Below are 54,816 nucleotides of genomic sequence, written 5' to 3'. Positions count from 1 at the left end.
GCGGCGGTGCCGCAGCGCGCGGCGAACGCGGCGTCGTACGGGGCGTACAGCCGCTGGCACTGCGCCGCGACGGCGGCCAGGTTCAGCGTGGCGGCTGTGGACGGCGCGTGCAGCTCACGCGGCTGCGGGTCGTCCTGGGGCTGCAGCGGCAGGCCGGTCCAGTTCCGGTCGTGGATCTTGTGGTGGACCATCCCGGCCAGCGGCTCGCCCGCCGGCACCTGCATGCGCAGCAGGAACTCCAGCTCCCAGCGGGCCTCGTCGAGCACGTCCGGCACGTCGTTGCCGCGCTCGGGCAGCCGCAGCGTGGAGTCGCCCAGGGTGGCGCCGCCGCCGGCGGTCTCGGCCGTCCTGGTCCGCTCGAACGTGCTCAGGAGCTGGTAGGTGGCGATGCCGCCGTTGACGACGTACTTGCCGTGGTCACCCGCGTCGTACCAGCCGCCGCGCACGTCCAGCGAGTAGTCGCAGACGCCGGCCTGGCACGGCACGTTGGTGTCGCCCTGGTTGGGCGCGACGCCGAGGTGGCCGGCCGGGCGGGCGTACTCCTCGCCGATCAGGTCGCCGTCGATCTCGATGCCGCTGCGCTGGGCGTAGAAGAACTGGAGCGAGTCGGCGCGCAGCCGGTCGTAGAGCGCGCCGGAGATGTCGAACGGGTGGCTGGTCTCGCCGTCGACGGTCAACGTGTAGCCGGTGCCCGGCGTGCGGTACGCGGAGAAGTCGGCCGTCTGCACGTTCTGCGCGGAGGCCGCGTCGGTGCCGCGCGGCGTGGTCTGCCCGCTGGCGACCACCGCGCCGCCGGCGGACTTGAGCTGCCAGGGCAGCGCCTCGGTGGCCTCGGTGACCACAGTCGCGTGCTTCGGCCCGCCAGGCAGGTAGCCGACCTGGTTGACCCGGACCCGGGGGCCGGTGTCCGGCTCGTACGGCGGCGCCGGCTCCCCGCCGCGCAGCGACACGTTGTCCAGGCAGAACGTCTGCGCCTGGGCGCTGCCGCCGACCTGGAAGATCAGCTGGGCGGTGGGGTTGTCGGCCGGCGAGGTGAACGTGGTGGTGACGCGCTTCGCGGTGCCGGTTGCGGTCGCGTCGACGCTCGCGTACGTGGTGTAGGGGGCGCTGCCGAGCTGGAGCACCGCCTTGACGGCCGCGCCGGGGGTCGCGGAGACGTCGAAGGACAGCTCGTACTCGGCGCCCTGGGTCAGCGGCACCGCGTCCTGGCCGATGCCGGCGTCCCACGGGTTGGCGGTGCCCGCCGCGACGGAGGTGCAGAGACGGCCGTCGACGACCGCGAGGTCGCCGGTGCCGTATGAGAACCAGGGTGAGACACCGGCGCTGAAGTCGCCGTTGCGGAGTTGTTCGGGGGCGTCCGGCGGCACCTCGGCGCTCGCCGGGCCGGCGGTGAGGCCGGTGAGCGCCAGCGTGGTGGCCGCGAGTGCGGCGAGCCGACGACGGGATCGGGTCACGGAGGTTCCTTCCGTGCTCGGGGGTGGTGGGGGAGGCCAGGAGCTGGGAGCGCTCCCAGTATCAGCCCGATGTTTCCATCGCGTTCCGCCGCTGTCAATCGATCCGGCCCGATGAGCGCCGCGCGCCCGCGCGCGGTGGGATTCGGCGCGCCACGTACGATGTCAGTGATCTCCTAGAGACATCCGAGCCCTCGACCTGGCAGGCTGCGACCCATGACCCTGAAGCTTCGTTCCGTCGGAGCGAGCGACCGTGGGCTGATCCGCAGCGGTAACCAGGACGCGCAGCACGCGGGCGCCTGGCTGGTCGCGGTCGCCGACGGCATGGGCGGCATGGCGGCCGGCGACCTGGCCAGCCGCATCGCCATCGACGCGATCGCCCCGCTGGACGTGGAGACGCCGGAGGACGCGCTCGTCGCCGCGCTCCAGGGCGGGATCGAGCTGGCCACCGCGCAGATCCGCCAGGCCGTCGAGGAGGACCCGGAACGCCAGGGCATGGGCACCACGCTCACCGCGCTGCTGTTCGCCCGCACCGGCAGCTGCCTCGCGCTGGCGCACGTCGGCGACTCCCGGGCCTACCTGTACCGCGAGGGCGTGCTCAAGCAGGTCACCCGGGACGACACGTTCGTGCAGATGCTCGTCGACCAGGGCGTCATCACCGCCGAGCAGGCCAGCAGCCACCCCCGCCGCGCGGTGGTGACCCAGGCGTTGCAGGGCGACGAGGTCTCCCCGTCGTACGCCACGATGGTGCCCCGGGCCGGTGACCGCTGGCTGCTGTGCAGCGACGGCCTCTCCAACGTGGTCCGCGCGGACACGCTCACCGAGGTGCTCAGCGAGCAGCCGGAACGCGACGCCTGCGCGGCCCGGCTGATCGACCTGGCGCTGCGGGCCGGCGGCCCGGACAACATCACCGTCGTGATCGCCGACGTCGTCGAGGAGTAGCCCTCACCGCCGTCGCGGAGCGGCACGGCGGGTCGGCTCGGCTGTGGTCGGGTCCTCCGGCCACGGATGGCGCGGGTAGCGTCCACGCAGCTCTGCTCGTACCTGCGGGTATCCGGTGCGCCAGAACGAGGCCAGGTCCGCGGTGACCGCCACCGGCCGCCCGGCGGGGGAGAGCAGGTGCAGCAGCACCGGCACCCGCCCGTCGGCGATGCGCGGCACGTCCCGCCAGCCGAACGTCTCCTGGAGCTTGACCGCCAGCACCGGCGCGGCCGGGTCGGCGTAGTCGATCCGGATCCGCGAGCCGCTCGGCACCTCCAGACGCTCCGGAGCCAGCTCGTCCAGCCGCGCGGCCTGCCGCCAGTCGAGCAGCCGCCGCAGCGCCGCCGCCACGTCCATCCGGCCGAGGTCGGCCCGGCGCCGGGCGCGGGCCAGCTCCGGGCCCAGCCAGACGGGCGCGCCGGCGGTCAGCGCCGCGTCGGAGACGTCCGGCCAGCCGTCGCCGAGCGCCTGGCGGCAGAACGCCAGCCGGAGGCGCAGCCCGGTCGCCTCCGGCGTCCACCGCAGCAGGCCCGGCCCCTCCTGCCGCAGCCCGTCCAGCAGCGCCGCCGAGACCAGCTCCGGGTCCGGCGCGGTCAGCGGGCGGTCGACCAGCTCGACGGCGCCGAGCCGGACCACCTCGCGGGCCACCACGTCCCCGCCGGACCAGGCCACGTCCCGTCCGGTGTCCAGCAGCGCCGCCCCGGCCTCCCGGGCGGTCGCCTCGTCGATCGGTGCGGCCAGCCGCACCCGGGCGGCAGGCGCGCCGGGGGAGCGGTCGGCCACCGCGACGGCCAGCCACGCCGCTCCGGTCAGCCCCGACCCGGGCGCCAGCTCCGCGGCGGTCCCGCCGGCCATCAGGTACGCCGACCCGCCCGGCCGCCGTGAGCGGGCCAGCCGTTCCGGGTACGCCAGTCCGGCGAGCAGCCCCGCGGCCAGATCGTCCGGCAGTCGCTCCCGCTCGTTCCCCGCCGACCGTCCGCCGCTCACGCTGCGGTGCGGCGTCGAGTCGGCGCGCGTGCCGGCGGAATGCCGGTCGGCGGGCAGGGCGGCGCGCAGGCGGCGTACCTCGGTGCGCCAGCGCGCGGTGGCGGCCGGGTCGGCGCCGTCGCGCAGCCGGCGCCAGCGGGCGGGCAGGTCGTCTCCCGTCCCGCCCAGCGTGTCCTCGCCGAGGATCGCCACCACCTGGGCGGCCCGGTCGGCACCCACCCGGGGCGCGCCGTCCAGCAGCGCCCGCGCCAGCCGGGGATGCGTGCCCGCCGCCGCGACCGCCCGTCCCCGCGCGGTGATCCGGCCGTCGTGGTCCACCGCGCCGAGCGTGGTCAGCGTCTCCCGCGCCACAGTGAGCGCGGCCGGCGGCGGTGGGTCGGGCAGCGCCAGCCCGGTGCCGTCCGGTGTGCCCCAGGCCGCCAGCTCCAGCGCGAACCCGGTCAGGTCGGCGGTGGCGATCTCCGGTTCGGGCTGCGGGGCGAGCCGCTCGTGCGCCGCCTCCGACCAGCAGCGGTAGACCGCCCCGGGCGTCTCCCGTCCGGCCCGGCCGGCGCGCTGGGTGGCCCCGGCCCGCGACACCGGCACGGTCACCAGCGCGCCCAGCCCTCGGGCCAGGTCGGTGCGGGGCACCCGGCTCAGTCCGGCGTCCACCACCACCCGGACGCCGGGGACGGTGAGGCTGCTCTCCGCCACCGCCGTCGCGAGCACCACGCGCCGTCCGGCAGCAGGGGTGAGCGCCGCGTCCTGGGCGGCCCCGGGCAGCCGTCCGTGCAACGGCAGCACCGCGATGTCGCGGAGGTCGGCCAGGCGGCGCGCGACGGCGCCGATCTCACCCGCGCCGGGCAGGAAGACGAGCACGTCACCGTCGCGTTCGCGCAGCGCCCGGCGGACCGTGGCTGCCACGTGGTCGAGCAGCGCCGGGTCGACCCGGCCGGCACCGGGCGGCGTCACCGGGCGCGGCGGCGGCGCCCACACCCGCTCGACCGGGTGCAGCGCGGCCTCGGCGCGTACCACGGGGGCGGGGTCGCCGGCGCCGAGCAGCGCGGCGAACCGGTCCGTCTGCGGGGTGGCCGACATCGCCAGCAGCCAGAGGTCCGGGCGCAGTGTGGCGCGGGCCTCGACGCTGAACGCCAGCGCCAGGTCGGCGTCGAGGTGCCGTTCGTGGCACTCGTCGAGCACCACCGCGTCCACGCCCGGCAGCTCGGGGTCGTGGTGCAGGCGGCGGACCAGCAGGCCGGTGGTCACCACCTCGACCCGGGTACGCGGCCCGGTCCGGCGCTCGCCGCGCACCGCGTACCCGATCCGGTCGCCGACCCGCTCGCCGAGCAGGGCGGCCATCCGGTGCGCGGCGGCGCGGGCGGCCACCCGCCGGGGCTGGGCGATCACCACGCGGCCGGTGACCGCGTCGGCGACCGCGAGCGGCGCGGTGGTGGTCTTGCCGGTGCCGGGCGGCGCCACCAGGACGGCGGCGCCGCGCTCGCGCAGCGCGCCGACGAGCGCCGGCAGGACCGGGCGGACCGGCAGGTCGAGCGGGATGTCGGCGAGCACGGCCCCACTCTCGCACCGCTCCGTCGGTCGGTCCGCGCTGCCCCCGGAACGCGGAACGGCCCGGCCGGCGCACCGCCGACCGGGCCGGGTGGGCCGCCGCGCCGGGTCCGCCGACCCGGCCGCCGCCCCCCTTGCTAGTACGTTCCGTCGAGCTGACCGCGCAGCTTGGTGAGCGCCCGGGCCAGTAGCCGGGACACGTGCATCTGCGAGACGCCGATCTGCTCGGCGATCTGCGACTGGGTCAGGTTGCCGTAGAAGCGCAGTGTGAGGATCTTCTGCTCGCGCTGGTCGAGCGTGGCGAGCGCCGGGCCGAGGGCGACACGCATCTCGGCCAGCTCGAACTCGCCGTCCTCGCCGCCGAGCAGATCGCCCAGCTCGGTGGCCCGCTCGCCGTCGCCGGTGGGGGTGGACAGCGACACCGCGTTGTACGCGCGGGCGCCCTCCAGGCCCTCCAGCACCTCTTCCTCGGTGAGCTTGAGGTGGGCGGCGATGTCGGCGACCGTCGGCGAGCGGCCGAGCGTCTGGAGCAGCGTGCTGTTGGCGTCGGAGATCGCCAGGCGCAGCTCCTGGAGCCGGCGGGGCACCCGGATGTCCCAGGTGCGGTCGCGGAAGTGGCGCTTCAGCTCGCCGATGATGGTGGGGATGGCGTAGCCGGCGAAGTCGACGCCGCGCGACGGGTCGAACTTGTCGATCGCCTTGATCAGGCCGATCGCTGCGGTCTGCGCCAGGTCGTCGTTGGGCTCGCCCCGGCCGCTGTAGCGGTGGGCCAGGTGGTTCGCCAGCGGCAGCCACGCCTCGATGGCGCGGTCGCGCAGCGCCGGCCGGGACGGGTGGTCGGCGGGCAGCGCGGCCATCGCGGCGAGCAGGTCGGCGGCGCTGTCGGTGAGCGAGCGGGGGTCGAGCTTCGCGGAGGCGGCCGGCGTGGTCGCCCGGGCGCTGATCGTGGGAGCGGTCATGGGTGGTCCTCCCTGCACCTCGTCCACGGAAGAAAAAAGACGTGACGCTTAGGTTTAGGTTTCGGTCGTACGTTCGGAAGTCACCATAGCCCGATCGTGCTGCGGAAATCTAGCCGAAAGTACGATGTACTTAAGGTGTAAGCAGCCACGAAAGACGTGAGCCGGTCGATATCGCGCTCGGCAGGCTGGTGGGGTGGCGCTGACCGGTCGGCCCCGGTCGTGCCCCGACCGGTCAACGTGGAATCCGACAGGTGGGCGAAGTGTCGCCTTTCTGTCGTTGTCCCGCCGACGGGACCGCCCGTAGCGTCCGTAGCGACACGTCAACGGAGGCACCGTGCTGGATCCCGCCGCGCCGCAACTCGTCATCAACGCCCGGACGCTGCTGTTCAGCTGGCTCCCGGCGGATCCCGGCGCGGTCGAGACGCTGGTGCCCGCCGGTCTGCGCCCGCACCCGCAGCGTCAGGTGTTCGTCTGCCAGTACGTCGTCGACGACGAGACGCAGACCTCCGGCTTCGGGGCGTACTCGCTCACCTACGTGGGTGTCTCACTGGCGGACATGGACCCGCCCGACGGCGAGACGCCCGGCGGCTTGTGGACGCACTACCTCGCCTCCAGCGAGCGGGTCCGGCGGTACGCGGCCGCGCGGGGCGCTCCCGCCGCCGCCGGGGAGACCCGCCTCGACCTGCGCGGCGATCAGCTCACCGCCGAGACCCGGGCCGCCGACGGCACGCTGCTGATCCGGGTCACCGCCCGGATCGGGCACACGGGCACCGAGGCGCACAACGGCCACCACCGCTACCTCACCCGCCGCGACGGCGAGCTGATCGTCACCGACTACCCGTACGTGGCCGAGCCGGTGTCACCGTTCGAGGTCGAGTCGGTGGAGTTCCCGGCGCCGGAGCACCCGGTCCACGCGCTGCGGCCGGCCAACCCGCTGCACGTCTGCTGGGGCTTCTACTCGCCGCGCGTGTCGTTCGCGTACCCGGCCCGCCCGAACGTGCCGGACGAGGTGGCGGACCTTCACCAGGTGCCCGCCCGCCGGGCCCGCAGCGGCCTGCCGTCCGGGTCGTAGACCAGCCGGTACGCGGGCAGCGCCCAGAGCCGCGTACGCCAGGGCAACCGCTCCGGGCGGTGGGGCCGCAACCGGCCCGGCGGACGGGGACCGGCCCGGCCCCCGGCGTGCCAGCGATCCAGTTCCTCCGCCGCCGCGGTGATCGCCGCGACCGCGTCCGCCGGGTCCAGCAGGTCGTCGTCCTGCGCGCCGCCGGGATCACGGTCCAGATGCTCGCGCCACAGCCTCAGCCGCAGGTCGCGGGCGAACACCCGGGCGCCGTCGCCCAGTCCGGCAGGGTCGGCCGGCGTCCGCTCGTCGCGGGTGTCGTCGAGCACCGCGCAGGACAGCTCGCTGTCGTGCGTCCAGGACCGGCGGTTGAAGTTGTCGCTGCCCACGCTGGCCCAGACGTCGTCCACCACGCAGACCTTGGCGTGCACGTACACCGGCGTCCCGTCGTGGTTCTCCACGTCGAACACGTGCACCCGTTCCGGCGCGGCCCGGTGGCACAGCGACAGCGCCTGCTCCCGGCCGACCATGTTGGGCGGCAGCGCGAGCCGGCCGTCCACGTCCGGGTGCCGGGGCACGACCGCCACCAGGTGCAGGTCCGGGTGCTCGTGCAGCGCCTGCGCGAACAGTTCGGCCACCTCGGTCGACCAGAGGTACTGGTCCTCCAGGTAGATCAGCCGCCGGGCCCGGCGTACCGCCTTGGTGTAGCCGCGGGCCACCGTGCGCTCGCCGTCGGGGGCGAAGGAGTAGCGGGGCCGCACCGCCGGGTAGGTGCGCAGCACCTGCACGTGGTGCGGCCCGCAGGGCGGCGGGTCGGCGGGCTGCTCGGGCAGCGGGTCCGGGCGCAGGTCGGAGCCGCGCAGCCGGTCCCGCAGGTACGCCATCGGGTTCTCCGAGTCCAGCGGCATCGGGTCGGTCCACCGCTCCCGGAACGTGGTGTCCAGCGCGCCGACCACCGGCCCGCGCACCGCGAGCTGCACGTCGTGCCAGGGCGGCGTGGGGCCGTACCGGGGGGACATGCCGATCGGCTGCGGGTCGCCGGCGTGGCCGGCGTCGTCGCGGCGGCTGTGGCACAGGTCGATGCCGCCGGCGAAGGCGATGTCGCGGCGCGGTTCGCCGGGGCGGCGCAGCACCACGAGCTTCTGGTGGTGCGAGCCGCCGCGCCGGACCCGCTGGTCGAGCAGCACCTCGCCGTCGGCCGCGCGGATCGCCTCGCTGAGGTCGCGGTTCTCCTCCTCGCTGTAGGAGAGCGTGTCGAGGTGGGAGCGCCAGATCAGGCCCTTGACGATGACCCCGCGCTGGGCGGCCTGGGCGAACAACTGCGCCACAGTGGGACCGTCCGGGCGCATCCGCTCGTCCGGGTCACCACGCCAGTCGGTGAAGAACAGGTGGTCGCCCGCTGTGAGCGACTCCACCTCGCTGACCAGGCGGTCGAAGTACGCGGCACCGTGAATGAGGGGCTCGGCGAGGTTTCCATCGGTCCAGACGGGTAACTCTGACCTCGGGTTGGCGCGTTCCTGTGCGGTGAGGAACCAGTCCCGCAGAGTCACGTTCCACCCCCCGAGGTCGACGACGTCCTCACACGGTAGGACCCCCGGCAGGGCCCCGCACGTCGAGCAGCAGGTCGGCGTCGGTGCCGCGCGTCAGGGGTGCGCCGGACCCCTGGATCGCGATACCGAGGAGGCACCGACATGCCCGCCGAGACGACGAACACCGTGACCGACCGCGACCAGGCGGTGGAGGGGGAGCGGGGTGCGCTGGTGGCGGTCCTGTTGATGGTGATCCTCGGGGTGGCCGGGATCTTCGCCGTCTCCTGAGACCGCGGCCGGGCGCCCCGGCGAACCGGGGCGCCCGTAGGAGGTCAGGGCCGGTCGCCCTGGCCGTCGCTGTGCGGCACCCGCCCGGTCGGGATCACCCCGAGCCGGCCGGCCTGGAAGTCCTCGACCGCCTGGATCAGCTCGGCGCGGGTGTTCATCACGAACGGGCCGTAGTGCGCCACCGGCTCGCGGATCGGCTGGCCGCCCATCAGGTAGAGCTCCAGCGCCGGGGCGTTGGAGTCCTGCGTCCGGTCGGCGGTGATCCGCAACGCCTCACCGGGACCGTGCACGGCGAGCTGGCCGAGGTGGATCGGCCGCCGGTCGGTGCCGACCGTGCCGCGGCCGGCCAGCACGTACACGAGCGCGTTGAAGTCCGACCGCCACGGCAGGCTCAGCTCGGCGCCGGGCTGCAACGTGACGTGCGCGATGGTGATCGGCGTGTGCGTCGAGCCCGGACCCCGGTGCCCGGCGACCTCACCGGCGATGACCCGGATCAGGCCGCCGCCGTCGGGCGTGGTCAGCAGCGCCGACTCCCGGCCGCGGATGTCCTGGTAGCGCGGCGCGCTCATCTTGGCGACCCGGGGCAGGTTGACCCAGAGCTGGAGGCCGTGGAACAGCCCGCCGCTCATCACCAGGTGCTCCGGCGGCGCCTCGATGTGAAGCAGGCCACTGCCTGCAGTCATCCACTGCGTGTCGCCGTCGGTGATGGTGCCGCCGCCACCCGTCGAGTCCTGGTGGTCCATGATCCCGTCGATCATGTAGGTCACCGTCTCGAAGCCGCGGTGCGGGTGCCAGGAGGTGCCCTTCGGCTCGCCCGGCGCGTAGTCGACCTCGCCCATCTGGTCGAGGTGGATGAACGGGTCCAGCTCGGTCATCGGCACGCCGGCGAAGGCCCGGCGGACCGGGAAGCCTTCGCCCTCGTACCCGCTGGGGGCGGTGGTGACCCGGCGGACCTGGCGGTATTCGGTGGCCTCGCCGAGCTCGGGCAGGCGGGGCAGGACGAGGACGTCGTCGACGGTGATCGCGGGCATCGCGGGACTCCTTACTTGTCGGCCGGGGTGGACGACGCGGTGCGGTCGGCGCGCAGGCGCCGGCCGAGCCGCTCGAAGACCCGGGTGAGGCAGGCGACCTCGGCGTCGTCGAGGTCGTCGATCAGGTGGGCGCGTACGGAGCGCAGGTGGTGCGGCGCGGCCTCGCGCAGGGCGAGCAGGCCGGCCGCGGTGAGCACTGCCTCGCTGCCGCGCCGGTCCGCCGGACACGCCTCCTTCGCGACGAGGCCGCGCTTGCGCATCGTGGTGATCTGGTAGGTCAGCCGGCTCGGTGAGAACACCAGCCGGTCGGCCAGCTCACCCATGCGCAGCCGCTGGCCGGGCGCCTCGGAGAGCAGCACCAGCACGTGGTAGTCGGCGAAGCTCAGGTCGCTGTCGGCGCGCAGGTCGTCCTCGAGCCGGGTGAACAGCCGCTGGCTCGACTCGATGTACGCGCGCCAGCAGGCCATCCGCTCCGCGTCCAGGCTCTCCGTCATGCCTCCGAGACTAGCACTATTTAAAATTTAAAGAAGTGCCCTGTCGTGCTCGGCCGGCCAGGCTGGGATGACTCTTCAAAACTTGAACGGGTGACCCCGGCTAGGGTCGGGGGATGGACGATCTCGACCTGCTCGACTGGCGGGAGCGGGTGGCCCGGCTCTACCTGTCCGACCTCGACCTGACCGGGTTCCGGGCCGCGCGCGACGAGCTGTTCCGCACCCATCCGAGCAGCCCGGTGCCGCCCGCCGACCGGCCCGGCTTCACCGGCCTGCGCTGGTACCCGCCCGACCCGTCGGCGGTGGTCGAGGCACCGCTGCGACCGGCCTCCGGTGAGCTGCGCATCGACACCGGCGGCCCGGACGGGGTGGTCGCGTACCGGCGGGTCGCGGTCGCCGGGACGCCGTGGGGACCGCTCACGCTGTGGTGGATCGAGGCGTACGGGGGCGGGCTGTTCCTGCCGCTGCGCGACGGCACCTGCGGCGACGGCTCGTACGGCGGGGGCCGGTACCTCACCGACACGGTCAAGGGCACCTTCGGGCGGGGCCTGACAGTGCTCCCCGGTGACCGGGTCCGCCTGGACGCCAACTACCTCTACAACCCCAGTTGCGCCTACGACGACAGGTGGGCCTGCCCGCTGGCACCGCCGGAGAACCGGGTGGACGTGCCGCTGCGTGCAGGGGAGCGGGCGTACCACTGACGCGGCGAGGGAGGACCCCGGCGGGGCCCTCCCTCGATGTCGCGTACCGCCGGTCAGCGGGCGGTGGCGCCGGTCGGTGTCAGGTGCATCCGGCTCAGCAGCTGCTGGGCCTGACCGGCCATCTCCGCGTCCACAGTCACCGCGTACTGCGCGGCCCGCAGTGAACTGGCCGACGTGAAGTCACGCTGCCCACCGCTCATGGCGTGCGCGACAGCGCCGAACACGGCACCCCAGATCGCGCCGATCACCAGCCCGACCAGGATCACCGCCAGCCAGTTGCCGGCGGTGAAGATGCCGAACAACAAGCCGATGAACAAACCGAACCAGGCGCCGGTGCCGGCCCCGAGCAGGGCCGCCCGGCCCGTGGTGAGCCGTCCCATCACGGTCTCCACGAGCGTGAGGTCCGTACCGACGATCGAGGTACGTTCCACCGGGAACCGGTTGTCGGCCAGATAGTCCACCACGCGCTGGGCGGACGGATAGTCCGGGTACGAGCCGATCGTGACGGTCGGCGCCCCGGCATGCGGGCCGTGCCCGTCCCCGCTCGGCGGCGTCGGGCGACCGCCCGGTCCGGACGGGAGGTTGTCGCTGCCCGGCATTCCGGGTTGCCAGGCCGCGGTCGGAGTCGAGGGTCTGGTCATGAGCATCCTCCTTCGTCAACCCGCCGCGTTCCCGGCGCCGGGCAGCGGTAACGCGCCGGGCCGGACCGATGTGGCGAGGCATGCCGGTGCCCCGGGCCGGGTAGCCACACCCGTGCCGACCCGACACATCAGCGAGCACGGCTTCCTCGCCGACGGGCGCAGCGCGGCGCTGGTCGACCGCGACGGCTCGGTCAACTGGTGGTGCCCGCCCCGGTTCGACGCGCCGTCGGTGTTCGGGCGCCTGCTCGACGAGGGCGCCGGGCACTGGAGCATCCGCCCCGAGGGCGCGGCCACCAGCAGCCGGTCCTACCTGGACGACACGCTGGTGCTGCGTACCGTCTTCACCACGGCGACCGGCACGGTCGCCGTCACCGACGCGCTGGCGCTGGAGCCCGGCGCGCGCGGTCACGACATCGGGATGCACTCGCCCCGGGTGCTCGCCCGGCTGGTCGAGGGGCTCACCGGCGAGGTGCCGATGCGCGTCGAGTACGCGCCGCGGTTCGAGTACGGCCGGGTCGGCGCCTACCTGACCGAACGCGACGGGGTGGTGGCCGCCACCGCCGGAGCCTGCCGGCTGGAGCTGCGCGCCGACGTTCCGCTGACAGTCGCCGAGGGGGCCGCCGCCGGGCGGTTCACCGCCCGCGCCGGCAGCACCCACCGCTTCACCCTCGGGTACGCCCCGACGTACGCCGGCGCCGCACCCGCGCTGCCCGACGCCGCCGAGGTGGTGGCCGGGACGGTAGCCGGCTGGCGGTCCTGGTCGGCGCTGCACGACTACCGGGGCGAGTACCGCGACGAGGTGCGGCGCAGCGCGCTCGCGGTGCAGGGCATGACGTACGCGCCCAGCGGCGCGGTCGTCGCGGCGGCCACCACCTCGGTGCCGGAGCGGCTCGGCGGCGACCGCAACTACGACTACCGCTACGTCTGGCTGCGCGACTTCAGCCTCACCCTCCAGGCGCTCTGGCGGGCGGCCTGCCCGGACGAGGCGGACCGGCAGTTCACCTGGGTGGCGCGGGCGATGGGCCGGATCGGCGACGAGCCGGTGCCGATCATGTACGGCGTCGAGGGGGAGCGGGACCTGACCGAGCACGACCTCGACCACCTGGCCGGGTACGAGCACAGCCGGCCGGTGCTCGTCGGCAACGACGCCTGGCGGCAGCGGCAGAACGACGTGCTGGGCGAGGTGCTCGACGCCGCCTGGCTGATGCGGTACTACCTCGACCCGATGTCACCCGAGGTCCGCGACCTGCTGCGTACGCTCGCCGACCAGGCCGAGCGCGGCTGGCACCGGCCCGACGCGGGGATGTGGGAGGGGCGCGGCCCGGAGCGGCACTACGTGTCGTCGAAGGTGGAGTGCTGGACCGGGCGGTCCGGTTCGGCTCCCGCATCGGCGAGCCCGCCGACGTGGCGCGCTGGGTCGCCGCGCGCGACGAGATACGGGCGGCCGTGCTCACCCACGGCTGGAACGAGCGGGTCGGCGCGTACACCGGGGCGTTCGGGTCCGACGATCTGGACGCCTCGGTGCTGGTCATGCCGCTCGTCGGTTTCCTGCCGGCGCACGATCCGCGGATGCGCGCCACGATGGACGTGCTGGAGCGGCGGTTGTCCCGCGACGGGCTGCTGCGCCGCTGGGACGGCGACCCGGCCGGGTTCGTGATCTGCTCGTTCTGGCTGGCCGCCTGCCTGGCCGAGGCGGGGGAGCTGGACCGGGCCCGGCGGCTGTTCGAACGGCTCGCCGCCCGCACGAACGACCTCGGCCTGTACGCCGAGCAGATCGACCAGGACACCGGCGAGCAGGTCGGCAACTTTCCGCAGGCGTACTCACACATCGGCCTGATCATCGCCGCCGGCCGCATCACCGACGCCGCCGCCCGCGCCCCCGCCCCCACCCCCACCTCCCACCGCCACCCCGCGCCCGCTTCGCGTCGATCATGAGGTTGACGCCGAAGTCGATCTCCCTGAGTGCCGCCAACTTCATGATCGACCCCGGGAACGGGGGGTGGGGGAGGATGAGGGGGTGGAACTCGTGATCATGGCGGACACGCATGTGCCCAAGCGGGCGCGGGATCTTCCGGCGGTGCTGTGGGGGGCCGTGGAGGCCGCGGATGTCGTGGTGCACGCGGGGGACTGGGTGGACGTGGCGCTGCTGGACGCGCTGGAGGAGCGGTCGCGCCGCCTGGTCGGCGTGTACGGCAACAACGACGGGCCGGAGCTGCGCGCCCGGCTGCCCGAGGTGGCCCGCGTCGAGCTGGACGGCCTGCGGGTCGCCGTGGTGCACGAGACCGGCCCGAAGGCCCGCCGCGAGGAGCGCTGCGCCGCCGCGTACGGCGACTGCGACCTGCTCGTCTTCGGGCACTCGCACATCCCCTGGGACACCGTCGCCCTGGGCGGTCTGCGCCTGCTCAACCCCGGCTCACCCACCGACCGGCGGGCGCAGCCGTACGCCACCTACCTGACCGCCCGGGTGGTGGCGGGGCGGCTCGACCGCGTCGAGCTGCACCGCCTGCCCCCGCGCTGACCTCAGCGGCCCCGGCCGGTCTCCGCCTGGAGCTCGTCGATCCGCCGGGACGCCTCGGCCTTGGTCAGGCCCTCCGGCACCGGCTCGCCCGCCTCCTGGGCCAGGGTGTGCAGGTACGACTCCTGGGCGGCGGTGGGCGGCTCGTCGCCGGTGACCCAGTCGTCCGGGTCCTTGACGGCGGCGTCCGGGTTCACGTTCCTGTCGTTGGTGTTGGCGCGGTCGGCCATGCTGATCACCTCTCCTCGAACAGGTGTACCACTACCCCCGGCCCGGCGGGTTCATGCCGCCCGCTGCCTACGATCAGCTGGTGACGGCGGAGCGGGCGGGCGTGGTGGTGGTCGGCGCGGGCATCGCCGGGGTGGCGTGCGCGACCGAGTTGGCGCGGGCCGGTGTCCCGGTGCGGGTACGCGAACGGGCCCGGGTCACCGGCGGGCGGATGGCCAGCAAGCGCTTCGACGGCCGCCCGGCCGACCTGGGCGCCGCGTACTTCACAGTGGACGACCCGGACTTCGCCGCCGTGGTGGACCGGTGGCGGGCCGCCGGGCTGGCGCGGGAGTGGACCGACACGCTCGTCGCGTACGGGCCGGGCGGGCGCGAGCAGGTCACCGGCCCGATGCGCTGGGCCGCCCCGCGCGGGCTGCGCTCACTCGTCGAGCAGCTCGCAGGCGACCTGCCGGTGACGCACGACCGGCTGGTGATGAGCGTCGAGCCCGGCCTCCGGGTGGACGGCGCCGAGGCCGAGGCGGTCGTGCTCGCCATGCCCGGCCCGCAGGCGGCGCTGCTGCTGGACCCGGCGCTGGCCGAGGCGACCCGGGCGGTGGCCGCGCAACGCTGGTCGCCGGCGCTGAGCGGGGTGCTGCACTTCCCGGCCCGCCGCTGGACGGACTTCCGCGGGGCGTTCGTCAACGGCCACCCCGTACTCAGCCTGGTCTGCGACGACGGCGACCGCCGTGGTGACGGCGCGCCGGTGCTCGTCGCGCACACCACAGCCGAGTTCGCCGCCGGGCACCTGCTCCAGCCCACAGCCGCCCGCCCGGCGATCGAGCAGGCGGTCCGCGACCTGCTCGGACTGCCCGAGCCGGCGGTGTCGGCCCACGTGCACCGCTGGACGTACGCGTCCCCGGCCGCGCACGCCGGGAGCGCCACGTTCCACCTGGACGACGACGGCATCGGCCTGGCCGGTGACGCGTTCGGCCGCCCGCGCGTGCAGACCGCCTGGCGCTCCGGACGGGACCTGGGCCGCGCGCTCGCCGCCCGGCTGGGCTGACAGCCCTCGGCCCGGGCCGGTCAGCCGGTGGCGCCCACCGGTTGCGCCGCCGACCCGGCCCGCGTGTCCTCGCCGGTGCGTTCGCCCTCCCGGTCCAGCAACTGCATGACCGGTGTCGCGGCGATCCCGTGCGCCACCACCGACACCACCACCACGAGACCGACTGTGGCCCAGACCAGATCCGCCTGCGGGAAGTCGGTCTTGCTGGTGGCGTACGCCAGGTAGTAGAACGAGCCGACGCCGCGGATGCCGAACAGCGAGATCACCCAGTGCTCGGCCGGTCTGCCCGGCGCCCCGCGCAGCGACAGCCACGCGGCCAGCGGCCGGATCACCAGCACCAGCGCCAGCCCGGCCAGTGCCGCCGGCCAGGTCAGCGGCGCGAGCAGCCCGCCGATCACCGCGCCGCCGAACAGCAGCAGCAACAGCACCGTGAGCAGCCGCTCCACCTGCTCGGCGAAGTCGTGCAGCACTGAGTGGAACTCGTGCGTACGCTCGGCGGCCCGGATCGCGCGGGCGGCCACGAACACGGCCAGGAAGCCGTACCCGCCGATCACCTCGACCAGCCCGTACGCGAGGAACGTCGCGGCCAGCGCGAGGAAGCCCTCGGAGTGCCGGGCCAGCCGCAGCTTGCTCGGGGCACGGAAGAACAGCTTGCCGAGCAGCCAGCCGACGAGCAGCCCGCCACCCACCCCGGCGGCGAGCTTGTAGAACACGTCCACCGCGAACCACTCGGCGAGCCAGCCGGACGGCGCGAGCCCGGTGGTGGCGATCGCGATGGCCGCGTACACGAACGGGAAGGCGAGCCCGTCGTTCAGGCCCGCCTCCGAGGTGAGCGCGAAGCGCACCTCGTCCTCCGAGTCCTCCACATCGGTCGGTTCGCCCACCTGCACGTCGGAGGCGAGCACCGGGTCGGTGGGCGCGAGCGCCGCGCCGAGCAGCAGCGCCGCGGCCGGCACCAGACCGGCCCACCACCAGCCGAGCAGCGCCACCGCGGCGATGCACAGCGGCATGGCGATCGCGAGCAGCCGCCACGTCGACGACCAGCGGGCCCAGCTCAGCGGACGGTCGATCTTCAGGCCGGCGCCCATCAGCGCGACGATCACCCCGACCTCGGTGAGGTGGGTGGTCAGTTCCGGCCAGCGCAGCGGGTCCGGTGTGGGCAGACCGGTGGGCAGCACGAACACGAGCATGCCGAGCCCGAGGAACGCGATCGGCATCGACAGCGGCCGCCGCTCCAGCACCCGGGGCAGCACCCCGGCCAGCAGCGCACCGACGCCCAGCAGAGCGAACGCGACATCGACCGGTTCCACGACACCACCCTTCCGACGCCCGGCGGCCGGGCGGTGGAGTCCAGCAGTGCCCCGAAGCGGGTCCGGTTAAGCGTGCGCGTGCCCGCCGGTCGACCGCCGGTCAGCCGAGCGTGCCGATGGCGCTGTCCGGCAGGGCGTGCAGCAGCGCCGCCGGGTCGTCGTAGACCGCCACCGCGCCCGCGCCGGCCAGCTCCGCCCGGCCGGTGCCGCCGCAGGTCAGGCCGATGCACGGGATGTCCAGCTTGCCGGCGGCTGCCACGTCCCAGACCGAGTCGCCGACGAACACCACCCGCTCGGCGGTCAGCCCCGACTGGTCCAGCGCGGCGACCAGGATGTCCGGCGCCGGCTTGCTCTCCTGCGCGTCGGCCGACGAGGTGACCGAGTCGATCACGTCGTCCGCGTCCAGCGCGGCCCGCAGCGCTGTCACCTCGTGCTCGGCGGCCGAGGTCGCCAGCACCACCCGCAGCCCGCGCTCGGCGCAGGCGCGCAGCAGTTCCCGGGCACCGGGCAGCGGCGCCAGCCGCTCCCAGTACTCCGCGTACAGCGCGTCGTGCGCGTCGCGCAGCCGGCCGTCGGCGTCCCGGTCCCGCTCGGCGCCGAGCAGGTGGTCGAGCAGCTTGTCCGAGCCCATGCCGATGGACCTGTGGATCCGCGCCATCGGCACCCGGTGGTCGGCCTGGCGCAGCGCCTCCCACCAGCTCACCGTGTGCAGGTACGTCGTGTCGACCAGGGTGCCGTCCACGTCGAACAGGACACCGCGTCGCTTGTCGTCGGCCATGTCCGGCTCCTACCCGGCCGGGGCGTCGCCGACGCGCGGCTCACCCGCCGGAATGAGGATCTCGAACCAGACCGTCGAGCCGCGTACGGTCGGGTCGGTGCCCCAGGCGTCGCTCAGCTCCTCGATCAGGCCGAGCCCGCGGCCGCGGCTGCTGAGCGTGTCGGTCTGCGCCCGGGTGACCTGACCCCGGGTGCCCGAGTCGGCAACCGACACCAGCAACCGCTCGGCGGACAGGTCGACCTCGACCCGGGCGGCGGTGCCGGCGTGCAGCAGCGCGTTGGTGGTCAGCTCGCTCGTGCACAGCACCGCCGCGCCGATCACCGCCTCCGGCACCCGCCACTCGCCGAGCTGCGCGGTCATCCAGTGCCGGACCCGGCTCGGCGCGGTCGGCTCGGCCGGCACCTCCATGCTCGCCGACCGGCTGGGGCGCACCGCGTACTCGACGGCGAGCACCGCCACGTCGTCCTCGGTGGCGCCCGGCACCGACGCGGTCGCCACCGCGCACAGCGCGCGCGGGTCGCCGCCGGCCGCCCCGGTCACCGCCGCGCCCAGCCCGGCCATCCCGGCGGCCAGGTCCTGCCAGCGCCGCTCCACCACGCCGTCGCTGTAGAGCAGCAGCGTGTCGCCGGGCCGGAACGGCACGGTGGCGGTACGCGCCCGCCCACCCAGGCCCAGCGGAGGAGCGGGCGGCACGTCGACGAACTCGGCCACCGCCGCGCCGGGTCCGGCGCGCCGGATCAGCGGCGCGGGATGACCGGCGCTGGCCAGCGTGACCAGCTCCCGGTCCGCCTCGACCACGCCGAAGACCACTGTCACGAACAGCTCCTGGGTGCCGCCCTCGACGCCGAGGCTGGCGACCAGCCGGTCCAGCCCGTCGAGCACCGCGTCCGGCCGGGAGTCGACCAGGGCGAGCGCGCGCAGCGCGGCGCGTACCTGGCCCATCCGGGCGGCGGCCTGCACGTCGTGCCCGGCCACGTCGCCCAGCACCACGCCCAGCGCGCCGGTCGGCAGCAGGAACGCGTCGTAGAAGTCGCCGCCGGCCGCGTTGCCGTCCACGCCCGGGTCGTAGCGGGCGGCGATGCGCAGCCGGGGCAGGTCCGGGAGCCGTTCCGGCAGCATGCTGCGTTGCAGCATCTGGGCGGTGCCGTGCTGGGTCTCGAAGCGGCGGGCCCGCTCGGCGGCCTGGCCGACCAGCTCCGAGGAGGCGGTCAGCAGCGCCCGTTCGGCGGGGGACCAGGAGCGCGGCGTCCGGTAGCCCACTGTCAGCGAGCCCCGGACCACCGTGGTACGCAGCGGCAGCGCCGCCAGCGCGCGGATCTTCTCGTCGTGCCGGTCCGCCGCGACGCCGCGCAGCGGCTGCCCGTCGGCGGTGAACGAGGCCACGCCGCTGCGCGCGGTCACCACCGCGGGCAGCGGTGACTCGGCGGACATCCGGCGCCACAGCGGGGGCAGCCGCTCGTCGGCCTCGTCGAGCAGTTCGCCGCGGATGCGGCGGACCAGCCGCCACGCGCTGCCCTCGTCCACCGCGAACGACACCCGGTCGGCGTCGAAGGAGTGCAGGCAGTAGCGCAGCGTCACCCGGGCCACGTCGTCGAGCGTGAGCGTGCCGGCCAGTGCCGCCGCGAAGTCGCTCAGGCTCTGCAACTGCTGGGTCAGCTGGGTGGTCTGCGCCGAGACGGTCAGCACGCCGACGATGCGGCCGGTGGAGTCGCGTACCGGGCAGTGGCCCCTGGTGAACACGGCCGGCTCGGCCGGGCCCTGCCGGTCGGCCGGCAGCACCGCCTCCCGTTGCAGGAACGGCTCGCCGTGCCGGTAGACCCGTTCCAGCGCCTCGCCGGCGCTCGGGTCGCGCCACACCTCGGCGAACGCCTCGGCCGCCGGCCGGCCCAGCGCGTCCGGGTGCCGGTCGCCGATCAGCTCGGCGTACCCGTCGTTGTAGAAGACCACCAGGTCGTCGCCGAGGAGCAGGGCCATCGGTACGGGGGAAGCGAGCACCACGTCCGTCACGGCGCGTACCGCGGGATCCCAGGTGTGCGGAGCGCCCAGCGACGTGCCGGCCCACGGGTGGGCGGTCCCGGCCGCCTGCCCGCCGACGACGGGATCGGTGGGCGCTCCCGGTGCGGGGGCGGACGGTGTGGGAACCCGACCGACGGTGCCTGGCATGACCGCAGCCTAACCGGAGCGTGGCCGGGTGGTTCCGATCATGCGTCCGTGGCGGGTGCGGGTGCCGGGCGGCGCGGATGTTCGGGCAGGTCAGACCGGTTCGGCAGGGCATGTCGGGAAATTGCCCCGGTCCGGCTCGGCGTGCTGCCCAGGTCACCGGGTATGCGGGCGGCGCAGTTCACGCGACAGGAGGGACATCATGCCGAAAACCCTCGCGGTCGGACAGGTCGACATCAGTGCGGCCTGGACCGACTTCTGGAGGTCGGTGCTGCTCTTCGTACCGCGGGCGATCGCGTTCATCGCGATCCTCGTCGTGGGTTGGCTCATCGCCCGAGCCGTCCTCAAAATCGTGGACGCGGCACTGGAACGGGTGGGATTCGACCGCGCCGTCGAACGCGGCGGCGTCAAACGGGCCCTGGAACGCACCAAGTACGACGCCAGCGACATCCTGGCCAAACTGGCCTACTACGCGGTCCTGCTGTTCACCCTGCAGTTCGCCTTCGGGGTGTGGGGACCGAACGCGATCAGCGACCTGATCCGCGGGGTGGTGTCCTGGCTGCCGCGGGCCTTCGTGGCGATCGTGATCGTGGTGATCGCCGCCGCCATCGCCAACGCCGTCCGGGACCTGGTCTCCGGCGCGCTGGGTGGGCTCTCGTACGGCCGGGTGCTGGCCGACGTGACGGCGATCTTCATCCTGGCGCTCGGCATCATCGCCGCGCTGAACCAGGTGGGCATCGCCACCACGGTGACCACGCCGGTGCTCGTGGCGTTCCTCGCCACCGTGGCCGGCATCCTGATCGTCGGTGTCGGTGGTGGTCTGGTCAAGCCGATGCAGGACCGCTGGGACGGCTGGCTGCACCGGGCCGCCGAGGAGTCCCGGGCGATCCGGCAGCAGCGGCAGGCGCAGCAGGCCGGCCGCGGCGACTACGAGCGGCGGATGGCCGACCGGGGCGGGCAACCGGCACCGGCGGCGCCGCAGTCGTCCATGTCGGGCGCGGGCACGTACCGCTCCGGCGAGGCAGGGGACGAGACACAGCAGTTCCGCCGGCCGAACGGCTGACGGCAACGGGTGACGGGGTGTCCGCGGGGCGATCGCGGGCGCCCCGTAGCCGTGTCCGGGTCAGGCCAGGTGGCGCGGGTCCAGCCCGCGGGCCAGCAGGCAGACCGCGAGCAGGCGGGTGAGCGTCCAGTCCGGCGCGGACCAGTCCACCGGCTCGGCCGGCGGCGTCCAGCCGTACTCGGCCGCCGCGTCGCGCAGCCCTTCGACGTACCCGGCGAGCGCCGCCACCGTCAGTGGCCGGCGGTCGCCGTCGAGGCTGTCGCGTACCCCGGCGGCGTGCTGGTCGACCTCGGCGAGCAGCCCGGGGTTCGCGTGGGCCGCGGCGAGGCCGGCGGTGCCGACGGTGGCGGTCAGCGAGGTGAGGGTCGTCCGCGCGGCCACGGCCGCGGAGCGGCGGGTCGCGACCCGGTTGTTCGGCACGCGCATGGTGTCCGAGGCTAACGCCGCCCGCCGCGGGCCGGCCTCGGCCGAGCGGGGGATGCCCGGGTCGTCCGGGGGAGCGGTCTCGTCGTCCGGCGGGATTGAGTCGCCCGTGCGGGGGCAGAAGTCCGGTACGCAGACCACGCGACCGGGGTCACGGAGGGACACGATGGGACAGCGGGCCGACGGACCGGACCGGGCACACCGGCGCCCGGAGGGAGTGAGTGACGCCACGGTCGAGGCGCTGGGCAAGCTCAGCGAGGCCCTGGAGTGCGTCGAGCGGGCCCGCGGCCACCTGTACGAGCTGCACCAGCTCATCGGCCACGCCGACCTGATGCTCGACGACGCGGTGGAGATGTTCCGCGCCGCCGGTCACCCGGCGCTCGCCGAGCGGATCGACAGGGAACTGCTCGGCCGCAACGTCATCGCCGGGCGGTGGACGTTCCAGATCGTCGAGGACTTCGACGACGGGTACTACGCGCTCTTCCGGGAGCTGGACCGGCAGGCCCGCGACGAGCTGGTCGAGGGCCGGCGGCACCTCTACGAGGCGGAGATGAAGGAGCGCCGCCGCAGCCGGGGGATGCCGGGGCACGAGGCGCGCCCCGGCACGCGCTGACTCAGTCGGAGGAGCGGGCGTCGGCCGGGCGGCGGCGGGCGCCGTCGTCGGCGATGATCACGGTCGCGACCATCAGCGCCACCACCAGGCTGAACAGCCAGGAGCTGTCCTCGGTGAACCGGGCGGAGACCGGAGCCTGGAGCGCGGCGAGCAGGAAGCCCAGCCACGCGAGCTTGCGCTGACGGTTGGAGAGGAAACCGGAGCCCTGTTGCATCCCGAAAGTCTTGCGCGCATCAGGGGGAGTGCCGTCAGCCGTTCGGCCGATTCTAGATGGGCTGTCCGTTTTCCCGGCCGTCCGTACCGCACTTTTTGTCGTTTCGGCCGAGCATGAATCCGGCGGCTGCGGGCATCGGCACGGGTGCCGCAGCCGCCGGCGGATCACATGCTGTCGGGGCCGGTCCGCCCGATCGTCGACGGCCGGTAGGCCCGGTCCGCATCGGTCATCTCCCGCCGCTCGGCCTCCGGGCCGGCGCCCCGGTCCACCGCCTCCGGGCCGTGCCCGAACGCGGCCTCCTCGCCGGCGTCGTTGGCGGTGACGTCGTCGCCCTGGCCGTCCGTGGCCGACCGGGCGATGGCCTGGTCCAGCTCGTGCAGGGGAGTGCGGTCCTCGTCGCGCCACACGTGGCGGTCGTTGTCGGTCATTCCCCTGCGGTACCCGGACCGGATGATCGCAAACGGCCGGACACGGCGATGGCCGCCGGCACCGCCGGCGGCCATCGAAACTCGGGTACGGGGGAGGTGGCTCAGGGGGTGGGGCGGTCGACAGCGCCGCGCCAGGCGCCGGTCTCCTGACCGCGCCGCTCGATGAACTGCTTGAACCGCTCCAGGTCGCCCTTGGCGCGCCGGTCGACCACGCCCAGCTTGTCGCCGGCCTGCTCGACCACGCCGTGCGGCTCGAACTCCATCTGGAGCGTGACCCGGGTGTGCCCCTCGTCGAGGCGGTGGAAGGTCACCACGCCCGCCTGCTGGGTGCCCCCGGTGGAGCGCCAGGCCACCCGCTCGTCCGGCAGCTGCTCGGTGATCTCGGCGTCGAACTCGCGCTTCACGCCCGCGATCTCGACGGTCCAGTGGGTCATCGTGTCGGAGAGCTGCCGCACCTCCTGCACGCCGTCCATGAAGTGCGGGAACTCCTCGAACTGGGTCCACTGGTCGTACGCGGTCCGGATCGGGACGTCCACGTCCACGTGCTCGGTAACGCCACTCATGTCGGGGTTCCTCCTCTTCCGCCGGTGTGTGTCTCGTACGGGCCGTGGGCCGGCCCGCTCACCAGCGCGTCGTCTCGTTCCTGTGCCCGAGTGCGGCCCACACCTCGGAGATCGTCTGGTAGTGGGCCCCCGCGGGCAGGGTCTCCAGGGCGGCGACGATGTCCGTCGGCGCCTCGTTCTCCCGCGCGTTTGCCAGCAGCGCCTCCCGGTCACCGGGCAGGGCGGTCATGGTGATGAACCGTCCCAGCCGGCTGCGCGCCTCGACGTCCTCGGAGCTCATGCCCTGCGGCGTGCCGCTGCGCAGCTCCCCGGCGGGCGCCGTGGTGGCCTCCGGCTGGTCCTCGCCGGCCGGCTCGGGGATCCGGAACTCCTCGGCCCGCGAACCGCCGGTCCCGGTGCTCTGGACGAGACCGCTGACCTCGCTGCTCATCTGGTCGTCGACCCTGGGCGAGTGCTTGCTGCTGCCACGTTCCATGCCTTGGGAGATGCCCCGGGGGATCGCCGGTAAACCGGCGCGGGCCGGGAGAGCCGGTCATCCGGGCGGCAACCGGTCGGCCGTCTTCTCCCCGTCCGCCTTCTCTGCCTTGTCCTCGTCGGCCGGGGAGCGCGGCGGCAGCACCGGGTCGTCCGGCTCCTCGACCCCCGCCTGCATCGCCCGCCCGCGTTGCAGCTCGGCGTTCACCTGCACGCCGAGCATCAGCGCGCAGTTGGACAGGTAGAGCCACACCAGGAACGCGATGACCGCGCCGAGACTGCCGTACGTGACGTCGTACGAGCCGAAGTTCGCCACGTACAGGCCGAAGCCGAAGGAGGCGAGCACCCAGGCCACGAGCGCCAGCGCGCCGCCCGGGGTGAGCCAGCGGAACCGCGGCTGGCGGACGTTCGGCGCGATCCAGAACAGCAGCGACAGCAGCGTCATCGCGACCACGGCGAGCAGCGGCCACTTCGCCACCGACCATGTCGTGCGGGCCACCGCCCCGGCGTGCAGCAGGTCACCCACCGCGTCGGTGACCGGGCCGCTGACGATCAGCCCGGTGGCCACCACCGCCAGCAGCACGATCGTCACCGCGGCCATGCCGATCTGCAACGGGCGCAGCCGGTAGAACGGCCGTCCCTCCCGTACCCCGTAGATCGCGTTGGAGGCGCGGGTGAACGCGCCGATGAACCCGGACGCGGACCAGAGGGCGCCGAGCAGACCGAAGCTGAGCAGCACCTTCGCCGAGCCCTGCTGCTCGACCACGTTGCGCACCACGCCCACGAACGCGTCGTTGCCGACCACCGAGCCGGCGCCGATCTCCCAGGCCAGGTCGATCACGGTGTCGACGGTGCGCGGGCCGTCGGAGACCAGGCCGACCAGCGCGACCACCACGATCGTGGACGGGAACAGGGCCAGCACGCCGTAGTAGGTGAGCGCCGCGGCCCAGTCCGCGCAGTTGTCAGTGACGAAGCCCTTGCCGCTGCGTACCAGCACGCCGCGCCAGGTGCGCCAGTTGAGCTGGCGGATCCGGCGGGGGAGACGGGACCGCGTCCGGCCGTCGACCGTCTGTGGTGTCGTCACGGTCATGTCCGCCTCCTCCAGGCCCCGCCACCGGGCGTGGCCGGGCGGTACCCCCGGGGGGAAATCGACAAACCGGGTGCCGGTTTGCCCGCCGGGCGGGAGGGAACCACACCAGACACCCGATCGAGACTCCAGAAGGAGGACGAGATGCCCGGGCGCGAGGTACTGCCCAGCACGCTGCGGCGCTCCCCGGCGAAGGCGCAGCGGACCTGGGAGAAGACGCACGACTCGGCGGTCGAGACGTACGGCGAGGGGGAGCGGGCGCACCGCACCGCCTTCGCCGCGGTCAAGCACGAGTTCGAGAAGGTGGGCGACCACTGGGAGCCCAAGGGCCGCAAGGGGCCCAGCGACAAGCAGGCCGAAGGCGGCGGCCCGGCCCGGCGCGCGCCGACGGCCGGCGGGGTGGACGCCAACGCCACCAAGGACCACCTCATGGAGGTGGCGAAGAAACTGGACGTGCGTGGCCGGTCCCGGATGACCAAGCCGGAACTGGTCACGGCGATCGAGAAGGCCAACAACAACGCGACCCGCAAGGCCCGCGGGGGTCGCTGACCCCTGGGGGTACGCGTCGAGCCCGGGACCGAGGCGGTCCCGGGCTCGCTCTGTGCCGTCTCACCAGTGGCCGCCGCCCGGCGCCTCCAGGTGCACCGCCTTGACGGTGCTGAACTCGTCCAGCAGCTCCGGGCCGTACCCGAAGCCCTGGCCACTGCCCCGGCGCGGCTGGGCCGCGCCACCCGGCGCCCCGCCGAACACCGAATTGATCTTCACGGTGCCGACCGGCAGTTCCCGCCAGGCGCGCTGGGCGTGGCTCATCGAGCCGGTCAGCACGGTGGCGGCCAGCCCGTACGGGGAGTCGGCCGCGCACCGCAGCCCTTCGCTGAACGAGTCGACCACCACCACCGGGGCTACCGGCCCGAACGTCTCCTCCCGGACCAGCGCCATGTCGTGGCGGCAGCCCTCGACCACGGTGGCCGGGTAGAACGCGCCCGGTCCGTCCGGCAGCACACCGCCGGCGCGTACCCGGGCACCGTCGGCGAGCGCGGCGGTCACCTGCCCGTGCACGTGGTCCCGGTGCCGCCGGTCCACGAGTGGCGCGAGCTGTGTGCCCGGGTCACGGCCGGGGCCCACTGTGAGCGCCTCGGCGCGCGCCACGAGCGCGTCCAGGAAGCCCTCGGCGACGTCGCGGTGCACGTAGATCCGCTCCACCGCCACGCAGATCTGACCGGCGTTGGCGAAGCAGCCGAGCGCCGCCTGTTCGGCCGCCCAGATCGGGTCGACGTCCGCGTCCACCACGAGCGGATCGCTGCCGCCGTTCTCCAGCAGCACCTTCGCCCCGGTACGCGCGCCCGCGGCGGCGATCACCCGGCCGGTCGCAGTGGAACCGACGTGCGCGATGACGTCCAGCTCCTGCCCGGCCAGCGCGGCGCCCACCTCGCCGCCGCCGGTGATCAGCGACAGCACCCCGGCCGGCAACGCCGAGTCCAGCGCGCGGGCGAGCAGCCAGCCGGTGGCAGGGGTCCGCTCGCTCGGCTTGTAGACCACCACGTTGCCGGTGACCAGCGCCGCGCCGAGCAGGCCGCAGGACACCGCCACCGGGTCGTTCCACGGGGTGATCGCGGCGACCACGCCGCGCGGCTCGGGAGCCATGAAGTCCAGCGCGCCGTGCGCGCCGTGCAGCGTCCGGCCGCCCCGTAGCGGGGCCAGCTCGGCGTACTGTCGCAGCGTGCCGACGCCCGCCGCCACCCCGCCCCGCGCGTCGTCGAGCGGCTTGCCCATCTCCGCCGTGGTCGCCTCGGCCAACTCGTCGGCCGCCGCCTCGACGGCATCCGCCGCCCGGTGCAGCGCCGCGGCCCGGTCCGCGGGCGCGGTCGCGGCCCACTCCGCCGCCACGCCCCGGGCCGCCTCCACCGCCTTGGCCACCTCGTCGGCCGTCGCGACCGGCGTCCGCGTCACCGGCGACCCGTCCGCCGGATCGTGGACGACCAGCTCGCCGCCCTCGCCGCCGGCGCCCCACACTCCACCAATGAGCTGCGCAACCGTGTACATGCGGCCGTGCTTGCCCCGGCATGGGCTGGGCAAACGCGTTTCGCCCGGTGACCGGCCGGGTAGGCGGATCGGATGACCTCCACCGCAGACGCCGTCGTCATCGGGGCCGGGCACAACGGGCTGGTGGCCGCGAACCTGCTGGTGGACGCCGGCTGGGACGTCGAGGTCCTGGAGGCCACCGAGGCGCCCGGCGGGGCCGTCCGCTCCGCGTACGTGACCGCGCCCGGTTACCTCAGCGACCTCTACAGCTCCTTCTACCCGCTCGGCTACGCCTCCCCGGTGCTCGACGGGCTGGGCCTGGAACGGCACGGCCTGTCCTGGACGCACGCGCCGGACGTGCTGGCGCACCTGCTACCGGACGGCCGGGCCGCAGTGGTCAACCGCGACCTGGACGCCACCGCCGCCTCGCTGGAGGCGTTCGCGCCCGGCGACGGGGAGCGCTGGCGGCACGCGTACGCCGACTGGTGCCAGGTCTCCGAGCCGATGTTGCAGACGATCACCACCCCGTTCCCGCCGGTACGCGGCGGACTGGGCCTGCTGCGGCAGCTCCGGGTCGGCGGCGCGCTCCGGCTCGCCCGCCGCCTCGTGCTCCCGGTCCGCAAGCTCGGCGCGGAGCTGTTCGAGGGCGAGGGCGGCACTGTGCTGCTGGCCGGATGCGCCCTGCACACCGACCTGTCCCCGGAGGAGGCCGGCTCCGGCGTGTACGGCTGGCTGCTCGCCATGCTCGGCCAGCAGGTGGGCTGGCCGGTGCCGGTGGGCGGCGCCCAGAAGATCACCGACGCGCTGGTGGCGCGGCTGGTCGAGCGGGGCGGGCGGATCACGTACGGCGCCCGGGTCGAGCGGGTGCTCACCGCCCGGGGCCGGGCGATGGGCGTACGCACCGCAGGCGGCACCGACTGGCGGGCCCGCCGCGCCGTGCTCGCCGACGTACCAGCGCCTGCGCTCTTCCTCGACCTGGTCGGCGCGGCGGCGCTGCCGCCCCGGATGGTCGAGGACCTGGCGCACTTCAAGTGGGACGGCTCCACGCTCAAGGTCGACTGGGCGCTGTCCGCGCCGGTGCCGTGGAAGAACCGCGACCTGGCCGGCGCCGGCACCGTGCACCTGGGCGCCGACCTCGACGGCCTCACCACGTACGCGGCCGAGCTGGCCCGCGGCGAGCTGCCACGGGATCCGTTCCTGCTGGTGGGGCAGATGTCGGTAGCCGACCCGAGTCACTCACCGCCCGGCACCGAGTCGCTCTGGTCCTACACCCACCTGCCGTTCCGCCGGAACTGGCGGGCCGAGGAGGTGGCGGGGCACGTGGAGCGGATGGAGGAGGTGCTGGAGGCGGCGGCGCCGGGTTTCCGGGCGTCGATCGTCGGGCGCCACGTGGCCGGCCCGGCCGACCTGGAGGCCGCCGAGCCGAGCCTGGTCGGGGGAGCGCTGGGCGGCGGCACTGCCGCGGCGTACCAGCAGTTGTTCCTGCGGCCGATCCCCGGCCTGGGCCGGGCCGACACCCCGGTCGACCGGCTCTACCTGGCCAGCGCCTCCGCCCACCCGGGCGGCGGCGTCCACGGCGCGCCGGGGGCGAACGCGGCGCGGGCCGCGCTGGCCCGCGACCGGGCCGTCACCGGCGCGGTGTACGCCCGGACGATCGCCGCCGCCCACCGCACCGTCTACCGCTGACCCGACCGCGCCTCCACCCGGAAGCAGCCGTAGATCTTGGTACGAAAGTGCCCCTGTGGGGGCCGTTTCCTACCAAGATCTGCGAGCTGTTCGCGACGAGGCGCTCAAGCGGTGTCGGCTGACCGCCGGCTGCGCCGACGGCTGATCGCCGCCGCGCAATCGACGGCTGACGGCCGTGCACGGCGCGTCACGCTGAGTATTCGGCGCTGCCCCGGCGGTATCAACGCACCACCGCCTTTGCTCTGCACCCGCATACGCATCGGTCACCCACCGTGTCCGCAGCGGGCGCCCGGCGAAACGGTGTCCCGGACAGCGTCCCTGCTCAGGACGGTGCTGCGCCGATGGCTGCAGAGCAAAGGGGCCGACGAGGAATGTGGCGGGACGACCGCGCCCTCACGCACGGTGACAATGACGCAGCGTGAGGGCGCGGTGGACGTGCGGGAGAGCGGGTCAGGAGTCGAGGTTGCGGTGCCGGCTGCGCAGCTTGAACGGCATCAGCGCGCTCTCGATCTTCGTGGCGGTGGTCATCTTCGAGTCGCCGTCGCGGCGCTCCTCGAAGCGGATCGGCACCTCCAGGATCGTGTGGCCCAGCTTGGTGGCGAGGTAGTGCATCTCCACCTGGAAGCTGTAGCCGTTGGACTGCACCCGGTCCAGCCCGATCGCGCGCAGCGCATCCGCCCGCCAGATCTTGAAGCCGGCGGTCAGGTCGCGGATGCGTACCCGCAGCAGCGTGTGCACGTACAGGTTCGCCCAGCCGCTGAGCGCGCGCCGGTACAGCGGCCAGTTCTCGTCCAGCTCACCGCCGGGCACGTAGCGCGAGCCGATGACCACCGAAGCCTGGGTGGACAGCAGCGCGCCGAGCATGCCGGGCAGCGCCTCCGGCGGGTGCGACAGGTCGGCGTCCATCTGCGCGACGAAGTCCGCGCCGTCGTCGAGCGCCCGGCCGATGCCGTCCACGTACGCCCGGCCGAGACCCTCCTTGCCCGGGCGGTGCAGCACCGTCACCCGGTCCGGGTGCTCGATGGCCAGCTTGTCGGCGACCTCGCCGGTACCGTCCGGGGAGTTGTCGTCGGCGACCAGCACCTTCAGCCCCGGCAGCGGCAGCGCGAGGAGGCGCTCGACCAGCACCGGGAGGTTGCCCGCCTCGTTGTAGGTCGGAACGACGACGGTCAGGCGCGCATCCCCCCACGGGGAGGGTAACTGCACGGGTTCGATCATCACGGACATCCTCGGTCAGCCGACAGGTTCACCTGAGAGGGTAGCCAGTCCCTCGCGCGGCAGCCGCACAGACGCCCCGCCACCGATCGATCACCGCTCCGGCTTCTGCCTCGTCGCGATGTCGGACAGCCGGGCCAGCGTCTCCCGGTTGCGAAGATGCAGCACCAGGTCGTTGAGCTTGGTCCGGACCCACCGCAGCGGTCCGGCGGCGAAGTCCTCGCCGATCGTCACCCGGGTCCTGCCGTCGTCCAGCGGCTCCAGGGCGAACGCCACGATCGCCTCCCCGGCCGGCCACAGCCCGGCGCGCAGCACCAGCCGGTGCGGCGACTGGCACTCCAGCACCGTCGACTTGTCCTGGAGCGAGAACGGCCACGGCCCGGCCCGGTGGTGCAGCCGGCTGCCGACGCGCGGCCACGTGTCGTCCACGTCCCGTACGTGCGCGGTGCCCACCACCCAGTCGCTGTACGTCCACCCGTCCGCGAGCACCTCGAAGACCTGCTCCGGGGGCGCGTCGATCACCTTCTCCACAACCGCCATCACCGAGCGGTACCCCGGCACGGGCCGTCGCTAACGGCGATCCGGGTTAGCTTCTCCGGGGCGGCGGGTATCGCCGGACCGGGCCGGTCGTGGCAGGCGTGCACCCGGCTGTGCGGCACCGGCGGGGCGGCCTGGCGCCGACGTCGACGTTTACTCCTCGGGGCCTCGGGAACCCGCCGCCCGTGCGACGGGACCACGAGCGGGATCAGTGCAGGTCAGCCCGGGTTGACCCGGGTGCTGACCGGTTCCCGTCCGGCCTGTACGACGCGGTCCTGCTGGACCGGGACGGCACGCTGGTGGAGGATGTGCCGTACAACGGCGACCCGGAGAAGGTCCGGCCGGTGCCGGGCGCCCGGGAGGCGCTGGACCGGTTGCGGGCGGCCGGGTTGCGGCTGGCGGTGGTCACCAACCAGTCCGGCCTGGCCCGGGGCTGCTTCACGGCGCACGACCTGCGTCTGGTCAACGCCCGGGTGGAGGAACTGCTCGGGCCCTTCGACCACTGGGCGATCTGCCCGCACGCCGAGGCCGACGGGTGCGTCTGCCGCAAGCCCGCGCCCGGCCTCGTGCACGAGGCCGCGGCCGCGCTCGGGACCACGCCGACCCGCTGCGTGGTGATCGGGGACATCGGCGCGGACACGGCAGCCGCCGCCGCGGCCGGCGCCGCGGCGATCATGGTGCCCACGCCCGCCACCCGGGCCGCCGAGGTGGCTGCCGCGCCCACTGTCGCGGCCGACCTGCCGGACGCGGTGGGCATCGTGCTGGCCCGGATGCGCCTGACGGCCGCGCCGCAGCCCGCGCGCCGGTCACGCCGGGACACGGTGCTGGTGGTGCGCAGCGACGCGGCGGGCGACGTGCTGGTGACCGGTCCGGGCATCCGGGCGGTCGCGGCCGGCGCGCAGCGGGTGGTGCTGCTGTGCGGGCCACGCGGCCGGGCCGCCGCCGAACTGCTCCCAGGCGTGGACGAGATCATCGAGGCGCCGCTGCCGTGGATCGACGCGCCCGCCCCACCCGTCGACCCCGGCGCCGTGCGCGCGCTGACCGACCGGCTGTCGGAGGTACGCGCCGACGAGGCTGTCGTGTTCACCTCCTTCCACCAGTCCGCCCTGCCCCTGGCCCTGCTTCTGCGCCTGGCCGGGGTACCCCGGATCAGCGCCATCAGCGACGACTACCCCGGCAGCCTGCTCGACGTCCGCCACCGCGTCCCGGCAGGCGTGCCCGAACCCGAACGCGCCCTGTCCCTCGCCGCCGCAGCCGGCTTCGCGCTGCCCGGCCACGACGAACCGGCGCTGCGCATCCGCACCGACCGGCTTCCGCCGCGCGCGGCCGACGCCGGCGAGCCCGGCTACGTGGTCCTGCACCCCGGATCGTCGGTGGAGACCCGCGCCTGCCCGGAGGAACTGGCCACCCGCGTGGTCCGCGTGCTCGGCGCCGCAGGCTACCGGGTCGTGGTCACCGGCGGACCGGACGAGCGGGAGCTGACCGCGCGCGTCGCTGCGGCGGGCGGCGTCGACCTGGGCGGGCGGACCGGGCTGGACGACCTGGCGGCGGTCATCGCCGGCGCCGGGGCGCTGGTGGTGGGCAACACCGGCCCGGCGCACCTGGCCGCCGCGCTCGGCGTGCCGGTGGTGAGCCTGTTCGCGCCGACGGTGCCGTTCGGGCAGTGGGGGCCCTACCGGGTGCCGACGGTGCGGCTCGGTGACGCGGGGGCGGCGTGCCGGGACACCCGCGCCACCGTCTGCCCGGTCCCCGGCCACCCGTGCCTGTCGGCTGTCGAGCCGGGACGGGTCCTGGAGGCGTTGCGGCTGCTCGGCGTGCCGGCGCCGGTGGCGGGCGGGGTGGCCGGATGAACATCCTGCTGTGGCACGTCCACGGGTCGTGGACGACCTCCTTCGTGCACGGCAAACACCGCTACCTGGTGCCGGTCACGCCGGACCGGGGTCCGTACGGGCTGGGCCGGGCGCGCACCTACCCGTGGCCGGACAGCGCCGTCGAGGTCACTCCCGAAGACCTGCGCGACACCGACGTGGACCTGGTGATCCTGCAACGCCCGGAGGAACTCGACCTGGCGGCGGAGTGGCTCGGCCGCCGGCCGGGCCGGGACGTGCCGGCCATCTACGTCGAGCACAACACCCCGAAAGGCGACGTGCCGAACACCCGGCACCCGATGGCCGACCGCGACGACCTGCTGCTCACGCACGTCACCGCGTTCAACGAGCTGTTCTGGGACAACGGCGCGACCAGGACCACAGTCGTCGACCACGGCGTCGTACCGCCGAACGTCGAGTGGACCGGGGAACTCGACCGCCTCGCCGTGGTCATCAACGAGCCGGTACGCCGCTGGCGGGTCACCGGCACCGACCTGCTCGCCCGGTTCGCCGCGCTGGCGCCGCTGGACGTCTACGGCATGAAGGTGGACGGTCTCGCCGCCCACCTCGGCCTGCCCGAGGACCGGCTGACCAGCCACGACGACGTACCCCAGCACGCCATGCACGCCGAACTCGCCAAACGGCGCGCGTACCTGCACCTGTGCCGCTGGACCTCACTCGGCCTCAGCCTCGTCGAGGCCATGACCATGGGCATGCCCGTGGTGGCACTGGCCACGACCGAGGCGGTGGAGGCGGTGCCGCCTGCCGCGGGCGCGCTGTCCACCCGCGTCGACACGCTCGTCGACGCCGCCCGTGGCCTGCTGGACGACCCGGAGTCCGCCCGCCGGGCGGGCGCCGTGGCCCGGGCCGCCGCCCGGGACCGCTACGGCCTGGATCGATTCCTCGCCGACTGGGACCGGCTGCTGGAGGAGGAAGTATGCGCATCGCGATGATCTCGGAGCATGCCAGCCCGCTCGCCGTCCTCGGCGGGGAGGACGCCGGTGGCCAGAACACGCATGTCGCGGAGCTCTCCGCCGCGCTCGCGGCCGCCGGTCACGACGTGCGCGTCTACACCCGCCTCGACGCGGTGGATCTGCCGGTGAGCGTCCGCACCCCGGACGGGTACGAGGTGGTGCACGTACCGGCCGGGCCGGCCGAACCGGTGGCCAAGGACGACCTGCTGCCGTACATGCCGTCGTTCGGGCAGTGGCTGGCCGACCGGTGGCGCACCGGCGACTGGCAGCCCGAGGTGGTGCACGCGCACTTCTGGATGAGCGGGCTGGCGGGTCTCGCCGCGGCCCGCCGCGCGGGCGTGCCGATGGTACAGACGTACCACGCGCTCGGCACCGTCAAGCGCCGCCACCAGGGCGTGCAGGACACCAGCCCGCCGGGCCGGGTCGAGCACGAGCGGAAGCTGGGCCGCTCGGTGGACCGGGTGGTCGCCCAGTGCCAGGACGAGGTCGCCGAACTGGTCCGGATGGGCGTGCCCCGGTCCCGGATGACTGTCGTGCCGTCGGGGGTGAACCTCACGACGTTCTCCCCGCTCGGCCCGGTCGCCGACCGTGACGGCGGCCGGGCCCGCGTCCTCACCGTCGGCCGGCTGGTCGAACGCAAGGGCTTCCAGGACGTCATCCGGGCCGTCGCCGAGGTGCCGGATGCCGAGTGCGTCGTCGTCGGCGGGCCGCCGGCCGGGCTGCTGGAGACCGACCCGTACGCGTTGCGCCTGCGCGCGCTGTCCCACTCGCTCGGCGTCGCCGACCGGGTACGGCTGGTCGGCGCGGTTCCCCGGGAGGAGATGGGCCGCTGGTACCGGTCGGCCGACGTGCTCGTGGCCGCCCCCTGGTACGAGCCGTTCGGGCTCACCCCGCTGGAGGCGATGGCCTGCGGCGTACCGGTGGTCGCGACGGCTGTCGGCGGGCTGATCGACACGGTGGTGGCCGGACGCACAGGCGACCTGGTGCCACCCCGGGAGCCGGCGGCGCTCGGCGCGGCGATCCGGGGTCTGCTCGGCGACCGGATCCGCCGCTTCGCCTACGCCACCGCCGCGCTGGAGCGGGCACGCACCCGCTACTCCTGGGCCACCACCGCGGACCGCCTCACCGAGCTGTACGGCGAGGTGGCCACCGTGCGCCGCCCGACCCGGGTGGTCGCCTGATGACGGCCGGGACGCCGGCCGCCGGCGCGACGGTGCTGGAGGACCACCTGAGCCTGCTGGCCGCCGCGTTGCTGCCGCTGCGGGAGGCGGAGCAGATGCTGGCCCGATGGGGCGAGGAGCTGGCGCAGCGGCTCGCCGCCGGTGGCCGGTTGCTGGTGGCGGGCAACGGCGGCAGCGCCGCCGAAGCCCAGCACCTCACCGCCGAACTCGTCGGCAAACTCCGCCACGACCGCCAACCCCTCTCCGCCATCGCCCTGCACGCCGAGACCAGCGCCGTCACCGCCATCGCCAACGACTACGGATACGACGAAACCTTCGCCCGGCAGGTCCGCGCCCACGGCCGGCCCCACGACCACCTCCTGCTCATGACCACCAGCGGCGCCAGCACCAACCTCCTCACCGCCGCCCACGCCGCACACCAGGCCGGCCTGCGCTGCTGGGCCTTCACCGGACCCGCACCCAACCCCCTCGCCGACCTCTGCCACGAGCATCTGGCGATCGACTCGCCGGACGGTCAGGTGGTGCAGGAACTGCACCTGGTGGCCTCGCACGTGCTCTGCGAGTACGTCGAGCTGGCGCTGCCCGCCGCGCTCGCCGCTCAGCCGGCGGCCGGGCCGGTACGCGCGGGTGTCGAGGTCGTCGTCGGCGAGCCGGACCCGACGGCGCCGGCCGGCCGGGGAGGCCCGGCATGAGGGGACCGGTGGTGGTGCTCGGTGACACGCTGCTGGACCGCGACGTCGAAGGTCTGGTGAACCGGCTCTGCCCGGACTCCCCGGTGCCGGTGCTGGACGAGACCGCATCCGTCGACCGGCCCGGTGGCGCCGGGCTGGCCGCCGTCTTCGCCGCCGCGCAGGGCGCCGAGGTCGCGCTGGTCACCGCCGTCGCCGACGACGCGGGCGGGGCCCGGCTGGGCACGTTGCTCGCCGCCGCCGGGGTCCGGTTGTACGCGCTTCCGCTGGCCGGCGCCACCCCGGAGAAGATCCGGCTGCGGGCGCGCGGACGGGTGCTGCTGCGCCACGACCGGGGCGGGAGCGCCGGTGCGCCCGGTCAGCCCAGCGACGCCGTGCTGCGGCTGATCGCCGACGCGTCCGCCGTGCTGGTGAGCGACTACGGCCGGGGCGTGGCCGGGCATCCGGCGCTGCGGGCGGCGCTGGCCGCAACCCGGGCGCCTGTGGTCTGGGATCCGCATCCGCGCGGGCCGGCCGCCGTACCCGGGGTGCACCTGGCCACCCCGAACGAGCCGGAGGCCCGCGAGCTGGCCAAGACGCCGCCGGGCGGCTCCCGCCTGGCCGTCGCGTCGCGTAGCGCGCACGCCTTGCGCCGCCGCTGGCAGGCGCGCGCGGTGGCGGTGACGCTCGGCGGCGACGGCGCGCTGCTCAGCCACGCCGGGTCCACGCCCCTGGTGGTGCCGGCGCCGCCCGCCGAGGGGGACACCTGCGGGGCCGGCGACCGGTTCGCGTCCACCGCGACGCTGGCCCTGGCCCGGGGCGCGCTCGTGTCCGAGGCGGTGCAGGAGGCGGTCACCGAGGCGTCGGCGTACGTGGCCGGCGGCGGTGTCGCCGCCGCGCTGCCCGCGCCGGTGCGGGCGGTCGCCCCGGCGGTGGTCACCGGCGGCGGGGACCGGATCGGCGCCGGGGCGGCCGGCGAGGTGGTGGCGCGGGTACGTGCGGCCGGCGGAACGGTGGTCGCCACCGGCGGCTGCTTCGACCTGCTGCACGCCGGGCACGTGGCGACGCTCCAGGCGGCCCGGCAGCTCGGCGACTGCCTGGTGGTCTGCCTCAACTCCGACGCCAGCGTGGCGGGGCTCAAGGGTCCGGAGCGCCCGGTCGTGCCGCAGGGCGACAGGGGGCGGCTGCTCGCCGCGCTCGGCTGCGTCGACGCGGTGCTGATCTTCGACGAGCCGACACCGGAGGCGGCGCTGTCCTGGCTGCGCCCGGACATCTGGGTCAAGGGCGGCGACTACGCCAGCGGCGGCGGCCCGGAGACCTTGCCCGAGACGGAGATCCTGGCCCGCTGGGGCGGTCACACGGTGGTCGTGCCGTACCTCGACGGGCGCTCGACCACCGACATGATCGCGGCGGCGCGGGCCGGGCGGGGCAGCGGCGGCTGGCCGGCCGCGTCGGGCGACCCGGCCGAGGCCGTCGCGCAGGTCCGGTCCACGGCGAAGGGAGCACGATGAACGAGCGACGCATCCGACCCGGCGCGGTCGCGCCCGCCGGTCCGACGGTGGCGGCGTGAGCGCCGGCGCGCCCGGAGCCGGGCCGACCGTCCTGGTCACCGGCGGCTCCAGCGGGCTCGGCGCGGCGGTGGTCGCCGCGGTGGCCCGCGCCGGCGGGCGCCCGCTGGTGCTGGACCGGCAGCGCCCCGCCGACGGGGTGCCCTGGGTCGAGTGCGACCTGGCCGACACCCGCGCCGCCGAGGCCGCCACCCGCGACCTCGCGGAACGCTCCGGCGGGCTGGACGCCGTGGTCACCGCCGCCGGGATGGACGTGCCCGGGAAGCTGGCCGACATCCCGGCCGAGACCTGGGAGCGGATCGTCACAGTGGACCTGCTCGCCACCGCCGCGGTGATCCGGGCCGCGCTGCCCTGGCTGGAGGCGTCCCGGGGCAGCATCGTCACTGTGGCCTCCACGCTCGGGGTGAAGGCGGTCAGCGACGCGACAGCGTACTGCGCGGCGAAGTTCGGGGTGGTGGGCTTCACCCGGGCGCTCGCCGCGGAACTCGCCGGCGCTGTCGGCGTGACGCTGCTGATCCCGGGCGGGATGCGGACCGCGTTCTTCGACGAGCGGGACGCGCAGTACCGCCCCGGCCCGGACGCGGTGCTCAACGAGCCGGCCGACACCGCCGCCGCCGTCATGTTCGCGCTGTCCCAGCCGGCCGGCTGCGCGGTACGCGAGATGGTGGTCTGCGCCGCGCAGGAGTCCTCGTACCCGTGATCCTGGTGCTGCGGGCGCTCGGGGTCGGCGACCTGGCCACCGCCGTGCCGGCGCTGCGTGGCCTGCGCGCCGGCCTGCCGGGCCGGGAGCTGGTGCTCGCCGCGCCGGGCTGGCTGGCGCCGCTGGCGGAGCTGACCGGGGCGGTCGACCGGGTGCTGCCCACCGCCGGGCCGGACCGGATCGCGTGGACCGGCCCGCCCCCCGAGGTGGCGGTCAACCTGCACGGCCGCGGGCCGCAGTCGCACCGGGCGCTGGCCGCCGTACGCCCCGGCCGGCTGCTCGCCCACAGCAACCCGGGCGCCGGGCACCCGGACGGCCCGGCCTGGGACGACGACGAGCACGAGGTCCGCCGCTGGTGCCGCCTGCTGCACGCGTACGGGCTGCCGGCCGACCCGGGGGACCTGGCGCTGCGGCGTCCGGCGCTGACCGGCGTACCGGCCGGGGTGACGCTGCTGCACCCGGGCGGCAAGATCCCGGCGAAGCGCTGGCCGGCGGACCGGTTCGCCGGGCTGGCCCGGGAGCTGGCCGCGCGCGGGCACCGGGTGGCGGTCACCGGCTCGCCGGACGAGCGGGCGCTGGCCGAGCGGGTCGCCCGCGACGCCGGGCTGCCGCCGGAGGCGGTGCTGGCCGGCCGGACCGGACTGGCCGAGATGGCCGCGCTCGTCGCGGGCGCGCGGCTGGTGGTCAGCGGGGACACCGGCGTGGCGCACCTCGCCACCGGCTACGGCACCGCGTCGGTGGTGCTGTTCGGCCCGGTGCCGGCGGCGCACTGGGGCCCGCCGCCGGACCGGCCCCGGCACCGGGCGCTGGGTGCGATCGAGCCCACGCCCGTCAACCCGGATTCGACCGGGTCGGGCGGGGTAGGAACCCACCCGACATTGGATGCCATCGGGATCGACGAGGTGGTGGCTGCGGTGGCAGACGTGGAACGGGTCTCCGGTGCGGTTGCGGCGTAGCGATCCGGGCCGGCCGGGGTACGCCCGCCGGCGGCGCGGCAAGGGCTGGCTGTTCCTCGACCCGGCCGGCGAACCGGTTCGCGAGGGCGAGGAACTGGCCCGGCTGCGCGAGCTGGTGATCCCGCCCGCCTGGCGGGACGTGTGGATCTCGCCGTACCCGAACGGCCACATCCAGGCCACCGGCATCGACGCGGCGGGCCGCAAGCAGTACCTCTACCACCCGGGCTGGCGGCGCAAGCGCGACGAGGCCAAGTTCGACCACGTGCTGGAGGTGGCGCACCGGCTGCCCGTGCTGCGCGACCGGGTCACGCACGACCTGGCGCTGCGCGGCCTGCGCCGCGAACGGGTGCTGGCCACCGTCGCCCGGCTGCTCGACATGGGCGCGTTCCGGGTCGGCAGCGACCAGTACGCCACCGGCGACGACCCGACGTTCGGCGTGTCCACGCTGCGCCCCGAGCACGCCCGCTCCCGGGGCGGGTGCGTGGTGTTCGAGTTCCCGGCCAAGGGCGGCATCGACCAGGTCCGCCGGATCGAGGACGCCGAACTGTGCCGGGTGCTGCTCAACCTGCGCCGTCGCCGGCGCGCCCAGGAACGGCTGTTCGGCTACTGGGACGGCCGCTCCTGGCGCGACGTGCGCAGCGACGAGGTGAACGACTACCTGCGCGACGCCAGCGGCGGCGAGATGACCGCGAAGGACTTCCGTACCTGGCACGCGACGGTGCTGGCCGCAGCCGAACTGGCCACTGTGGGTCCGCAGCGCTCCGCCACCGCCCGCAGGCGCGCCGTGGCGGGGGTGATGCGTTCGGTGGCCGAACTGCTCGGCAACACCCCGACTGTGGCCCGGACCTCGTACGTGGACCCGCGCGTGGTCGACCTCTACCACGACGGGGTGCTGGCGCCGGTGCAGCCGGAGATGCCGCGCGAGGCGGTGGAGAAGTCGGTGCTGGCGTTGCTGGAGGAGGAGGCCGGCTGACCGCCGACCGGCCCCGTCGGTCCTGGGGGGAAGCGCGACGGGGCCGGAAATCTCGGCCGCCGGTGCGGTCCCGGGAAACATCACCGGGCGGGGCCGCCCGCGGCCGGGACCGCCGCGGACGCCGCGCCCGGCCCCCCGATATCCGCGGGCCCACCGCGAGCGGTACAGGCCCGGGTTTCAGTATGTACGGGACAGGTTGACGGCGGATGCCGTGCTGTTGACGATCCGTGCCGATTCCAGGTGACGGGCCCGGTACTCCTGCGGCGTCTCGCCCTGCGTGGTCCGGAAGACCCGGCTGAAGTGCGCCTTGTCCCGGAAGCCCCAGCGGGCGGCGATGACCTGGATCGAGCGGTCGCTCAGCGCCGGGTCGGCGAGGTCGCGGCGGCACCGGGCCAGCCGCTCGTCCCTGATGTACGCGGCAACTGTGGTCTCCTCGTCCTCGAAGAGCCGGTGCAGCGAGCGCACCGAGATGTGGTGCGCGTCGGCGATCGCGCCCGGGTCGAGCGTGGCGTCGCCGAGGTGCTGGCGCACGTACGCGCGTACCTGGGCCTGGAGGGCCCGGCGCCGGACCTCGGTGGGCATCTCGTCCTCGGAGACGAGGTTGCGGCCCAGCAGCGTGGCGACCAGGTCGAGACCGACGGCGCCGAGCCGCTCCGCGTCGGCCGCGTGGTACTGCTCGGGGTTCGCGGTGATCCGGATGAGGAAGTCGGCGACCAGCCCGCCGACGCCCTCGGAGCCGGACATCCGGCCGGCGAACAGGGGAGCGAGCCGGCGGGGCGGCAACGGCAGCGCGTCGTACGGCATCAGGGCCACGATCGAGTGGGCGTACGCGGACCCCGCGGGGTCGGCGTGGTGACTGACCTCGTGCGGGCGGGAGCAGTCGTAGAAGGTGAGGTCGCCGGGGCGGCACCGGGCGCGCTGCCCCTCCTGGTCGGCCTGGCTGGTGCCGCTGAGCGTCAGCGCCAGCAGGTAGTAGTCGGGGTCGGAGCGCTGGATCAGTTTCGAGGTGCGCACGCAGTCCACCGACGGGTAGCGGTAGCGGATGAGCTGCATCCGGCCCAGGTCGACGAACTCGGCCCGGGCGACGAAGTCGTCGGCGTGCGCGGTGCGCACCCGCAGCGGCGTCGGGGTGCTCGCCATCATGTCCAGCCACATGCCGAACCGCTCCCGCGGCGGCAGCGCCTGCGTGTCGAGGACCTGCCGGTGCAGCTTCCCGTCCATAGAAACGACTCCCCGTGTTCGTCACGCCCTGCACAAACAGGACGCCCCACGGGGCCGAAAAGCGACACCCGTGGGGCCGTGACGTCCGTCATTGACGGACCGGGGAAACCTCTGTTAGGAGTCCGTTCAGTCGTTCAGCACCTGGGACAGCCGGTCGCGGAAACGGCGCTCGGAGTCAGTCACCGCGTCGCCGCCGAGGCCCAGGATGCCGCCGGTGGAGGCCGCGCCCACCACCTGCTCGGCGATGTCCACCAGCCAGTGCCGGTACGCCCCGGCCTGCCCCTCGTCCACCCGCGCGGCGAGCAGCGCGGACGCCTGCCCGGCCCGGGCCAGCACGTCCTCGATCATCGCCTTCGGGTCCTGCGGCGTGATCACCGGCAGCTCCGCGCCGGTCTCCGGGTCGCCCACCCGGTCGACGACCTCACCGGCCACCGCGGCGACCAGCGGGCTGGCCGACTCCCGGCCGGCGGCGATGGTCTCCAGCCCGGCGGCGTTCTCGGCCATGGTGCGACGGGTGCCGTCGGACTCGGCGGCGGCCGCCGCGGTGAGCACCGACTGCGGCAGCCCCACAAGCAGTCCCCACTCCTCGTCGGAGACGCCGAACCGGGTGTACGCCGGCTGCTCGATCACGATCAGGCCCCTTTCGCCGTGGTCGTCGTTGTCGACGGGCGCCCCCGCGGCGCCCGGGTCAGGCTAGTCCAGCTCCAGCAGGCCCTGTTCGGACACCACGCGCACGGACAGCGTCTTGTAGCCCACCTCGTCGAAGAGCACCGTCATCCGGTCCTCCTCGTAGCTGAGCACCAGACCGGCGCCCCACTCCGGGTGGCGTACCTGGCTGTGCACCGGGAACGGGCCGACCGCGCCGTCACCCGCCACACTGGTGCCCGCGTGGCAGTTGTCGCAGTGCCCGCAGACCTCGTGCATCTGCTCACCGAAGTACGCCAGCAGGGCCTGCCCCCGGCAGCCGGTGGTCTCGGCGAAGGCGCGCATCATGTCGGTACGCGACCGGGTCACCGTCTGCTGCCGTTCCGCCTCGGCCAGCGCGGCGCGGCCGGAGTCGGCGGCCGCCGGGGCGTACCGGGGTGCGCCGATGCGCTGCTTGGCCCGTGGCTCGGCGGCGCCGACCTGCTCCAGCAGGGAGAGGTACTGCCCCAGCTTGCGCGGACCGAGACCGGTCAGCTCGCGCAGCTCCTTGCGGTTGCGGGCCTTGCCGCGCAGCACCGCGGCGAGTTCGGTCAGTTCCTTCTCGTCCGGCAGACCGCCGCTGAAGTAACGCTGGAGGCCGACGTCCTCGGCGCGCCACAGCAGCAGCACCCGGGCCGGCGAGCCGTCGCGCCCGGCCCGGCCGATCTCCTGGAAGTAGCTGTCCGGCGAGTCGGGCAGCGCCATGTGCACCACCCAGGCGATGTTCGGCTTGTCGATGCCCATGCCGAACGCCGACGTGGCCACCATGATCGGCACCCGGTCGGCGAGGAACGCCTCGTGCAGCTCGTGCCGGGCCGCGGTGGGCATGCCGCCGTGGTAGAACTCGGCCGGGAAACCGGCGCCGGTGAGCCGCTCGGCCAGTTCCTCGGCCGCCCGCCGGGTCGGCACGTAGATGATTCCGGGCCGCTCGTCGTCGCGCAGCAGCGCGATCAGCCGCCGCCACCGGTAGTCGTCGGTCGGGCAGTGGGCCACCTCCAGGAAGAGGTTGGGCCGGTCCAGCCCGGAGACCACCACCTCCGGCTCGCGCAGCCGCAGCCGGGCGATGATGTCGTCGCGTACCGGCGGGGAGGCGGTCGCGGTGAGCGCCACCACCGGCGGGCGGCCCAGGCCGTCGATCAGGTGACCGAGCGCCAGGTAGTCCGGCCGGAAGTCGTGGCCCCACGCGGAGATGCAGTGCGCCTCGTCGATCGCCACCAGCGCCGGCTTCAGCTCGCGGACCTCGGCGAGCCGGTCCGGGTTGCTCAGCGCCTCCGGCGTGATGAACAGGAACTCCGCGCGCCCGGCGCGGATGTCCTCGATCGCCTCGGCCTGCTGGGCGGCGCTCTCGTCCGAGCTGATCCGCACCGCGCGCAGCTCCGGGCGCTGCCGTTCGTTGAGCGCGGCGATCTGGTCCTGCTGCAACGCCAGCAGGGGGGAGATCACCACAGTCGGGCCGGGGATCAGGCTGGCCGGGATCTGGTAGATCGCCGACTTGCCGGCGCCGGTGGGCAGCACCACCAGGGCGTCACGGCGCTTCATCACGGCGCGCATGGCGGCGAGCTGGTTGGGCCGCAGCGCGGTCCAGCCGAACAGGTTCCGCGCCGCCCGGCGCAGGCTGGAGGAGTGCGTGGTCAGTTTCATCAAGCGCCTCAGCTACCCCCGGCGATCCCGCGCGAAACCGGCACCGCCGCTCACCGCCCGGCGCGGATCAGCGGCGGAACATGGCCCGGATCGCGATCAGCAGGAACAGGCCGCCGACCACCAGGCCGAGCAGGCGTACGCCGGGGATGTCGGCGGCGCTGGTGGCGTCGGCGAGCGGCAGAGCGGACATGTGGGAACTCTCCCACGCGAGGTCCGGGGGCGCCAGCGGCTAACAGTAAGGATTGTTGACTATTTAGCTGCGCGGTGTGACCATGTCAGCACCCGCCGGCCCCGGCGGGTCCGTGGGGGAGACGGGGGTACGACAGCACATGAGCGAGCGGACCGAGGGATCGACCGGAGACCTGGCGGCGCTCGCCGCCGCCGTCCTGCAACCGGGGTTCGTCGGCACCACACCGCCGCCGTGGGTGTGCCGCTGGCTCGGCGAGGGCCTCGGCTCGGTGGTCCTGTTCGCCCGCAACGTCGTCGACCACGAGCAGGTCGCCACGCTCACCGCGAACCTGCGCGCCGAGCGGCCCGACGTCATTGTGGCGATCGACGAGGAGGCCGGCGACGTCACCCGGATCGAGTCCGCCCGGGGCAGTTCCCGTCCCGGCAACTACGCGCTCGGCGCTGTCGACGACCCGGCGCTGACCGAGGAGGTCGCCCGCGACCTGGGCGCCGAACTCGCGGCCGTCGGCGTCACGCTGGACTACGCCCCGGACGCCGACGTCAACTCCAACCCGGCCAACCCGGTCATCGGGGTGCGCTCCTTCGGCGCCGACCCGGACCTGGTCGCCCGGCACACCGCCGCCTGGGTACGCGGCCTCCAGGCCGGCGGCGTCGCCGCCTGCGCCAAGCACTTCCCCGGGCACGGCGACACCCGTGTCGACTCGCACCACGACCTGCCCCGCATCGGCGGCGACCGGGCCCGTCTCGACGCGGTCGAGCTGGCCCCGTTCCGCGCCGCCGTGGCCGCCGGGGTGCAGGCGGTGATGACCGGTCACCTGCTGGTGCCGGCGCTGGACCCGGAGCTGCCCGCCACGCTCAGCCCGCGCGTGCTCGGCGGCCTGCTGCGCGAGGAGATGGGCTTCGGCGGCGTGGTGGTCACCGACGCGGTGGAGATGCGCGCGGTGGCCGACCGGTACGGCTTCACCGGTGCCGCCGTGCGCGCGCTCGTGGCCGGCGCGGACGCGATCTGCGTCGGCGGGGAACGGGCCACCGAGGCCGACGCCCGCGAGCTGCGCGACGCGATCGTCGCGGCGGTGATCAGCGGGGAGCTGCCCGAGGAGCGGCTCGCCGAGGCGGCCAAGCGCGTCGGTCAGCTCGCCGCGTGGAGCGTCGCCGCACGCGCCCGCCGGGCCACCGGCACGCCGCCCGCCGACGGCTCACCGATCGGGCTCGCCGCCGCCCGCCGCGCGGTCCGGGTCACCGGCGACGCCGGGCTGCTGCCGCTGACCGGTCCGGCCCACGTCGTGGAGTTCGCGCCCCCGCGCAACATCGCCATCGGCGAGGAGACGCCGTGGGGCATCGCCGCACCGCTGGCCCACCTGGCGCCCGGCACCACCACCGCCCGCTACGCCGCCGACGCCGTACCGGCCGACCCGGGCGCGACGCCCGCCGGCCGGCCGCTGGTGCTCGTGGTGCGCGACCTGCACCGCCACGACTGGATGCGGGACGCGGTACGCCGCGCGCTCACCGCCCGCCCGGACGCGGTGGTGGTCGAGCTGGGCGTGCCCGAGCTGGTCACCGGTGCGGTGCACCTGGCCACCCACGGCGCCACCGCCGCGGCGGCACGGGCCGCCGCCGAGGTGCTGACCGGGGCGCGCTGACTCCCGGTCCGGCCGGGTGGGGAGGTCCCCCGGCCGGGCCGGGCCTCACGGCTTGTCTGCCACCAGGTCGGCGTACTCCGGGTGGCGCTCGATGAACGAGGCCACGAACGGGCACTGCGGCACGATCCGGCCGCCCCGGGCGCGGACCTGGTCCAGCGCGCCCCGGACCAGCGCGGCCCCGACGCCCTGACCCTGGAACCGGTCGTCGACCTCGGTGTGCGTGAACACGAGCGTCTCGCCCCGGAGCGTGTACGCGGTGAACCCGGCCAGCGCGTCGTCCACCAGGATCTCGAAGCGGCGCTTGGCGGTGTTCTCCTCGACCAGAAAGCTCACCGGATCATTCTCCCCTCGGGCCCGGCCAGCCGGTCCAGTTCGGCCAGCAACCGGTCCACCTCGTCGACGGTGTTGTAGTGGTAGACGCTGGCCCGCACGGCCCCGCCGCTGCCCCGCAGGCCCATGCCCTCGAAGTACTCGTAGGCGTAGTAGTCGCCGTGCGACAGGCACAGGCCCGCCTCGCCCAGCGCCGCAGCCGTCTGCGCCGGGGCCAGGCCGGCCACCCGGAACGACACGGTCGGGCAGCGCCGCGCCGGTGCGCCGTACACGGTCACGAACGGGCGGTCGGCCAGCCCGGCGAGCAGCCGGTCGAAGACCGCCTCCTCGTGCGCCTGCGCGGCTGCCAGCCCGGCGCGTACCCGCTCCCGCCGGTCGCCGGTCGCCTCCGGGTCCAGGCCGGCCAGGTGGTCCACCGCGGCCGTCACCCCGGCCAGCAGCGGGAAGCTCGGCGTGCCGTACTCGAACCGGTCCGGCACCGCGTCGGCGGAGGGCACGAGCTTCGCCGGGCGCAGCGCCTCCCAGCGCGCCGGGTCGGCGACCATCGCCGCCAGGTGCGGCCCGGACCACTTGTAGGCGCTGGTCACCAGGAAGTCCGCGCCGAGCGACGCCAGGTCGGTCGGGCCGTGCGGCACCGAGTGCACGCCGTCCACGCACACCAGCGCGCCGGCGGCGTGCGCGGTCTTGGCGATCGCCGCCACCTCCGGCACGGTGCCGATCGCGTTGCTGCCGGCGGTCACCGCGACCAGCCGGGTGCGCTCGGTGACCAGGTCGGCGTACTGGCCGGCGGGCAGCTCACCGGTCGCCGGGTCGAACTCGGCCCAGCGCACCGTGGCGCCGGACGCCTGCGCGGCCTGCACCCACGGGCGGACGTTCGCGTCGTGGTCCAGGCGGGAGACGACCACCTCGTCGCCCGGACGCCAGCCGGCGCCGAGCGTCCGGGCCAGCGTGTACGTCAGCGCTGTCGCGCTCGGCCCGAGCACCACACCCGACGGCTGCGCGCCGAGCAGGTCGGCGACCGCGGCCCGCGCCCCGGCGACCAGATCCAGCGCCCGCCGCCCGGGCAGGAAGGCGGTGCTGCGGTTGCCCGTCGCGGCGCGCATCGCCCCGGCCACCGCCTCGACGACGGCGGCTGCGGTCTGGGTGCCCCCGGCGCCGTCGAAGTGGACGAATCCCTCGCTCAGGGCAGGGTAGGCGGCCCGGACCCGGGCGACGTCGAAAGCCATTCCGGCACCCTAGCGCGCACCCCGGACGCCCTGCCCGGCGTGGCCGTCCCGCGCTCGCCCGCGAGGCCGCTGTGGCGTTCGCCGCCTATCCTTGGACGGGTGACGATCCGACGCGCCACCTCCGCCCCCGCCCGTCGCGCCGCCGGTCTGCTCGCCGGTCTCGCCCTCGGCGCCGCACTGCTCGCCGGATGCAGCTCCGAAGGCGCCGAGACCGACTGCGGTCTGGACGCCTGCACGATCACCTTCGACCGCGGCGTGGAGGCCAGCGCCCGGATCCTCGGCGTCGAGGCGAAGCTGATCGGCGCCGAAGGCGACCAGGTCACCGTCGAGGTCGCCGGGGAACAGCTCTCGCTCACAGTGGGCCAGCAGGCCACCGAGGTCGCCGGCTTCCAGGTCAGCCTGGACAGCGTCAACGATCAGCAGGTGGTGGTGCGGGTCGCCCGCGACCTCAGCGCCTGATCCGTTTCGGCCGTCCCGGCGGGCGGCGACGTTTGGAAAATCGCCCGTCGGGAGATTGAGGGCTCATGTCTCTCACCCGGAACGCCGGAGCCACCGCCGCCCAGGCTCGAAACAGCCGGTGGCTCGAACTGTTGACCCGTGCCGGCTTCATCGGATACGGAATCGTGCACCTGCTCCTCGCCTGGCTGGCGCTGCAGATCGCCTTCGGGAACTCGGGCGAGGAGGGAAACCAGAACGGCGCGCTGCGCACTCTCGGTGAACAGCCGCTCGGGAAGTTCCTCCTGATCGCGATGGCGGTCGGCCTGTTCGCCATGGCGATCTGGCAGGCCTTCGAGGCGATCTCCGGCCACGTGTCCAGGACGGGCAAGGAACGACTGTTCGAACGGATCGCCTCGGTGGTCCGGGTCGTCGTGTTCGTCTGGCTGGGCTGGACCGCGATCAAGGTCTTCCAGGACGCCAGCTCCAACGCCTCCGACCAGCAGCAGCAGCTCTCCGAGAAGCTGATGGCCTCCGACGGCGGCCGGTGGCTGGTCGGCCTGGCCGGGCTCGCGCTCGCCGCGCTCGGCATCGGCATGGTCGTCTACGGCCTGAAGAAGAAGTTCGAGCGCAACCTCAAGACCGGCGAGATGAGCCCGAAGACCCGCCAGCTCACCCGTCGGCTCGGTATGGCCGGGTACGCCTCCCGGGGCGCCGTGTTCGCCATCGCCGGCCTGCTGATCGTGGTCGCCGCTGTGAACTACGACCCGGAGAAGGCGCGTGGCCTCGACGCCGCGCTGCGGACGCTGCGCGACCAGTCGTACGGGCCGTGGCTGCTGGCGCTCATGGCGCTCGGCATCGCCGCGTTCGGTGTCTACTGCTTCTTCCAGTCCCGGTACCGCAAGGTCTGATCCTGGTCGATACCCGGGCCGCCGGGCACCATTGGGCCTTTGCCCGATTCCCGCCCGGTCGGAGGGAGAGAGAGTTCGTGCAGAGTTACGTCGTGACAGTCGCCGCCGCGCTCGCCGCGGCGGCGATCGCGTTGGTGCTGGCCCAGGTGGTGCACCGCGTCATCCGCCGCCTCGGCCGCCGCTCGCTGCTGATGACCGAGCTGACCGAGCACGCGCACCGCGCGTTCCAGCTCGCCCTCACCGTGGCGGCGGTGCAGTTTGCGGTCCGGTTCACCACCGCGTACGCGGTCGGCAGCCCGTGGCGGCAGTTCGTCCTGCACACGCTGGTGCTGGCGACGATCGCCGCCACCGCATGGCTGGTGGCCTCGCTGCTGGTGGTGGCGGAGGACACCGCGCTGGCCCGGTTCCGGGTCGACGTGCCGAACAACAGGCACGCCCGCCGGGTGCGCACGCAGGTGGTGCTGCTGCGCCGGCTCACCATCGCGGTGATCGTGATCCTCACGGTCGGCGTGATGCTGATGACGTTCCCGGCCGTACGCGGGGTCGGCGCCGGTGTGCTGACCTCCGCCGGTGTCATCGCCGCGGTCGCCGCGCTGGCCGCACAGAGCCTGCTCGCCAACGTCTTCGCCGGTCTCCAACTCGCGTTCAGCGACGCGGTACGCCTGGACGACGTGGTGGTGGTCGAGGGGGAGTGGGGCCGGATCGAGGAGCTGACGCTCAGCTACGTGGTGGTGCAGATCTGGGACGACCGCCGGCTGATCCTGCCCACCTCGTACTTCACCAGCCGGCCGTTCCAGAACTGGACCCGGACCGAGGCGGCGGTGCTCGGCACCGCCGAGTTCGAGCTGGACTGGGCGATTCCGGTGCAGGCGATGCGGGAGGAGTTGCGCCGCCTGTGCGAGGGCACGGAGCTGTGGGACGGCCGGGTCTGCGTGCTCCAGGTGACCGACGCGACCGGCGGCATGGTCAAGGTCCGCGCGCTGGTCAGCGCCGCCGACGCGGGCAGCCTGTGGGACCTGCGGTGCCTGGTCCGCGAGCACCTGGTGACCTGGGTACGCGACCAGCGCCCGACCGCCCTGCCCCGGCTGCGCGCCGAGGTCGGCGAGGCCACCGGCCCGCTGCCCTGGCAGGCGGTGCAGCCGCGCCGCCCGGTACGCCGCCCGACCGGCACCGAGGCGCCCGACGATGCGCGTGTCTTCGGCGGCAGCGACGACGGCGAGGCCCGCAGCGAGGTGTTCGTGGGCCGGGAGGAGCACGCCGAGGCGCGTCGCTGACCCCGTACCCCCGATCGGAGCCCCCGGCCGCCCACGGCGCCGGGGGTTCGGCGCGTACGAGCGGCTTTCCGGCCGGGCGGGTTTGGCCGGGCCGTTGCGGGGGACGTGGTGCGCACGCCCCGGCACCGGGTTCCGGCGGCGCGCGGCCGGGCGGACCGGCTGCTCCGCGCAGGATTGACGGGCGGCGACTCCGGGCATACAGCGCGGTGATGACGAAAGGAGGACAGCATGGCTGACGTCGCGAGTCGCAGCACGTCGCGGACCGGGAGCGAGCCGTCCACCGCCGAACTGGTACAGCGCGCCACCGAGCAGGTCACCCGCCTGGTGCGGGACGAGCTGGCCCTGGCCCGTGCGGAGCTGACCCAGAAGGGCAAGCACGCCGGGATCGGGATCGGTCTGTTCGGCGGCGGCGGGGTGATGGCGCTCTACGGCGCCGGCGCCCTGGTCGCCACCGTGATCCTGCTGCTGGCGCTTGTCATGCCGGCGTGGCTGGCCGCCCTGATCGTGGCGGTGGCGCTGTTCCTGCTCGCCGGGATCCTGGCGCTGGTGGGCAAGAAGCAGGTCAGCCGTGCCGTCCCGCCGGTGCCCCAGGCGGCGGTCCGCAGCGTTCGGGCGGACGTCGACACGGTCACCGCCGCGGTGAAGGACGGGAGGCGGGCATGACCGGTAACGGGACCGGGGACGTGGCGGCGCTCCGGGAGGAGATCCGCCGGACCCGGGTGGAGCTCGGTGAGACGATGGAGCTGCTCGCGGCCAGGGCCGATCCGAAGGCGCTGGTGCGGCACTCCGCCGAGGCGGCGAAGGCGCGGATGCGGGAGCAGGCGTCGCTGACCGCGGCCCGGGTGCGCGGGCGGGCGGCGGAGCGGGCCCGGCTGGTCCGGGCGCAGGCGTACGAGAAGGGTGAGGCGGTCGGGCGCAACCCGTTGCCGTGGGCGGCCATCGCGGCCGGCGCGCTGGTGACCGCGGTGGTGCTGGTGATCGTCCGAGGGAGGCGCAGGTGAGTGGCAGGGTCGGCAAGGCGGCGTACAAGCCGGTGGGGGTGCTGCTCGGCCTGGCCGCCGGTGCCGTCGCCGGGGCGATCTTCCGTCAGGTCTGGAAGGTGACGGCGGGCGACGGCGAGGCGCCGAGCGCCACCGACGAGGACCGCCGCTGGGGCGAGGTGCTGGCCGCCGCGGCCCTGCAGGGGGCCATCTTCTCGGTGGTGCGGGCCGCCGTCGACAGGGGCGGGGCGGTGGGCGTACGCCGTCTGACCGGTCGCTGGCCGGACTGACGAAAAGGCCGGAAAGGCCCCTTTCCCGAGCGCGGGAAAGGGGCCTTTCGCATGGCTCCGGCGGGCCGCGCAGCGCCGTCCGCACGACCTTCAGGTCACATGTCGGAGAATTTCGTCCGCTAGGCTGTGCGAAGTTTTTGCGTACGTGGTTTGCTGTCTCACGCTGTTGAGAGACGCGTGGGTTGAGAGAAGTCTCCTGCATTGGGGGCCGCCTCAGGCGCCGCTGCTCGAAAACGGCCAATCGGCCGCACGGCGTGCTCGGCCGCCAGTTTTAGAAGGAGATACACATGGCGCAGGGAACCGTGAAGTGGTTCAACGCTGACAAGGGCTTCGGCTTCATCACCGTCGACGGCGGGGGTGCTGACGTGTTCGTCCACTTCTCGGCCATCCAGACCAGCGGCTACCGCACGCTGGAGGAGAACCAGCGGGTGGAGTTCGAGATCGCCCAGGGTCAGAAGGGTCCGCAGGCCGAGCAGGTCCGCCCCATCTGAGCTGACCGCACCGGCCGCGCCGGCCGGTGCCGGAAGCCCCGCATCCCGCACGGGAGGCGGGGCTTCGCCTTACCCGGTGCCTCAGCGGCGTCGCGCCCGCATGCCCCACCAGAGCCCGGCCAGTCCGAACAGGACCAGCACCGGGCCGACCAGCGCCCAGATCCGCTGGTCGCTCATGATGCTGCCCTCGACGTACCCGAGGCCCAGCACCGTCCACAGCGCACCGAGCACCACGGCGAGCAGCCCCAGGGTGAGCCGGAACCAACCCCTCATCGTTCCCCCTCCGACGACGACAGTCCCGCTCCAGCATGCCCGCCGCCGCGCGTGCCCGGCGGCGCCGCGCCGGACGGCCGGCTCACCACCGGTCGTGCACCTGCGGGCGGATCAGCTCGTCGTAGGTGGCCCGCACCGCGGCCAGCTCCACCTCGGTCAGTGCCGGCTGCCCGGCCGCCTCGGCGTTGCGCCGCGCCTGCTCGGGGGAGCGGGCGCCGGGGATCACCACAGTCACGCCGGGCTGGTCGAGAACCCACCGCAGCGCGAACTGCGCCATCGTGCGGTCGTCGCCGACCAGCGGCGCGAGCCGGCGTACCGCCGCCAGGCCGCTGTCGTAGTCCACGCCGGAGAACGTCTCGCCCACGTCGAACGACTCGCCGTGCCGGTTGAACGTGCGGTGGTCGTTCGCCGGGAACGTGGTGTTCTCGTCGTACCGGCCGGAGAGCAGGCCGCTCGCCAGCGGCACCCGGGCGATGATCCCGACCCCGGCGGCAGCGGCGGCGGGCAGCACCCGCTCCAGCGGCTTGTGCCGGACCGCGTTGAGGATGATCTGCACGCTCGCCACACCGGGCCGGGCGATGGCGGTGAGCGCCTGGTCGCAGGTCTCCACGCTGACGCCGTACCCGGCCACGCGTCCCTCGGCGACGAGCGTGTCGAGCGCGTCGAAGACCCGGTCGTCGGCGAAGACGGCGGTGGGCGGGCAGTGCAGCTGCACCAGGTCGAGCGTGTCGACGCCGAGGTTGGCCCGGGACCTGTCGGTCCAGGCCCGGAAGTTGTCGAGGGTGTACGCCTCCGGCGTCTGCTCGACCCGGCGGCCCATCTTGGTGGCCACGGTGAGCCCGTGTCCGGGGCGGGAGCGCAGGAACCGGCCGATCAGGGCCTCGCTGCGGCCGTCGCCGTACACGTCGGCGGTGTCCAGGAAGGTGACGCCCGCGTCGACGGCGGCGGCCAGGACGGCGAGCGCCGCGTCCTCGCTGACCTCGCCCCAGTCCGCGCCGAGCTGCCACGCGCCGAGTCCGATGATGCCGACGTGCCGGCCGAGCCGGTCGAAGCTGCGCTGTTCCACCCGGTCGAGCCTAGTGAGCGGCTTGCCGTGGCGCGCGCCGGGCCGTACGGTCTAACAAGACGTACGTACGGTTTGGAGGCTGTCATGTGGGATCCGCGCACCTACCTGCGCTACGGCGACGAGCGCTCCCGGCCGTTCCACGACCTGCTGGCCCGCGTCGGCGACGAGCACCCGCGCGCCGTGGTCGACCTCGGCTGCGGCCCCGGCACCCTCACCGCCACGCTCGCCGCCCGCTGGCCCGGCAGCCGGGTCACCGGCCTGGACTCCTCCCCGGAGATGATCGAGCGCGCGACCGCCGAGGGCGGACCGGTCACGTACGCCGTCGCCGACGTCCGCGACTGGCGGCCGGAGCCCGACGTGGACGTGCTGGTCGGCAACGCCGTGCTCCAGTGGGTGCCGGAACACCGCGACCTGCTCCGCCGCTGGGCGGCCGCGCTGCCGGCCGGCGCCTGGATGGCGTTCCAGGTCCCCGGCAACTTCGACGCGCCGTCGCACCGGCTGCTGCGCTCCGTCGCCGCCCGGGACCGGTGGCGGGACGCGCTCGCCGGGAAGCTGCGCGAGGCCCCCGTCGACGAGCCCGTCGGCTACGCCACGCTGCTGACCGGCGCGGGCTGCGCGGTCGACGCCTGGGAGACTACGTACGTGCATCTGCTGCCCGCCGCCGGCGCCGACCACCCGGTGCTGGCCTGGATGGAGGGCACCGCGCTGCGCCCGGTCCGCGCCGCGCTGGACGCCGCCGGCTGGGCCGCCTTCCGCGCCGAGCTGGGGGTACGGCTCGCGCAGGCGTACCCGGTGCGGCAGGGTCAGGTGTACTTCCCGTTCCGCCGGATCTTCATGGTGGCCCGCACCGGCGCCCGCGCAGAGGAGAACTCGTGACCGACCTGCCCACCTTCATCGCCGGACTGCCCAAGGTGGAGCTGCACGTGCACCACGTCGGCTCGGCCTCGCCCCGGATCGTCGCCGAGCTGGCCGCCCGGCACGAGGGGCGCAGCCCGGTCCCGGCCGACCCGGAGGCGCTCGCCGACTACTTCGCGTTCCGCGACTTCGCCCACTTCATCGAGGTCTACCTCAGCGTCGTGGACCTGATCCGCGACGCCGACGACGTCTGGCTGCTCACCCACGAGGTCGCCCGGGAACTGGCCCGCCAGCAGGTCCGCTACGCCGAGCTGACCGTGACGCCGTACTCGCACGTCAACCGCGGCATCCCGGCGCCGGCGTTCTGCGAGGCGATCGAGGACGCCCGCAAGCGCGCCGAGGCCGACTTCGGCATCGCGCTGCGCTGGTGCTTCGACATCCCCGGCGAGGCCGGCCTGCCCGCCGCCGAGCAGACGCTGCGGATCGCACTCGACGAACGACCGGACGGGCTGATCAGCTTCGGCCTCGGCGGCCCCGAGATCGGGGTGCCCCGGCCGCAGTTCAAGCCGTGGTTCGACCAGGCGCGGGCGGCCGGGCTGCGTTCGGTGCCGCACGCCGGCGAGACCACCGGCCCGGAGACGATCTGGGACGCGCTGCGCGAACTGGGCGCCGAGCGGATCGGCCACGGCATCTCCGCCGCGCAGGACCCGGCGCTGCTGACCCACCTCGCCGAGCGGCGGATCCCGCTGGAGATCTCGCCGACGTCCAACGTGCGTACGCGGGCCGTGCCCAGCCTGGACGCGCACCCGCTGCCGCTGCTGGTCGAGGCCGGCGTGCCGGTCAGCATCAACTCCGACGACCCGCCGATGTTCGGCACCACGCTCAACGACGAGTACGCGGTGGCCGCCCGGCTGCTGCGGCTCGGCCCGGACGGGGTGGCCGCGCTGGCTCGGGAGGCGGTGGCCGCGGCGTTCCTGACGCCGGCCGAGCAGGCCCGGATCACCGCCGAGATCGACGCGTACCTGGCGAGCGCGGCACGCTGAGCGGCCGTACCGGTGCCGGTCGTCGCGATCCCCGAGGCGGCCGGCGCCGCGCGGTCAGCATCAGCCCGGACAGCGCCAGCGCGGCGAGCGCGGCGGTGGGACCGGGAGCGACGGGTACGGGCCGGACGGGACCGTGCGCGAGGACCGGGTCCTGCCAGACCGCGAGCGTGAGTGCGATGCCCAGGCCGATGACGGCGGCCCAGCGGAGCAGACGACTGACGGCCGGTGGCATGACGGTCACCTCGCGCCCGGGATCGACGGGAGAGCGCGCGCGACGGGAGCGAGGTGTGGGGGGACCGGACTCCCGCCGCGCGCATGATCCGTCGGCCGGAAGGTCTTACGGGGCGTCCCGGCCGACGGAACTGATGGGTTCTGTCAGCGATCCTGGCAGTTCACGCCGGTTTTCCGGCCGTCGTTAAACCACCTTTAAGGAGAACTTGCGCCCGTACACAGTCAGCGGTCAGCGCGGGCGCGGCCAGCGCCGCCCGGGACGCGGCTCGCGTGCCTCCCGGGCCATCCGCCCGACCAGCCCGAACCGGTTCACCGGCCGGGGCGCCGCGTCGGGGTCGGCCAGCAGCATCACCACACTCGCGCCGCCGAGCCGGGCCCGGTCGATGCTCACCGAACCGTTCGCCTGCAACGCGACCCGCTTGGCGATGTCCAGCCCGAGCCCGGTGGAGCCCTTGTCGCTCTCGCCCCGGCGCAACGCCCGGTCCGGGTCGGCGATGCCGGCCCCGGCGTCGTCGATGCGGATCGCCACCCAGCCGTCCCGGCGGCTCACCGCCACCTCGAACGCGGTGCCCTGCGGCGTGTACCGGAACACGTTGCCGATCACCGCGTCCAGCGCGGCGGCCAGCTCGGCGCGGGGCACCGGCGCCGGGATCCGCAACTGGGCACCGACCACCCGGTGCGGCCGGTTCTGGTCACCCGCCAGTGCCGACCAGAAGACCATCCGGTCCCGGACCACCTCGCTCACGTCGCACGACGCCGGCGCCGACTCCTGGGCGACCGCCTTGCGGGTCGTCTTGATGAGCTGGTCGACCTCGCCCTCCAGCGTGACGATCGCCTGCCGGATACGCCGGATGCCGCGCCGCCGGTCCAGCTCCGCCTCGCTGAACGTGCCGATGCTCGTGTCGTCGGACTCCAGCGCCTCGGCGTCCAGCCGCAGCGCGGTCAGCGGCGTACGCAGCCGGTGCGACAGGTCGGCGACCAGTTCGTGCTCGTCGGCGCGCAGCGCCACCAGTCGTTCCGTCATCCGGTTGAACGCGTGCCCGGCCTCGGCCAGCTCACGCGGGCCGGTCGGCTCGACCCGTACCCCCAGCTCGCCGTCACCCACCGCGAGCGCCGCCTTGACCAG

At 74.6% G+C, this 54,816-nt stretch carries 57 protein-coding genes and 1 pseudogene (2 of these 58 only partly in view); 29 read left to right on the top strand and 29 right to left on the bottom strand.

Translation table 11 applies throughout. The annotated features are described in order from the left end of the window. Positions 1-1,454 carry the 5' portion of a glycoside hydrolase family 9 protein gene (locus FB454_RS07340; RefSeq protein WP_145822689.1) on the bottom strand. 1,153 nt of this gene lie to the left of the window's left edge, so 1,454 of the gene's 2,607 nt are visible here — the first part of the coding sequence; it begins with the start codon at positions 1,452-1,454; its stop codon lies beyond the left edge, outside the window. A gap of 213 nt (positions 1,455-1,667) precedes the next feature. Between FB454_RS07340 and FB454_RS07335 the strand changes: the two genes are divergently transcribed. Then, on the top strand, positions 1,668-2,393 hold the full coding sequence (locus FB454_RS07335) for a PP2C family protein-serine/threonine phosphatase (RefSeq protein WP_013285366.1): 726 nt from the start codon (positions 1,668-1,670) through the stop codon (positions 2,391-2,393). A gap of 3 nt (positions 2,394-2,396) precedes the next feature. Here the strand turns inward: FB454_RS07335 and hrpB are convergent, their stop codons facing one another. Then, positions 2,397-4,967, bottom strand: a complete 2,571-nt coding sequence (gene hrpB, locus FB454_RS07330; RefSeq protein ID WP_145822688.1) for an ATP-dependent helicase HrpB — start codon at positions 4,965-4,967, stop codon at positions 2,397-2,399. 134 nt (positions 4,968-5,101) lie between these two features. Further along, complete coding sequence (locus FB454_RS07325; protein WP_013285368.1) at positions 5,102-5,923, bottom strand: SigB/SigF/SigG family RNA polymerase sigma factor; 822 nt, start codon at positions 5,921-5,923, stop codon at positions 5,102-5,104. Between the two features lie 334 nt (positions 5,924-6,257). Here FB454_RS07325 and FB454_RS07320 point away from each other — a divergent pair, with 334 nt between their 5' ends. After that, entirely contained in the window at positions 6,258-6,995 is a 738-nt protein-coding gene (locus tag FB454_RS07320) for a hypothetical protein (RefSeq protein WP_030270350.1), read from the top strand. On the opposite strand, the gene FB454_RS07315 is transcribed toward FB454_RS07320, so the two are convergent. Continuing rightward, positions 6,944-8,533 (bottom strand): phospholipase D-like domain-containing protein, encoded by a 1,590-nt coding sequence (locus tag FB454_RS07315; RefSeq protein WP_145822687.1) that lies wholly within the window; start codon positions 8,531-8,533, stop codon positions 6,944-6,946. The genes FB454_RS07320 and FB454_RS07315 overlap by 52 nt on opposite strands. 141 nt (positions 8,534-8,674) lie before the next feature. Between FB454_RS07315 and FB454_RS35315 the strand changes: the two genes are divergently transcribed. Next, positions 8,675-8,800 carry a hypothetical protein gene (locus FB454_RS35315; RefSeq protein ID WP_013285371.1) on the top strand — a complete coding sequence of 42 codons (126 nt, stop codon included), beginning with the start codon at positions 8,675-8,677 and terminating at the stop codon, positions 8,798-8,800. A 44-nt stretch (positions 8,801-8,844) separates the two neighbouring features. On the opposite strand, the gene FB454_RS07310 is transcribed toward FB454_RS35315, so the two are convergent. Together FB454_RS07310 and FB454_RS07305 are read right to left on the bottom strand one after the other, a co-directional pair. Continuing rightward, complete coding sequence (locus FB454_RS07310) at positions 8,845-9,831, bottom strand: pirin family protein (RefSeq protein ID WP_013285372.1); 987 nt, start codon at positions 9,829-9,831, stop codon at positions 8,845-8,847. 11 nt (positions 9,832-9,842) lie between these two features. Next, positions 9,843-10,325, bottom strand: a complete 483-nt coding sequence (locus FB454_RS07305; RefSeq protein ID WP_013285373.1) for a MarR family winged helix-turn-helix transcriptional regulator — start codon at positions 10,323-10,325, stop codon at positions 9,843-9,845. 113 nt (positions 10,326-10,438) lie between these two features. Between FB454_RS07305 and FB454_RS07300 the strand changes: the two genes are divergently transcribed. Beyond that, the gene (locus tag FB454_RS07300; protein ID WP_013285374.1) at positions 10,439-11,023 is read left to right on the top strand and encodes a DUF1684 domain-containing protein; all 585 of its coding nucleotides are present in this window, start codon (positions 10,439-10,441) and stop codon (positions 11,021-11,023) included. Positions 11,024-11,076: 53 nt separating this feature from the next. Here the strand turns inward: FB454_RS07300 and FB454_RS07295 are convergent, their stop codons facing one another. Then, entirely contained in the window at positions 11,077-11,664 is a 588-nt protein-coding gene (locus FB454_RS07295) for a general stress protein (RefSeq protein WP_013285375.1), read from the bottom strand. A gap of 112 nt (positions 11,665-11,776) precedes the next feature. Between FB454_RS07295 and FB454_RS07290 the strand changes: the two are divergent. Both FB454_RS07290 and FB454_RS07285 read left to right on the top strand, forming a co-directional pair. Beyond that, positions 11,777-13,599 (top strand): annotated as a pseudogene (locus FB454_RS07290) (glycoside hydrolase family 15 protein). An 82-nt stretch (positions 13,600-13,681) separates the two neighbouring features. After that, entirely contained in the window at positions 13,682-14,182 is a 501-nt protein-coding gene (locus FB454_RS07285) for a metallophosphoesterase family protein (protein WP_145822686.1), read from the top strand. A 2-nt stretch (positions 14,183-14,184) separates the two neighbouring features. Here the strand turns inward: FB454_RS07285 and FB454_RS07280 are convergent, their stop codons facing one another. Then, positions 14,185-14,409, bottom strand: coding sequence for a DUF3072 domain-containing protein (locus tag FB454_RS07280; RefSeq protein WP_013285379.1), 225 nt, complete (start codon positions 14,407-14,409; stop codon positions 14,185-14,187). A gap of 53 nt (positions 14,410-14,462) precedes the next feature. Here FB454_RS07280 and FB454_RS07275 point away from each other — a divergent pair, with 53 nt between their 5' ends. After that, complete coding sequence (locus tag FB454_RS07275) at positions 14,463-15,449, top strand: NAD(P)/FAD-dependent oxidoreductase (protein ID WP_013285380.1); 987 nt, start codon at positions 14,463-14,465, stop codon at positions 15,447-15,449. A gap of 20 nt (positions 15,450-15,469) precedes the next feature. On the opposite strand, the gene FB454_RS07270 is transcribed toward FB454_RS07275, so the two are convergent. From FB454_RS07270 to FB454_RS07260, 3 genes are all read right to left on the bottom strand, one after another. Further along, positions 15,470-16,759: a cation:proton antiporter gene (locus tag FB454_RS07270; RefSeq protein WP_047894735.1), complete on the bottom strand. Its 1,290-nt coding sequence runs from the start codon at positions 16,757-16,759 to the stop codon at positions 15,470-15,472. A 100-nt stretch (positions 16,760-16,859) separates the two neighbouring features. After that, complete coding sequence (locus tag FB454_RS07265; RefSeq protein WP_030270335.1) at positions 16,860-17,537, bottom strand: HAD family hydrolase; 678 nt, start codon at positions 17,535-17,537, stop codon at positions 16,860-16,862. A 9-nt stretch (positions 17,538-17,546) separates the two neighbouring features. Then, entirely contained in the window at positions 17,547-19,700 is a 2,154-nt protein-coding gene (locus FB454_RS07260; protein ID WP_145822685.1) for a SpoIIE family protein phosphatase, read from the bottom strand. Positions 19,701-19,899: 199 nt separating this feature from the next. Between FB454_RS07260 and FB454_RS07255 the strand changes: the two genes are divergently transcribed. Next, positions 19,900-20,760, top strand: coding sequence for a mechanosensitive ion channel family protein (locus FB454_RS07255; RefSeq protein ID WP_013285384.1), 861 nt, complete (start codon positions 19,900-19,902; stop codon positions 20,758-20,760). Between the two features lie 60 nt (positions 20,761-20,820). Here FB454_RS07255 and FB454_RS07250 read toward each other — a convergent pair whose 3' ends face one another. Further along, complete coding sequence (locus tag FB454_RS07250) at positions 20,821-21,186, bottom strand: DUF6401 family natural product biosynthesis protein (RefSeq protein WP_186461544.1); 366 nt, start codon at positions 21,184-21,186, stop codon at positions 20,821-20,823. Positions 21,187-21,349: 163 nt separating this feature from the next. Here FB454_RS07250 and FB454_RS07245 point away from each other — a divergent pair, with 163 nt between their 5' ends. Beyond that, on the top strand, positions 21,350-21,796 hold the full coding sequence (locus FB454_RS07245) for a hypothetical protein (RefSeq protein WP_013285386.1): 447 nt from the start codon (positions 21,350-21,352) through the stop codon (positions 21,794-21,796). Between the two features lies 1 nt (position 21,797). On the opposite strand, the gene FB454_RS07240 is transcribed toward FB454_RS07245, so the two are convergent. From FB454_RS07240 to FB454_RS07220, 5 genes are all read right to left on the bottom strand, one after another. Beyond that, on the bottom strand, positions 21,798-22,010 hold the full coding sequence (locus FB454_RS07240) for a hypothetical protein (RefSeq protein ID WP_013285387.1): 213 nt from the start codon (positions 22,008-22,010) through the stop codon (positions 21,798-21,800). Between the two features lie 164 nt (positions 22,011-22,174). After that, positions 22,175-22,438: a hypothetical protein gene (locus FB454_RS07235; RefSeq protein ID WP_030270328.1), complete on the bottom strand. Its 264-nt coding sequence runs from the start codon at positions 22,436-22,438 to the stop codon at positions 22,175-22,177. 101 nt (positions 22,439-22,539) lie between these two features. After that, positions 22,540-23,001, bottom strand: a complete 462-nt coding sequence (locus tag FB454_RS07230; protein ID WP_013285389.1) for an SRPBCC family protein — start codon at positions 22,999-23,001, stop codon at positions 22,540-22,542. A 58-nt stretch (positions 23,002-23,059) separates the two neighbouring features. Beyond that, complete coding sequence (locus FB454_RS07225) at positions 23,060-23,476, bottom strand: DUF2795 domain-containing protein (RefSeq protein ID WP_013285390.1); 417 nt, start codon at positions 23,474-23,476, stop codon at positions 23,060-23,062. Positions 23,477-23,533: 57 nt separating this feature from the next. Beyond that, the gene (locus FB454_RS07220) at positions 23,534-24,565 is read right to left on the bottom strand and encodes a YihY/virulence factor BrkB family protein (RefSeq protein ID WP_145822684.1); all 1,032 of its coding nucleotides are present in this window, start codon (positions 24,563-24,565) and stop codon (positions 23,534-23,536) included. Positions 24,566-24,706: 141 nt separating this feature from the next. Here FB454_RS07220 and FB454_RS07215 point away from each other — a divergent pair, with 141 nt between their 5' ends. Continuing rightward, complete coding sequence (locus FB454_RS07215; protein WP_013285392.1) at positions 24,707-25,111, top strand: ChaB family protein; 405 nt, start codon at positions 24,707-24,709, stop codon at positions 25,109-25,111. Between the two features lie 60 nt (positions 25,112-25,171). On the opposite strand, the gene FB454_RS07210 is transcribed toward FB454_RS07215, so the two are convergent. After that, complete coding sequence (locus tag FB454_RS07210) at positions 25,172-26,605, bottom strand: aldehyde dehydrogenase family protein (RefSeq protein ID WP_013285393.1); 1,434 nt, start codon at positions 26,603-26,605, stop codon at positions 25,172-25,174. A 72-nt stretch (positions 26,606-26,677) separates the two neighbouring features. Between FB454_RS07210 and FB454_RS07205 the strand changes: the two genes are divergently transcribed. Further along, the gene (locus tag FB454_RS07205; protein WP_013285394.1) at positions 26,678-28,270 is read left to right on the top strand and encodes a phytoene desaturase family protein; all 1,593 of its coding nucleotides are present in this window, start codon (positions 26,678-26,680) and stop codon (positions 28,268-28,270) included. 450 nt (positions 28,271-28,720) lie between these two features. Here FB454_RS07205 and FB454_RS07200 read toward each other — a convergent pair whose 3' ends face one another. Next, complete coding sequence (locus tag FB454_RS07200; protein ID WP_013285395.1) at positions 28,721-29,488, bottom strand: polyprenol monophosphomannose synthase; 768 nt, start codon at positions 29,486-29,488, stop codon at positions 28,721-28,723. A 90-nt stretch (positions 29,489-29,578) separates the two neighbouring features. Further along, entirely contained in the window at positions 29,579-30,025 is a 447-nt protein-coding gene (locus tag FB454_RS07195; RefSeq protein WP_013285396.1) for an SRPBCC family protein, read from the bottom strand. Between the two features lie 182 nt (positions 30,026-30,207). Between FB454_RS07195 and FB454_RS07190 the strand changes: the two genes are divergently transcribed. The 8 genes from FB454_RS07190 to FB454_RS07155 are packed head-to-tail and all read left to right on the top strand — an operon-like array spanning position 30,208 to position 38,910. Further along, complete coding sequence (locus tag FB454_RS07190; RefSeq protein ID WP_030270325.1) at positions 30,208-31,872, top strand: HAD-IIIA family hydrolase; 1,665 nt, start codon at positions 30,208-30,210, stop codon at positions 31,870-31,872. Continuing rightward, the gene (locus FB454_RS07185) at positions 31,869-32,843 is read left to right on the top strand and encodes a glycosyltransferase (protein WP_013474832.1); all 975 of its coding nucleotides are present in this window, start codon (positions 31,869-31,871) and stop codon (positions 32,841-32,843) included. Before FB454_RS07190 ends, FB454_RS07185 begins: the two co-directional genes overlap by 4 nt. Continuing rightward, positions 32,828-34,045 carry a glycosyltransferase gene (locus tag FB454_RS07180; RefSeq protein WP_145822683.1) on the top strand — a complete coding sequence of 406 codons (1,218 nt, stop codon included), beginning with the start codon at positions 32,828-32,830 and terminating at the stop codon, positions 34,043-34,045. Before FB454_RS07185 ends, FB454_RS07180 begins: the two co-directional genes overlap by 16 nt. After that, entirely contained in the window at positions 34,045-34,737 is a 693-nt protein-coding gene (locus FB454_RS07175) for a D-sedoheptulose-7-phosphate isomerase (RefSeq protein WP_013474834.1), read from the top strand. The genes FB454_RS07180 and FB454_RS07175 overlap by 1 nt, the downstream gene beginning before the upstream one ends. Beyond that, positions 34,734-36,224: a PfkB family carbohydrate kinase gene (locus FB454_RS07170; RefSeq protein WP_145822682.1), complete on the top strand. Its 1,491-nt coding sequence runs from the start codon at positions 34,734-34,736 to the stop codon at positions 36,222-36,224. Before FB454_RS07175 ends, FB454_RS07170 begins: the two co-directional genes overlap by 4 nt. Before the next feature lie 55 nt (positions 36,225-36,279). Then, complete coding sequence (locus FB454_RS07165) at positions 36,280-36,981, top strand: SDR family oxidoreductase (RefSeq protein ID WP_013285402.1); 702 nt, start codon at positions 36,280-36,282, stop codon at positions 36,979-36,981. Then, complete coding sequence (locus FB454_RS07160) at positions 36,978-37,937, top strand: glycosyltransferase family 9 protein (RefSeq protein ID WP_013285403.1); 960 nt, start codon at positions 36,978-36,980, stop codon at positions 37,935-37,937. Before FB454_RS07165 ends, FB454_RS07160 begins: the two co-directional genes overlap by 4 nt. Continuing rightward, the gene (locus tag FB454_RS07155) at positions 37,921-38,910 is read left to right on the top strand and encodes a DNA topoisomerase IB (protein ID WP_145822681.1); all 990 of its coding nucleotides are present in this window, start codon (positions 37,921-37,923) and stop codon (positions 38,908-38,910) included. The genes FB454_RS07160 and FB454_RS07155 overlap by 17 nt, the downstream gene beginning before the upstream one ends. A gap of 177 nt (positions 38,911-39,087) precedes the next feature. On the opposite strand, the gene FB454_RS07150 is transcribed toward FB454_RS07155, so the two are convergent. From FB454_RS07150 to FB454_RS35310, 4 genes are all read right to left on the bottom strand, one after another. After that, on the bottom strand, positions 39,088-40,131 hold the full coding sequence (locus tag FB454_RS07150) for an AraC-like ligand-binding domain-containing protein (RefSeq protein ID WP_013285405.1): 1,044 nt from the start codon (positions 40,129-40,131) through the stop codon (positions 39,088-39,090). 126 nt (positions 40,132-40,257) lie between these two features. Then, positions 40,258-40,761: a hypothetical protein gene (locus tag FB454_RS07145; RefSeq protein WP_013285406.1), complete on the bottom strand. Its 504-nt coding sequence runs from the start codon at positions 40,759-40,761 to the stop codon at positions 40,258-40,260. A 63-nt stretch (positions 40,762-40,824) separates the two neighbouring features. Next, on the bottom strand, positions 40,825-42,456 hold the full coding sequence (locus tag FB454_RS07140; protein WP_013285407.1) for a RecQ family ATP-dependent DNA helicase: 1,632 nt from the start codon (positions 42,454-42,456) through the stop codon (positions 40,825-40,827). 67 nt (positions 42,457-42,523) lie between these two features. Continuing rightward, positions 42,524-42,646: a hypothetical protein gene (locus FB454_RS35310; RefSeq protein ID WP_013285408.1), complete on the bottom strand. Its 123-nt coding sequence runs from the start codon at positions 42,644-42,646 to the stop codon at positions 42,524-42,526. Positions 42,647-42,785: 139 nt separating this feature from the next. On the opposite strand from FB454_RS35310, the gene FB454_RS07135 reads away from it, so the two are divergent. After that, on the top strand, positions 42,786-44,285 hold the full coding sequence (locus FB454_RS07135) for a glycoside hydrolase family 3 protein (RefSeq protein WP_071095799.1): 1,500 nt from the start codon (positions 42,786-42,788) through the stop codon (positions 44,283-44,285). 45 nt (positions 44,286-44,330) lie between these two features. Here FB454_RS07135 and FB454_RS07130 read toward each other — a convergent pair whose 3' ends face one another. Together FB454_RS07130 and FB454_RS07125 are read right to left on the bottom strand one after the other, a co-directional pair. Further along, on the bottom strand, positions 44,331-44,618 hold the full coding sequence (locus FB454_RS07130; protein WP_145822680.1) for a GNAT family N-acetyltransferase: 288 nt from the start codon (positions 44,616-44,618) through the stop codon (positions 44,331-44,333). Further along, positions 44,615-45,841, bottom strand: a complete 1,227-nt coding sequence (locus FB454_RS07125; RefSeq protein ID WP_145822679.1) for a cysteine desulfurase-like protein — start codon at positions 45,839-45,841, stop codon at positions 44,615-44,617. The genes FB454_RS07130 and FB454_RS07125 overlap by 4 nt, the downstream gene beginning before the upstream one ends. Positions 45,842-45,940: 99 nt before the next feature. Here FB454_RS07125 and FB454_RS07120 point away from each other — a divergent pair, with 99 nt between their 5' ends. From FB454_RS07120 to FB454_RS07090, 7 genes are all read left to right on the top strand, one after another. Beyond that, complete coding sequence (locus FB454_RS07120; protein ID WP_013285411.1) at positions 45,941-46,300, top strand: hypothetical protein; 360 nt, start codon at positions 45,941-45,943, stop codon at positions 46,298-46,300. Positions 46,301-46,365: 65 nt separating this feature from the next. Then, positions 46,366-47,187, top strand: a complete 822-nt coding sequence (locus FB454_RS07115) for a DUF1206 domain-containing protein (protein ID WP_013285412.1) — start codon at positions 46,366-46,368, stop codon at positions 47,185-47,187. A 77-nt stretch (positions 47,188-47,264) separates the two neighbouring features. Next, positions 47,265-48,461, top strand: a complete 1,197-nt coding sequence (locus FB454_RS07110; RefSeq protein WP_013285413.1) for a mechanosensitive ion channel family protein — start codon at positions 47,265-47,267, stop codon at positions 48,459-48,461. Positions 48,462-48,689: 228 nt separating this feature from the next. Then, positions 48,690-49,124 (top strand): phage holin family protein, encoded by a 435-nt coding sequence (locus FB454_RS07105; RefSeq protein ID WP_013285414.1) that lies wholly within the window; start codon positions 48,690-48,692, stop codon positions 49,122-49,124. Beyond that, positions 49,121-49,462 (top strand): DUF3618 domain-containing protein, encoded by a 342-nt coding sequence (locus FB454_RS07100; RefSeq protein ID WP_013285415.1) that lies wholly within the window; start codon positions 49,121-49,123, stop codon positions 49,460-49,462. Before FB454_RS07105 ends, FB454_RS07100 begins: the two co-directional genes overlap by 4 nt. Next, a complete protein-coding gene (locus tag FB454_RS07095; RefSeq protein WP_013285416.1) occupies positions 49,459-49,731 on the top strand; it encodes a DUF4235 domain-containing protein in 273 nt (90 codons plus the stop codon). Before FB454_RS07100 ends, FB454_RS07095 begins: the two co-directional genes overlap by 4 nt. Positions 49,732-50,018: 287 nt before the next feature. Continuing rightward, a complete protein-coding gene (locus FB454_RS07090) occupies positions 50,019-50,222 on the top strand; it encodes a cold-shock protein (RefSeq protein ID WP_007075740.1) in 204 nt (67 codons plus the stop codon). A gap of 81 nt (positions 50,223-50,303) precedes the next feature. Here the strand turns inward: FB454_RS07090 and FB454_RS07085 are convergent, their stop codons facing one another. Beyond that, entirely contained in the window at positions 50,304-50,495 is a 192-nt protein-coding gene (locus FB454_RS07085) for a hypothetical protein (RefSeq protein ID WP_013285417.1), read from the bottom strand. Between the two features lie 82 nt (positions 50,496-50,577). Beyond that, positions 50,578-51,561, bottom strand: coding sequence for an aldo/keto reductase (locus FB454_RS07080; RefSeq protein WP_013474845.1), 984 nt, complete (start codon positions 51,559-51,561; stop codon positions 50,578-50,580). 84 nt (positions 51,562-51,645) lie between these two features. Between FB454_RS07080 and FB454_RS07075 the strand changes: the two genes are divergently transcribed. Continuing rightward, positions 51,646-52,437, top strand: coding sequence for a trans-aconitate 2-methyltransferase (locus tag FB454_RS07075; protein ID WP_145822678.1), 792 nt, complete (start codon positions 51,646-51,648; stop codon positions 52,435-52,437). Next, entirely contained in the window at positions 52,434-53,459 is a 1,026-nt protein-coding gene (locus tag FB454_RS07070; RefSeq protein ID WP_013285420.1) for an adenosine deaminase, read from the top strand. The genes FB454_RS07075 and FB454_RS07070 overlap by 4 nt, the downstream gene beginning before the upstream one ends. A 460-nt stretch (positions 53,460-53,919) precedes the next feature. On the opposite strand, the gene FB454_RS07060 is transcribed toward FB454_RS07070, so the two are convergent. After that, a protein-coding gene (locus FB454_RS07060) for a HAMP domain-containing sensor histidine kinase (protein WP_176739827.1) crosses the window boundary here: on the bottom strand, positions 53,920-54,816 show its 3' portion. 495 nt of this gene lie beyond the right edge of the window; 897 of the gene's 1,392 nt are visible here — the last part of the coding sequence; its start codon lies off the right edge, out of view — the gene reads right to left on this strand; it ends in the stop codon at positions 53,920-53,922.

The sequence above is a fragment of the Micromonospora sp. CNZ297 genome (assembly GCF_007827625.1).
The sequence above is the reverse complement of the archived record's forward strand: the minus strand, read 5'-3'. Positions and strand labels throughout refer to the sequence as shown.

Excerpts from the sequence above, each read along its gene's own strand:
- FB454_RS07100 (WP_013285415.1), top strand. The coding sequence starts at position 49,121 with ATGACCGGTAACGGGACCGGGGACGTGGCGGCGCTCCGGGAGGAGATC.
- FB454_RS07195 (WP_013285396.1), bottom strand. The coding sequence starts at position 30,025 with ATGGCGGTTGTGGAGAAGGTGATCGACGCGCCCCCGGAGCAGGTCTTC.
- FB454_RS07150 (WP_013285405.1), bottom strand. The coding sequence starts at position 40,131 with ATGGACGGGAAGCTGCACCGGCAGGTCCTCGACACGCAGGCGCTGCCG.
- FB454_RS07335 (WP_013285366.1), top strand. The coding sequence starts at position 1,668 with ATGACCCTGAAGCTTCGTTCCGTCGGAGCGAGCGACCGTGGGCTGATC.
- FB454_RS07175 (WP_013474834.1), top strand. The coding sequence starts at position 34,045 with ATGACGGCCGGGACGCCGGCCGCCGGCGCGACGGTGCTGGAGGACCAC.
- FB454_RS07255 (WP_013285384.1), top strand. The coding sequence starts at position 19,900 with ATGCCGAAAACCCTCGCGGTCGGACAGGTCGACATCAGTGCGGCCTGG.
- FB454_RS07245 (WP_013285386.1), top strand. The coding sequence starts at position 21,350 with ATGGGACAGCGGGCCGACGGACCGGACCGGGCACACCGGCGCCCGGAG.
- FB454_RS07115 (WP_013285412.1), top strand. The coding sequence starts at position 46,366 with ATGTCTCTCACCCGGAACGCCGGAGCCACCGCCGCCCAGGCTCGAAAC.
- FB454_RS07275 (WP_013285380.1), top strand. The coding sequence starts at position 14,463 with ATGCCGCCCGCTGCCTACGATCAGCTGGTGACGGCGGAGCGGGCGGGC.
- FB454_RS07075 (WP_145822678.1), top strand. The coding sequence starts at position 51,646 with ATGTGGGATCCGCGCACCTACCTGCGCTACGGCGACGAGCGCTCCCGG.
- FB454_RS35315 (WP_013285371.1), top strand. The coding sequence starts at position 8,675 with ATGCCCGCCGAGACGACGAACACCGTGACCGACCGCGACCAGGCGGTG.
- FB454_RS07280 (WP_013285379.1), bottom strand. The coding sequence starts at position 14,409 with ATGGCCGACCGCGCCAACACCAACGACAGGAACGTGAACCCGGACGCC.
- FB454_RS07205 (WP_013285394.1), top strand. The coding sequence starts at position 26,678 with ATGACCTCCACCGCAGACGCCGTCGTCATCGGGGCCGGGCACAACGGG.
- FB454_RS07220 (WP_145822684.1), bottom strand. The coding sequence starts at position 24,565 with ATGACCGTGACGACACCACAGACGGTCGACGGCCGGACGCGGTCCCGT.
- FB454_RS07240 (WP_013285387.1), bottom strand. The coding sequence starts at position 22,010 with ATGCAACAGGGCTCCGGTTTCCTCTCCAACCGTCAGCGCAAGCTCGCG.
- FB454_RS07260 (WP_145822685.1), bottom strand. The coding sequence starts at position 19,700 with ATGCCAGGCACCGTCGGTCGGGTTCCCACACCGTCCGCCCCCGCACCG.
- FB454_RS07170 (WP_145822682.1), top strand. The coding sequence starts at position 34,734 with ATGAGGGGACCGGTGGTGGTGCTCGGTGACACGCTGCTGGACCGCGAC.
- FB454_RS07305 (WP_013285373.1), bottom strand. The coding sequence starts at position 10,325 with ATGACGGAGAGCCTGGACGCGGAGCGGATGGCCTGCTGGCGCGCGTAC.
- FB454_RS07135 (WP_071095799.1), top strand. The coding sequence starts at position 42,786 with ATGAGCGAGCGGACCGAGGGATCGACCGGAGACCTGGCGGCGCTCGCC.
- FB454_RS07325 (WP_013285368.1), bottom strand. The coding sequence starts at position 5,923 with ATGACCGCTCCCACGATCAGCGCCCGGGCGACCACGCCGGCCGCCTCC.
- FB454_RS35310 (WP_013285408.1), bottom strand. The coding sequence starts at position 42,646 with ATGTCCGCTCTGCCGCTCGCCGACGCCACCAGCGCCGCCGACATCCCC.
- FB454_RS07235 (WP_030270328.1), bottom strand. The coding sequence starts at position 22,438 with ATGACCGACAACGACCGCCACGTGTGGCGCGACGAGGACCGCACTCCC.
- FB454_RS07215 (WP_013285392.1), top strand. The coding sequence starts at position 24,707 with ATGCCCGGGCGCGAGGTACTGCCCAGCACGCTGCGGCGCTCCCCGGCG.
- FB454_RS07090 (WP_007075740.1), top strand. The coding sequence starts at position 50,019 with ATGGCGCAGGGAACCGTGAAGTGGTTCAACGCTGACAAGGGCTTCGGC.
- FB454_RS07210 (WP_013285393.1), bottom strand. The coding sequence starts at position 26,605 with ATGTACACGGTTGCGCAGCTCATTGGTGGAGTGTGGGGCGCCGGCGGC.
- FB454_RS07250 (WP_186461544.1), bottom strand. The coding sequence starts at position 21,186 with ATGCGCGTGCCGAACAACCGGGTCGCGACCCGCCGCTCCGCGGCCGTG.
- FB454_RS07300 (WP_013285374.1), top strand. The coding sequence starts at position 10,439 with ATGGACGATCTCGACCTGCTCGACTGGCGGGAGCGGGTGGCCCGGCTC.
- FB454_RS07265 (WP_030270335.1), bottom strand. The coding sequence starts at position 17,537 with ATGGCCGACGACAAGCGACGCGGTGTCCTGTTCGACGTGGACGGCACC.
- FB454_RS07230 (WP_013285389.1), bottom strand. The coding sequence starts at position 23,001 with ATGAGTGGCGTTACCGAGCACGTGGACGTGGACGTCCCGATCCGGACC.
- FB454_RS07200 (WP_013285395.1), bottom strand. The coding sequence starts at position 29,488 with ATGATCGAACCCGTGCAGTTACCCTCCCCGTGGGGGGATGCGCGCCTG.
- FB454_RS07310 (WP_013285372.1), bottom strand. The coding sequence starts at position 9,831 with ATGCCCGCGATCACCGTCGACGACGTCCTCGTCCTGCCCCGCCTGCCC.
- FB454_RS07140 (WP_013285407.1), bottom strand. The coding sequence starts at position 42,456 with ATGAAACTGACCACGCACTCCTCCAGCCTGCGCCGGGCGGCGCGGAAC.
- FB454_RS07085 (WP_013285417.1), bottom strand. The coding sequence starts at position 50,495 with ATGAGGGGTTGGTTCCGGCTCACCCTGGGGCTGCTCGCCGTGGTGCTC.
- FB454_RS07180 (WP_145822683.1), top strand. The coding sequence starts at position 32,828 with ATGCGCATCGCGATGATCTCGGAGCATGCCAGCCCGCTCGCCGTCCTC.
- FB454_RS07125 (WP_145822679.1), bottom strand. The coding sequence starts at position 45,841 with ATGGCTTTCGACGTCGCCCGGGTCCGGGCCGCCTACCCTGCCCTGAGC.
- FB454_RS07225 (WP_013285390.1), bottom strand. The coding sequence starts at position 23,476 with ATGGAACGTGGCAGCAGCAAGCACTCGCCCAGGGTCGACGACCAGATG.
- FB454_RS07105 (WP_013285414.1), top strand. The coding sequence starts at position 48,690 with ATGGCTGACGTCGCGAGTCGCAGCACGTCGCGGACCGGGAGCGAGCCG.
- FB454_RS07295 (WP_013285375.1), bottom strand. The coding sequence starts at position 11,664 with ATGACCAGACCCTCGACTCCGACCGCGGCCTGGCAACCCGGAATGCCG.
- FB454_RS07185 (WP_013474832.1), top strand. The coding sequence starts at position 31,869 with ATGAACATCCTGCTGTGGCACGTCCACGGGTCGTGGACGACCTCCTTC.